Origin of the sequence: Maribacter sp. UBA3344 (assembly GCF_002362375.1) — a bacterium.
Classification (GTDB): Bacteria; Bacteroidota; Bacteroidia; order Flavobacteriales; family Flavobacteriaceae; genus Maribacter; species Maribacter dokdonensis.
Genome location: NZ_DERI01000025.1, coordinates 1 through 47487, shown reverse-complemented (window position 1 = coordinate 47487; position 47487 = coordinate 1). Strand labels below are relative to the sequence as shown.

General features: G+C 35.3%; 56 protein-coding genes and 3 pseudogenes. 22 read left to right on the top strand and 37 right to left on the bottom strand.

Translation table 11 applies throughout. The features are described 5' to 3' along the window. Both B2Z27_RS15675 and B2Z27_RS15670 read right to left on the bottom strand, forming a co-directional pair. A partial coding sequence (locus B2Z27_RS15675) for a TrlF family AAA-like ATPase (RefSeq protein ID WP_286814356.1) occupies positions 1-2592 on the bottom strand: 2592 nt, incomplete at its 3' end. A gap of 110 nt (positions 2593-2702) precedes the next feature. Further along, the gene (locus B2Z27_RS15670) at positions 2703-3893 is read right to left on the bottom strand and encodes a nuclease-related domain-containing protein (RefSeq protein ID WP_286814355.1); all 1191 of its coding nucleotides are present in this window, start codon (positions 3891-3893) and stop codon (positions 2703-2705) included. A 151-nt stretch (positions 3894-4044) separates the two neighbouring features. Between B2Z27_RS15670 and B2Z27_RS15665 the strand changes: the two genes are divergently transcribed. Further along, positions 4045-5412 (top strand): RNA-binding domain-containing protein, encoded by a 1368-nt coding sequence (locus tag B2Z27_RS15665; protein ID WP_286814354.1) that lies wholly within the window; start codon positions 4045-4047, stop codon positions 5410-5412. 24 nt (positions 5413-5436) lie between these two features. Here the strand turns inward: B2Z27_RS15665 and B2Z27_RS15660 are convergent, their stop codons facing one another. The 7 genes from B2Z27_RS15660 to B2Z27_RS15630 are packed head-to-tail and all read right to left on the bottom strand — an operon-like array spanning position 5437 to position 12199. Continuing rightward, positions 5437-5808 carry a hypothetical protein gene (locus B2Z27_RS15660; protein ID WP_286814353.1) on the bottom strand — a complete coding sequence of 124 codons (372 nt, stop codon included), beginning with the start codon at positions 5806-5808 and terminating at the stop codon, positions 5437-5439. Positions 5809-5815: 7 nt separating this feature from the next. Beyond that, the gene (locus tag B2Z27_RS15655) at positions 5816-6673 is read right to left on the bottom strand and encodes a DUF4138 domain-containing protein (RefSeq protein ID WP_286814352.1); all 858 of its coding nucleotides are present in this window, start codon (positions 6671-6673) and stop codon (positions 5816-5818) included. Positions 6674-6704: 31 nt separating this feature from the next. Further along, positions 6705-7634 carry a conjugative transposon protein TraM gene (traM, locus tag B2Z27_RS15650; RefSeq protein WP_286814351.1) on the bottom strand — a complete coding sequence of 310 codons (930 nt, stop codon included), beginning with the start codon at positions 7632-7634 and terminating at the stop codon, positions 6705-6707. A 51-nt stretch (positions 7635-7685) separates the two neighbouring features. Next, positions 7686-8300 (bottom strand): conjugal transfer protein TraK, encoded by a 615-nt coding sequence (locus B2Z27_RS15645; RefSeq protein WP_286814350.1) that lies wholly within the window; start codon positions 8298-8300, stop codon positions 7686-7688. 20 nt (positions 8301-8320) lie between these two features. Further along, on the bottom strand, positions 8321-9163 hold the full coding sequence (locus B2Z27_RS15640) for a hypothetical protein (RefSeq protein WP_286814348.1): 843 nt from the start codon (positions 9161-9163) through the stop codon (positions 8321-8323). Between the two features lie 2 nt (positions 9164-9165). After that, positions 9166-9750 carry a conjugal transfer protein gene (locus tag B2Z27_RS15635; RefSeq protein WP_414673608.1) on the bottom strand — a complete coding sequence of 195 codons (585 nt, stop codon included), beginning with the start codon at positions 9748-9750 and terminating at the stop codon, positions 9166-9168. A gap of 46 nt (positions 9751-9796) precedes the next feature. Further along, positions 9797-12199, bottom strand: coding sequence for a TraG family conjugative transposon ATPase (locus tag B2Z27_RS15630; RefSeq protein ID WP_286814347.1), 2403 nt, complete (start codon positions 12197-12199; stop codon positions 9797-9799). A gap of 29 nt (positions 12200-12228) precedes the next feature. Here B2Z27_RS15630 and B2Z27_RS19870 point away from each other — a divergent pair, with 29 nt between their 5' ends. Continuing rightward, positions 12229-12453, top strand: a complete 225-nt coding sequence (locus tag B2Z27_RS19870; RefSeq protein ID WP_414673607.1) for a hypothetical protein — start codon at positions 12229-12231, stop codon at positions 12451-12453. Between the two features lie 17 nt (positions 12454-12470). Here B2Z27_RS19870 and B2Z27_RS15620 read toward each other — a convergent pair whose 3' ends face one another. Next, entirely contained in the window at positions 12471-12758 is a 288-nt protein-coding gene (locus B2Z27_RS15620; protein ID WP_008610937.1) for a hypothetical protein, read from the bottom strand. A 189-nt stretch (positions 12759-12947) separates the two neighbouring features. Here B2Z27_RS15620 and B2Z27_RS15615 point away from each other — a divergent pair, with 189 nt between their 5' ends. From B2Z27_RS15615 to B2Z27_RS15585, 8 genes are all read left to right on the top strand, one after another. After that, the gene (locus B2Z27_RS15615; RefSeq protein WP_286814345.1) at positions 12948-13583 is read left to right on the top strand and encodes an N-acetylmuramoyl-L-alanine amidase family protein; all 636 of its coding nucleotides are present in this window, start codon (positions 12948-12950) and stop codon (positions 13581-13583) included. Positions 13584-13762: 179 nt separating this feature from the next. Continuing rightward, positions 13763-14083 (top strand): ArsR/SmtB family transcription factor, encoded by a 321-nt coding sequence (locus B2Z27_RS15610; RefSeq protein WP_286814344.1) that lies wholly within the window; start codon positions 13763-13765, stop codon positions 14081-14083. A gap of 1 nt (position 14084) precedes the next feature. Next, complete coding sequence (locus tag B2Z27_RS19845; protein ID WP_339634149.1) at positions 14085-14219, top strand: hypothetical protein; 135 nt, start codon at positions 14085-14087, stop codon at positions 14217-14219. Next, on the top strand, positions 14176-14550 hold the full coding sequence (locus B2Z27_RS15605; RefSeq protein ID WP_339634147.1) for an SRPBCC domain-containing protein: 375 nt from the start codon (positions 14176-14178) through the stop codon (positions 14548-14550). Before B2Z27_RS19845 ends, B2Z27_RS15605 begins: the two co-directional genes overlap by 44 nt. After that, entirely contained in the window at positions 14547-14918 is a 372-nt protein-coding gene (locus tag B2Z27_RS15600; protein WP_286814343.1) for a nuclear transport factor 2 family protein, read from the top strand. Before B2Z27_RS15605 ends, B2Z27_RS15600 begins: the two co-directional genes overlap by 4 nt. Positions 14919-14931: 13 nt before the next feature. Beyond that, positions 14932-15318, top strand: coding sequence for a DoxX family protein (locus B2Z27_RS15595; RefSeq protein WP_286814342.1), 387 nt, complete (start codon positions 14932-14934; stop codon positions 15316-15318). After that, complete coding sequence (locus tag B2Z27_RS15590) at positions 15318-15683, top strand: iron chaperone (protein ID WP_286814341.1); 366 nt, start codon at positions 15318-15320, stop codon at positions 15681-15683. Before B2Z27_RS15595 ends, B2Z27_RS15590 begins: the two co-directional genes overlap by 1 nt. A 37-nt stretch (positions 15684-15720) precedes the next feature. Beyond that, a complete protein-coding gene (locus B2Z27_RS15585) occupies positions 15721-16302 on the top strand; it encodes a YdeI/OmpD-associated family protein (RefSeq protein ID WP_286814340.1) in 582 nt (193 codons plus the stop codon). A 53-nt stretch (positions 16303-16355) separates the two neighbouring features. On the opposite strand, the pseudogene B2Z27_RS15580 reads toward B2Z27_RS15585, so the two are convergent. Next, positions 16356-16652 (bottom strand): annotated as a pseudogene (locus B2Z27_RS15580) (ATPase); the annotation flags it as partial. A gap of 3 nt (positions 16653-16655) precedes the next feature. Here B2Z27_RS15580 and B2Z27_RS15575 point away from each other — a divergent pair. After that, positions 16656-16949: pseudogene (locus tag B2Z27_RS15575) on the top strand (N-acetylmuramoyl-L-alanine amidase family protein); the annotation flags it as partial. On the opposite strand, the gene B2Z27_RS19840 reads toward B2Z27_RS15575, so the two are convergent. From B2Z27_RS19840 to B2Z27_RS15555, 4 genes are all read right to left on the bottom strand, one after another. Beyond that, a complete protein-coding gene (locus B2Z27_RS19840) occupies positions 16855-17223 on the bottom strand; it encodes a patatin-like phospholipase family protein (RefSeq protein WP_339634141.1) in 369 nt (122 codons plus the stop codon). The pseudogene B2Z27_RS15575 and the gene B2Z27_RS19840 overlap by 95 nt on opposite strands. 35 nt (positions 17224-17258) lie before the next feature. After that, complete coding sequence (locus tag B2Z27_RS15565; RefSeq protein ID WP_286814338.1) at positions 17259-17852, bottom strand: DUF6134 family protein; 594 nt, start codon at positions 17850-17852, stop codon at positions 17259-17261. A gap of 184 nt (positions 17853-18036) precedes the next feature. After that, complete coding sequence (locus tag B2Z27_RS15560; protein WP_286814337.1) at positions 18037-18714, bottom strand: DUF481 domain-containing protein; 678 nt, start codon at positions 18712-18714, stop codon at positions 18037-18039. 225 nt (positions 18715-18939) lie between these two features. Further along, on the bottom strand, positions 18940-19890 hold the full coding sequence (locus tag B2Z27_RS15555; RefSeq protein ID WP_286814336.1) for a phosphatase domain-containing protein: 951 nt from the start codon (positions 19888-19890) through the stop codon (positions 18940-18942). Positions 19891-19949: 59 nt separating this feature from the next. Here B2Z27_RS15555 and B2Z27_RS15550 point away from each other — a divergent pair, with 59 nt between their 5' ends. The 3 genes from B2Z27_RS15550 (at position 19950) to B2Z27_RS15540 (ending at position 22011) form a co-directional block, all read left to right on the top strand. Next, complete coding sequence (locus tag B2Z27_RS15550; protein WP_286814335.1) at positions 19950-20837, top strand: diacylglycerol/lipid kinase family protein; 888 nt, start codon at positions 19950-19952, stop codon at positions 20835-20837. A 152-nt stretch (positions 20838-20989) separates the two neighbouring features. Further along, positions 20990-21538: an HdeD family acid-resistance protein gene (locus B2Z27_RS15545; RefSeq protein ID WP_286814334.1), complete on the top strand. Its 549-nt coding sequence runs from the start codon at positions 20990-20992 to the stop codon at positions 21536-21538. Between the two features lie 170 nt (positions 21539-21708). Then, positions 21709-22011 (top strand): hypothetical protein, encoded by a 303-nt coding sequence (locus B2Z27_RS15540; protein WP_286814333.1) that lies wholly within the window; start codon positions 21709-21711, stop codon positions 22009-22011. Positions 22012-22281: 270 nt separating this feature from the next. Here the strand turns inward: B2Z27_RS15540 and B2Z27_RS15535 are convergent, their stop codons facing one another. The 22 genes from B2Z27_RS15535 to B2Z27_RS15430 form a co-directional block, all read right to left on the bottom strand. Next, entirely contained in the window at positions 22282-23061 is a 780-nt protein-coding gene (locus B2Z27_RS15535) for a TrkA C-terminal domain-containing protein (RefSeq protein WP_286814332.1), read from the bottom strand. Positions 23062-23103: 42 nt separating this feature from the next. Continuing rightward, entirely contained in the window at positions 23104-23988 is an 885-nt protein-coding gene (locus tag B2Z27_RS15530) for a bestrophin family protein (RefSeq protein ID WP_286814331.1), read from the bottom strand. Between the two features lies 1 nt (position 23989). Next, positions 23990-24511: a mechanosensitive ion channel domain-containing protein gene (locus B2Z27_RS15525; RefSeq protein WP_286814330.1), complete on the bottom strand. Its 522-nt coding sequence runs from the start codon at positions 24509-24511 to the stop codon at positions 23990-23992. A gap of 58 nt (positions 24512-24569) precedes the next feature. Next, positions 24570-25208, bottom strand: a complete 639-nt coding sequence (locus B2Z27_RS15520; RefSeq protein WP_286814329.1) for a carbonic anhydrase family protein — start codon at positions 25206-25208, stop codon at positions 24570-24572. Between the two features lie 33 nt (positions 25209-25241). Then, a complete protein-coding gene (locus B2Z27_RS15515) occupies positions 25242-25715 on the bottom strand; it encodes a Dps family protein (RefSeq protein ID WP_414673391.1) in 474 nt (157 codons plus the stop codon). A gap of 63 nt (positions 25716-25778) precedes the next feature. After that, positions 25779-26666: a mechanosensitive ion channel family protein gene (locus tag B2Z27_RS15510; protein WP_286814327.1), complete on the bottom strand. Its 888-nt coding sequence runs from the start codon at positions 26664-26666 to the stop codon at positions 25779-25781. Positions 26667-26751: 85 nt separating this feature from the next. Then, positions 26752-27969 (bottom strand): NADP-dependent isocitrate dehydrogenase, encoded by a 1218-nt coding sequence (gene icd / locus B2Z27_RS15505; RefSeq protein WP_286814326.1) that lies wholly within the window; start codon positions 27967-27969, stop codon positions 26752-26754. A gap of 127 nt (positions 27970-28096) precedes the next feature. Further along, positions 28097-30733 carry an ATP-dependent chaperone ClpB gene (gene clpB / locus B2Z27_RS15500; RefSeq protein WP_286814325.1) on the bottom strand — a complete coding sequence of 879 codons (2637 nt, stop codon included), beginning with the start codon at positions 30731-30733 and terminating at the stop codon, positions 28097-28099. A gap of 37 nt (positions 30734-30770) precedes the next feature. Further along, entirely contained in the window at positions 30771-31463 is a 693-nt protein-coding gene (locus B2Z27_RS15495; RefSeq protein WP_286814324.1) for a Crp/Fnr family transcriptional regulator, read from the bottom strand. Between the two features lie 205 nt (positions 31464-31668). Next, complete coding sequence (locus B2Z27_RS15490) at positions 31669-32643, bottom strand: YfdX family protein (protein WP_286814323.1); 975 nt, start codon at positions 32641-32643, stop codon at positions 31669-31671. Positions 32644-32674: 31 nt separating this feature from the next. After that, entirely contained in the window at positions 32675-33112 is a 438-nt protein-coding gene (locus B2Z27_RS15485; protein ID WP_286814322.1) for an Hsp20/alpha crystallin family protein, read from the bottom strand. A gap of 4 nt (positions 33113-33116) precedes the next feature. Next, positions 33117-33566, bottom strand: a complete 450-nt coding sequence (locus B2Z27_RS15480) for a hypothetical protein (protein WP_286814321.1) — start codon at positions 33564-33566, stop codon at positions 33117-33119. A gap of 50 nt (positions 33567-33616) precedes the next feature. Continuing rightward, positions 33617-34036: an Hsp20/alpha crystallin family protein gene (locus B2Z27_RS15475; protein WP_286814320.1), complete on the bottom strand. Its 420-nt coding sequence runs from the start codon at positions 34034-34036 to the stop codon at positions 33617-33619. Between the two features lie 166 nt (positions 34037-34202). Next, complete coding sequence (locus B2Z27_RS15470) at positions 34203-34571, bottom strand: hypothetical protein (protein WP_286814319.1); 369 nt, start codon at positions 34569-34571, stop codon at positions 34203-34205. Positions 34572-34693: 122 nt separating this feature from the next. Next, positions 34694-35746, bottom strand: a complete 1053-nt coding sequence (locus B2Z27_RS15465) for a mechanosensitive ion channel family protein (protein WP_286814318.1) — start codon at positions 35744-35746, stop codon at positions 34694-34696. A 5-nt stretch (positions 35747-35751) separates the two neighbouring features. Then, on the bottom strand, positions 35752-36336 hold the full coding sequence (locus B2Z27_RS15460) for a hypothetical protein (RefSeq protein WP_286814317.1): 585 nt from the start codon (positions 36334-36336) through the stop codon (positions 35752-35754). Beyond that, a complete protein-coding gene (locus B2Z27_RS15455; protein ID WP_286814316.1) occupies positions 36333-36695 on the bottom strand; it encodes a hypothetical protein in 363 nt (120 codons plus the stop codon). Before B2Z27_RS15455 ends, B2Z27_RS15460 begins: the two co-directional genes overlap by 4 nt. Positions 36696-36707: 12 nt before the next feature. Beyond that, a complete protein-coding gene (gene trxA / locus B2Z27_RS15450) occupies positions 36708-37007 on the bottom strand; it encodes a thioredoxin (protein ID WP_286814315.1) in 300 nt (99 codons plus the stop codon). Positions 37008-37049: 42 nt separating this feature from the next. Then, positions 37050-37343 (bottom strand): phosphoribosylpyrophosphate synthetase, encoded by a 294-nt coding sequence (locus B2Z27_RS15445; RefSeq protein WP_286814314.1) that lies wholly within the window; start codon positions 37341-37343, stop codon positions 37050-37052. A 79-nt stretch (positions 37344-37422) separates the two neighbouring features. Continuing rightward, the gene (locus B2Z27_RS15440; protein ID WP_286814313.1) at positions 37423-37824 is read right to left on the bottom strand and encodes a hypothetical protein; all 402 of its coding nucleotides are present in this window, start codon (positions 37822-37824) and stop codon (positions 37423-37425) included. A 49-nt stretch (positions 37825-37873) separates the two neighbouring features. Beyond that, positions 37874-38815 (bottom strand): J domain-containing protein, encoded by a 942-nt coding sequence (locus B2Z27_RS15435; protein ID WP_286814312.1) that lies wholly within the window; start codon positions 38813-38815, stop codon positions 37874-37876. 55 nt (positions 38816-38870) lie between these two features. Beyond that, positions 38871-39611 carry a sigma-70 family RNA polymerase sigma factor gene (locus B2Z27_RS15430; protein WP_286814311.1) on the bottom strand — a complete coding sequence of 247 codons (741 nt, stop codon included), beginning with the start codon at positions 39609-39611 and terminating at the stop codon, positions 38871-38873. Between the two features lie 343 nt (positions 39612-39954). On the opposite strand from B2Z27_RS15430, the gene B2Z27_RS15425 reads away from it, so the two are divergent. The 8 genes and pseudogenes from B2Z27_RS15425 to B2Z27_RS15390 all read left to right on the top strand — a co-directional run bounded on the left by B2Z27_RS15425 (position 39955) and on the right by B2Z27_RS15390 (position 46917). Further along, positions 39955-40431 (top strand): Hsp20/alpha crystallin family protein, encoded by a 477-nt coding sequence (locus B2Z27_RS15425; protein WP_286814310.1) that lies wholly within the window; start codon positions 39955-39957, stop codon positions 40429-40431. 97 nt (positions 40432-40528) lie between these two features. Next, complete coding sequence (locus B2Z27_RS15420; protein ID WP_286814309.1) at positions 40529-40957, top strand: Hsp20/alpha crystallin family protein; 429 nt, start codon at positions 40529-40531, stop codon at positions 40955-40957. Between the two features lie 43 nt (positions 40958-41000). Then, positions 41001-41945: a YfdX family protein gene (locus B2Z27_RS15415; RefSeq protein WP_286814308.1), complete on the top strand. Its 945-nt coding sequence runs from the start codon at positions 41001-41003 to the stop codon at positions 41943-41945. Positions 41946-42052: 107 nt separating this feature from the next. Further along, positions 42053-42280: a hypothetical protein gene (locus tag B2Z27_RS15410; RefSeq protein WP_286814307.1), complete on the top strand. Its 228-nt coding sequence runs from the start codon at positions 42053-42055 to the stop codon at positions 42278-42280. 67 nt (positions 42281-42347) lie between these two features. Continuing rightward, positions 42348-42845, top strand: coding sequence for a hypothetical protein (locus B2Z27_RS15405; RefSeq protein WP_286814306.1), 498 nt, complete (start codon positions 42348-42350; stop codon positions 42843-42845). A 50-nt stretch (positions 42846-42895) separates the two neighbouring features. Next, positions 42896-44455: a Do family serine endopeptidase gene (locus B2Z27_RS15400; protein ID WP_286814305.1), complete on the top strand. Its 1560-nt coding sequence runs from the start codon at positions 42896-42898 to the stop codon at positions 44453-44455. Between the two features lie 107 nt (positions 44456-44562). Beyond that, positions 44563-46115 (top strand): annotated as a pseudogene (locus tag B2Z27_RS15395) (IS1182 family transposase). Positions 46116-46251: 136 nt separating this feature from the next. Next, a complete protein-coding gene (locus B2Z27_RS15390) occupies positions 46252-46917 on the top strand; it encodes a patatin-like phospholipase family protein (protein ID WP_286814304.1) in 666 nt (221 codons plus the stop codon). Positions 46918-47487 lie beyond the last annotated feature (570 nt).

Here is a 47487-nt window from a genome sequence, read left to right as displayed (position 1 = left end):
ATGTACTTGGTGGGGTGCATACGGCTGGTCGATAAGCAAAGGCATTCCTGGTTGATTTAGTAGAACTGTGAGAAGTGCAGTAGCTTGTTGTCCAGCAGATGCATCTTGAAAAGGAATTTCATCACCGAGCTCATTATTTGTAGTATAAAAGAATTCAGGATTAAATTCCAATTCTATTGCCGATAATTGCAACCAATCATCGGTTGAAATTTTGGATTGAATTTTTAGTTTGTGGTCTACGGTAAAACCTACTGAATCTAAGATTGGCGTTGCAGGTAAATCTTCTGGATTATCTTCCTTTAGCTTAAATTCGGCTAATAGTCTCAATTCTTCGGAAACGGATATAAATTCAGAAATTGGGTCTGCTTTACTGCGAACATTTTCTAATATTGCATCTATTCGTTCTTCTCTTATTCGCGTTCCTTCGAGTATTGACCGCAGTTTTTCCTTAAAATTTGCAAGATTGATATTTTTGGTAACTACTGCTTTGATTAGGTTGTTAGACAAATCCGTAAAATTAGTGGCTTGGTCGTTTAAAACACGAACTTTTTTAATATGCAGGTCTTTCCATTCTTCTTTGTAGGCGTTATAATCGTTCTCAGGATTTCCAAGCTCTTTAATCACAGATTTTCTCTCAGCAACTAAACTATTAATCTCAGCCAGTCGGTCTTCTAGCTTTTTTATATTTGATAATTGCTCTTGACTGGATTGAGACTTGCCTTTGGCTGCCTCATATTCAGAATTAAATAAGGTTTCCTTTTTTTCCCATTCTTCGACAATTTCATTGTATGACTTCAGTCCGTTTACGCTAAAAACATCCTTCAATTTTTGAACAGCATCGTTGATATTCTTGAATTTTGAATTTATTTCGGTATCGAGCTTAATAATCAAATCCTTGTTTTCAACATTATCAAGAAAGGGTTTAATAGGTTCTGGGTATAACTTCAGTAATTCTATAAGTTCGTCTGTTTTGGAATCAAAAAGGGTAAGTTCAGAATCAGTATTTTCTATTATTGTCTTTTCTAACTCAAATTTTGATTTTTTATCAATCGTTTTTTGGTCGGCTTCTGAAATACCTTTCAACGATTCGCGAATAACCTTAACCTGTCCAGTAATAGAACTTCCTTCAATATTAAAATTGGCTATCTCATTCTGTACTTTTTTCTTGCGTACCAGTTGATTATAGGCATTTTTTAGCTTTAAGTTGGTTTCATCTAAATTGTATGAGATACGCTCTAAACCACTTTTTATAGGTTGCTCAATAAATCGCTTAAGTTCTTCTGTCTTAACGCCAACATCGCTTAGTTGTTTCTGACTATATGATTGGATGGGTAATACTTTGCGAATATCCTCTTCACTAACTTTTTGAAATTCGGTGTCCCCAATTTTCAACAGTATTTCCCTGCTTGCAGAATTTCTTTTCACAATATGCCTTACATCATTCTTGACCATTGTAATACGCACTTCACCTTCTACAGCAGTCAAAGTTTTTCTTATAAGAGTATCTCTGCGATTCTGAATAATATCTAACTCTTCGTAGTTACCGATTTTTACGGTTTGGTCGCACAAACCCCATCTGATGTATTCTAATATAGTTGACTTGCCTGTTCCTCTTCCACCAATCAATGCATTGTATTGTTGATTGAATTTGATATTAAAACTTCCCAAAAATTTTGAATTTGTAACATCTATCCCTTCAATAAATATTTGTGGCATTTCAGGTTCGACTTGGGATATTCTAGATTCCTTGGCTAAGCACGCTTGTCTAATTGCCTCTGCGGTAGGTTCTGCCCATTTTACCCAAGTAGAATATTTTCCAAATTCTCGTCCATCTTCATATCTGTTGTCAGATGTGGACACGAGACCTATACTCTTATTGCCGTAATTAACGTCACCACCATTAACTTTATTTTGATATCCTGATTCTTGAGATATTTCCTTATCAACATAACCACCAACACAGGGCATCTTTATATAATGCTCTTGGAAGCCCTGACGAATGATTGAATGCTGACCACCTTTTCCAACGTTGGGAAGTACTATATACCTACCTTTACAATAGTTTACTTCTTCCAAAATTTTATGAAGCTGTGAAAGGTTGTTAATCACCTCTTGGGAAATTCTTTGAGTTTGAACTGTCTGCCTATCGTATTTGTCCGTAGCTTGAATACCGATAAAATTTAGAACAGAATTAAGATGTACGTCTTCGAAATCAGCATCAAAAATTATTATCACTTGACTGGCCGGGTTGGAAAGGCTAAGTTCAATACCAGGAAATACGGTCACCATTTTTTCTGGTTCACCAATTAGTTCGTGAATTGCGTTCTGCTCTTTAGCGACTTTCCTTAAATGTTGAACAAACACCACATCGTGATGGTCTGTCATCGCAATAGCGTTAATTCCGGCGTTACTAATTTTATCTAAGTATTCCTTGCAAAATTGTTCACGATTCTCGTCGATTTGTTGCTTTTCAATTTGTGTTAGGTCTGCTATTTGCTCAGTGTTTACACCAAAACGAGCACCTGTCCAAGCAATATCCCTTGGGCTATGTACTTGAAAATCACATCTATAAAATTTTGCGCCTTTATCCATAAAAACTGTTGATTTTTTAAATTGCTAAAGTTAATTAACATTTTGAAGATTTTAACATTTCAGCGTGGTTTAGTTTTTAACAAACATTTTCCTGCATTTAAATAGTGATACTACCAAAGTCCAAATCCTTTAAAATCTTCCTTCCTGTAAGATTTACTATTTGAGAAAGTTGGCTTTTTAAAATACCCTAATTCGTCTTGCACTTCCTTCGCGTGTTTAATAAATTCTTCACTCATTTCAGGAATATAATGAGAGCAGATATCATAAACATCTTGTCCATCGCCATTGCTTCCAAAACCAATACCAATAACCATTTCTATAGTTGGGTTTTCCATTCTGGCTACCATACATCTTAATTCTAACTCATTTTCTTTACCTTCCCAGTTCTTAGGTGTTAAAGGCATAAAAACATAACAATGTTTAGCACCCTTTAAAGGCCTTAGCATTCTAGCACTTAATTTCCTTTGAATAGCATTATCCAGTATTCCACCTAGCTCTATTCGATTTATTCGAGATTCTAGATTAATAACTCTAATAGCTTCCTCGTATTCATTCCTAAATTTATCTGACGTTTCTTCGGAAATATGATAGTCGTGCAATTGAGCAATCATATAATCCCAAATTTTACTTTGAGGTAAAAGTGCTTGCCACTCTACGTATTCTTTAGATGCTACATAAGATTCCCATAAGCCACCATCTGATACTATCGCATCAGTTTTTTCATCAACATCAAGACCAGTTTGGATGTAGAAAGCAAGAAAATCAGACTCTTTAGGCATTGAGAAATATTTTCCTTGCAGAAATTGCACTTTGTCAGTAAGATATCTTGTAAAATCTGTAATGGTGTCCAATTCACTCAATAGGATAGAGGTAGATTCTTCATCAAAAACGTGAACAAAGCCTTGACCAAATTCCCCATACGGTAAGGGGAATGTGTTATCACTACCAAACGCTATCGCAATCCTAAAAATTATTCTCTCGTTTTTCGGTGGCAGGGAAATCTTGTTTGTTCTATTTTTTGCATAAACTTCGTTAGCAGTTTTAAGAAAGCGTTCAGCACCATAAATTTGTTTTGCTGAATCTTCAACAGCTTTTTTTACCCATCGCTCATATTGCACTTTTTTATCCGTATGACTAGATACCCTAATATCCTTTACCGAAATTATTAAAATATAATTGCCACAGATAACCAAAACATCACACAATTCTTTATTCTTTTTACCAATAGGGTTAGGGAAATTCCAAAAAGGAAGAAACGATTTTTGGCATAAGTCGGCAACATATTGTTCAGATGGTGTCATTAAAAAAATCTGGATTTCAAATTTATTCTAACAAAGAAAGAATAAAATATGATTTACGAATTTAAAAATGCTAGGTACTTTATCATATGGGGCAAAACCAATGTCCACAACTTAATATTATTATCTTTACAGTCAGATTTTATTTGAATTAATGACCGAAACAAACCGTATAGAATACAAAAGAGAACTTACCGATGGACTCGAAAAAGAGGTCATTGCTTTTCTGAACTACCGCGAAGGCGGCATTATCTATATCGGTATTAATAAGGAAGGAAACACGTATGGTTTGGCTGATGCGGATGGCGACCAATTAAAAATTAAAGACAGGTTAAAGAACAATATCCGTCCTTCAGCTTTGGGTCTCTTTGATATTGTAAGCGAAGAACAAGATGGCAAGAATATCCTGAAAATCATTTTGGCAAGCGGTCCAGAAAAACCGTATCATCTCAAAAAATACGGGATGAGCGAAAAGGGTTGTTTCATTCGTTTAGGTTCAGCTGCTGAACCGATGCCGCAAAAAATGATAGACGAGCTGTTTGCTAAACGTACCCGAAATTCCATCAGTAAAATTAAAGCTGGTCGGCAGGATTTAAGCTTTAGCCAGTTGAAAATTTATTACGAGGAATCGGGATATTCCCTTGGTAAAGCATTCGCAAAGAATCTGGAGCTACTTACCGAAGATGGCGCATTCAATTATGCCGGCTATCTTTTGGCAGATAAGAACAACACTTCTATAAAGGTGGCCAAGTATTCCGGCACAACCCGGACAGACCTTATAGAAAGTAACGAATACGGACACGAATGTTTGGTCAAAGCCACCAAGCAAGTGATAGATAAAATTGCTGTCGAGAACCGAACCAACACAAAAATAACAGCTAAAGAAAGACAGCAAGCCAACCTATGGAATCCTATCGCATTGCGCGAGGCCATCATCAATGCTTTTGTGCATAATGACTATACCAATGAGATTACCCCAAAGTTCGAAATCTTTGCGGATAGAATTGAAATCACATCGGCAGGTGGTTTACCTGAAGGATTGAGCGAGCAAGAATTTTTTGAAGGCTTTTCAGTTCCACGTAACAAGGAACTGATGCGGATTTTCAAAGATTTAGAACTGGTAGAGCAATTAGGCTCTGGCATCCCTCGTATTTTGGATTATTATGGTAAAGAGAGTTTTGTTTTTTCAGATAACTTCCTTAGAATGACATTTATCGCTAAAGAAACCACTATCAAAGAAGGTGGTCAAATAGGTGGTGTAATGGGTGGTCTAAAAGGTGGTCAAATAGGTGGTCAAAAAGATACTGAAATTGACGATATCAAAGAATTGACACATAGACAAAAGGAGGTTTTAAAGTTAATTGTTGCAGATAACCGAATAAGCCGTTCAGGAATTGCAGAAGTTTTACACATAAACCAATCTGCAATCCAAAAGCATCTAAACAATTTGAAGGATGCTGGCTTTATAGAGCGTGTGGGTGGAACACGAGGTTACTGGGAAACAAATCTCGATAAGAACTGATAAAGCTTAAAATAAAAGTTCTTTTTAAAAAGGCGATTTATCCTTTGAGCCTCTCGCATCCGCCAACCATTTGCCATTTTGCTTAACCAGTTTAAAAAGGCCTGGTGTCTTATCATAGGCTGTTGTATATTTTACCCAAGCCACGTCACCCATAATCGTATCCTGTAAAACAGTAAAGTTTGAATCATCCTTTACCGTAGCATTAAACATATTTATAGTATTCATATAGTTAGAATATGCCTGTGGTGTTGAGTTGGCTTTTAAAGCTTCCTCATTCTTTTCATAAAAGCTTTCAATAACAATCTGAGCTGTGGCACTTGGTCCCGAAATTTTAGTTTCAGAATCAGCACAAGAAAGGAACAGTACTATGAGCGATAAAACAACAATTTTTTTCATAACAGTATTAATTTGGGTTATTAATATATCTATGTGATAGTTTCATTTCTATATTTCGTTCGCCATCCTTTTCATTCAATTCTAAAATCGCCCTGCGGTCATCGGATAATGAGAACTTGGACATCACATATACAAAGCGAGCCATTTCATTTTCCTTAATCTTGGACGGCAGATTATGTTTATAAATCGGTTCTTGATACAAGCGTTGTAACGATTTTCTTTTCCCCTTTTGTCTTGTTTCAATCGAAAGGTTTAAGAAATTCAAATCGTAATCCAAAGTAGAATTATTCTCAATCTGGATAACGAAGTAGAGTTCTTCCTTATCAAAAACAACATTTTCAACAGTCAAGACAATGCCTTGCGTTCGCTTCTTAATCCGACCGATACGCTGGTTTCTATTGAGAAGATACGAGCAGAATTTTTGGTAATAATAGGTTCTATTATCTACACGTTCTTCAGAAGATTCAGCAAGAATCGAATCGACCTTAATTGGTTTCTCATTTCCGATACTATTGGATAGCGGAATGAAATAATTGAGCTTAGATAGCTGTTTTTTATACCTTACAATATACGAAAAAATTGAACCATTTCTATTGACTACCAACAGATTACTTTCTTTACCAGGCTTTGCTTGAAGAAGTCCAAAATACTGCTCTTTTTCACGATTGTAGGTAAAAACAAAATTATCTGAGCCGGTTATACCTTGCCGAATAGGTTCAGGGAAGAATAATGCAACGTTTTTGGTGTCGTTGGCATATATGGTATCGAGAACTGTAGTTGTTTGCGCTGTAGCCTGTGCCGAGCAAAGTCGAGGTGCGAAAGCGAAACTTAAAACAAGAGTGGAAATTATGATATACTTTTTCATAAGAGTGTGTTTTTAAATGCCCATTATGGGCTCATAATTTAGGTTTTAGAATTAATTTATAATTATTCAATACCGTAACTTTTACGTTTCGGTTGTTACGTCTGAGTACTTTGGATATACCACCAACTTGTGGTACGGTGGGAATGTTGATATCGCCAATAATATCGTCCAAGACTTCGGTGGTGGCTTCTGCTCGAAAATTGTTCTGTACATAAATACCTTCACTACCATCTGACAAATCAAAAGCTTTGAGTTTTGTAGGATGATGCTTAATGTTTTCAATTTCAATGAGTGCACGATTCGGCTGAAAGCTTATAAAACCGAAAATGGGTGTGTTCTTAGGCATCAACTTACCGTTTATTGTTGCAGCTTTGGTTAGGCGCATCCGTAATCTGGTATTTGCCTTAACAACTTGGTCGCCATCGACAACTACATATATGGTCTCATCAGTATTTCCGAGGATTGAAAACTCATTAGGTTTTGGCGCAGCAGCAAAAAACAATTGATGTTCCAAACCCAATTCTTTGGCTTCGATTTTTTGTTCTCGTTTAATTTCTGATGAATCGATTTGCTTTGTGCTTTTTTGAACAACTTTTCTTTGTCCCAAATTTTGATAGCGTTTTTCAGAATATCGAATTTTGCCAGCATCGTAAATACTATCCACAATGCGTTCTTTTTCACGTTCGGGCAAATCTGGGTCATAAAAGCCCAATGAGTCTATAAGCTTTTCATCATAGATGCTGGGTGCGTTATTTTCACGCACTTCCTTTAAATCATTGATGGCATCCAATTTAGAATCGTACTCTTTTTGGTTTTCTTCCAAATCAGGAATTAATGTTTGTTGCAGGCTCTCGTTCTCGCTATCATCATCGCCCATTACCATTACAGAATAGGAAATAAGGAATATGAAAATCACGGCCAATACTGCTGCAAATACTATTTTATTCTTTTCTACTTTCATAATCGTGTTTTTTTAAATGCCGATTAACCACCCAGCGGCAGTCGGGTCGGCTCAACTTTCATTATTCAGTTTTTTTAAAGTGTTCTCGAAGTAATTTGTAATTAAAAGTCCGTGCGGATTGTTGGGAAAGTTTCGGTCAACCATAATTAGGTTTCCGGTGGAAACTAATTCGTAGGTGTCAATTATAGAACCTCTGTTAATTTCAAAAATGGTGGTAGTTGTAAAACTGTATGAGCCATTATTTTTATTTATTCTTGAATCGATACTCAATACTTTTTGAACCAATGAATACTGAAGCAATCGGTTATAAACGCCATCAGCTTTTTTCTGACGGTAAAGATTGTCCACAGAACTATTGCCTAACCAAAGTGCTTTTTCCAAATTCCTTTCATAATTACTGGCATCGATGTTATAGAAGTAATTATGGAACAGATCCAAATGTGCTAATGCTTCGACCCTAAAATTTTCCTTTTGAGTCACGAGTTTCAGGGGAATTATACTGCCATCTGTATTGATTGCAAAAGCACTATTGAGCGCTTTTTGATTGGTGTTGAATACCATCCAAACTGAAAAGGTACTGGACAGTAAGGCACAGACGACAACAGCCAAAACGATAAACCGATTCAATTTTAGGACGTTATAAATATTCTTGTATGGTGTTTTCATATTCTTATTTTTAATCTGCCTTAGGCAGTAAACAATCTGAGCGTAAAGGACGTTGCTCGTTTGTACAATTTGAATTTCAGGAAAACAATAAATGCAACAGAACCTAATTGAATCACAGGCGCAAAAAAGCCTTGACCTGTATCGGTACCAAATAAGTTGACCCAGAAATTGGTGTTGATTTCCGTATAAATAGCGTTAACAAATACATTGACTAAAAAGAATGCCGGCACTAACATATATACAGCAGCATACAACTTGAAGAATGTATAAGCAAGTGAACGGAATTTTTCAAATACTGCAAGGCTAATGACCAAAGGGAAGAACGCTTGCATTATCCCCAAAAGGAAAAAACGCTCTGCCAAAAACAACGGATAAATGAATAGGTCAAGAATCCAAAGTATAGTGCTTAGAATAAATGCCAATATCTTAAACCCATACAATGGTGTTACTAAAGCTTCGTATAAAAGGGTCATTGCTGAGCTCGCAGCATCAAAAAGACTTACGTCTTCCTCTAAAGGAATATCCTGCATCTGTAAAGGCAACAAGGCAGGTGCCGTTCCTCGATATTGTCCTTCAATGGCCACTAATATCCCATCAAAGAACCCTAACACCTGCGTTGAGAAAATTACTAATATGACAATGGCAAAATTCTTCATCAAGTCCCCTGGACTCAATCCCCAAGTATAACCATCTTTATCCGCAACACCTTCATTGTACTTTTTCAGGATGTTAACCAGAAAAAATAGGACAGCGAGCGTTTTCATTCCGGCAATAGTGTATTGCGAGAAGTTGCTGCTCTGTATGGTCTGGAACACCGCATCGATGTATTCCAACCCAATCCCTAAAAGTATGGTTGCGGTCATTTTTAGTAATCTGTTTCTCGGTTATTTACTTTATCCTGCATTTTTCTGAAAGAAATAATATCTCGATAGCGTTTTGTTTTAGTGGTAATGGTAGAAACCATTTGTTTCGATTCTTGCTCTTTAACTTTGAGTATTTCGGCACGTTCGGCATCGCTCATTTTTAGGTAATCGCTGGATAAAACTTCATCAATAAAATCTACCGTTTCTAATGAGTTTTGGACTATTGCATCGAATGATTCCATAACTCTTGAAACTTCATCGGGTTTGATGTAAGGAGAGTTTAAAATGTCCTGTAAATCATTTTGCATTACATTGATAAGGCGCTGATTATTGTCTGCAATTTCTTGGACAGCGTTGAGTTGTTGAACTACGCTTGATACTTGCTCGATGGCTTCTTTAGCATCCTTTAGGAATTTTACAGACTTAATCATTTGAGCGGTCTGTTTACCTGATTCCAATAGTTGTTTTACCAAACTGATAAAATTGGTATTGTCATAAGTGGGCATTCCCTGTGCATTGGCATTGCCAGACATAAATAAGGTAAGGGCTACGGTCATTACTAAAATTTTGATTTTTGTTTTACTCATTGTAAAAAATTTGTTTTGGTATTCGTGAATCTTCGATTTCATAATATTATGTTTTAGATGTGAATTGAATTATTGCTTTTTGCATATCTTTATGCTCATTGTAGAGCTTCATTATTTCTTCGTTTTCCTGTCCATCGGTCAGGTAAGCTGCATATACTTCCTTCGGAACTTCGAGCCGGAAAATGTTGCTTTCCCTACCAATTTTGATGAACATTTCGGTGTATTTGCGTGGACCAGAAAGGTTGTTTTTGATGGATTTTAATTGGTTCAGGTCGTGGCTGGATAGGTTGAGCCTTTTAACAAGTTCATCATAGCCTTTTTCATTGTTAAGGCTGTAAATGACCTGTGTGTTTTCGAGAATACTTGCTGAAGTCGAATTGTTGGGCAATTGATTTATTGACTGTAGAATAATACCAATCGCACCGTTTTGTTTACGAATAGCTTGATAGTAGAATTCTACACTTTCCAATACGTTGTCAAACTTCAGTTGTTTGGCAAACTCATCAAATAGGATAATTCCTTTTTCAGCTCTGTTCTTCCAAATGGTTCTTTGGATAGCAGATTTGATGAGCTTGAGCATCACGGACAAGATTTCCTTATTATCCTTTACCTCGTCCAGCTCAAAGACAATTAATCGTTTGTCCTCAATTTTATAGGTCTGGTCTTCGCTCACTTCAAATAGGAAACTATATAGACCATCGCCGACGTATTCGGACATTACGTGCAAAAAGCTGGTAACATTGAAGTAGTCGGGATGGATTTTAAGGGTGTCCAGAAGATCTTCCTGATACCTTTCTATAAAGCTGTAAAAACCATCTAAAGAGTGATTTTCAGAAGTGCTATCGTAATAGTGGCGCAGTATCTTTTTGACCGATACCGATTGGGCTTTTGTAACCTTTAAGTCCGAAGCAAATAGTTCAAATAGAAAAACCGATAAGTCTTCCAATCGTTCCGGTGTGAGGTCGTTTGTGTCACTGATGTAAAATGGATTGATACCAAGGTTCTTTCCACTTTCATAGCGAAGCACCGTATATTTTTCAGGATAGAGCTTTGCGAATTTAGTATATGAACCGCCTAAGTCTATAATGACCAGACGAACACCACTTTCAAAATACTGGCGCAAAATGTTATTGGCTAAGAACGATTTGCCTTCGCCAGTTGGCGCAAAAATGGCAAAGTTTCGTGCCTTGATACGTTTCTTCTTTTCATCCCAAACATCTTTTAGGACAGGAATGTTATGTTCACGGTCGTTAAAGATGATTCCGGTGTTATCGCTTTTGTAGTTGGTATTATTGATAAACAGGCAGAGCGCGTGTTTTAAATCGGTTACGTATAAATCATTATTCGAGAAATTGGATGAGAAGCAACAGTAACTATTTAGGATGTAATTCTTACGTTCTTCGCCTCGTGGGTAATATGGGATGATATCCAATTCCTTAAATTCAGTCTTGATTTTTGAGGTTATCTTATCGAGCTCTTTGGCTTCTTTTGCCCAATAGACAATATTGAGATGACCACGAATAATTCTGGCATTATCATCGGCATTGATTTGGTCAAGGATGTGCTGGATTTTACCAAGCACCACTTTGTTCTGTGAACCGAAGTTGGAACTTTTGTTCAGTTCCTCAATTTTCTTATCGAGCATCTTGCGCCACTTTTGTTTGTCATCCAAATACAAAATCTGATTGACAATGTGGTTTTCATTAAGCGTAAGCCCTAAGCCATCAATAAACCCTTGATGAAACACAAAATCGTCAGAAGTGAATTTCTCATTGGTTTTGCTACTCTGTACACTTTCGCCAAAGCACAGTTCGCTGTTGATGGCAAGGGCATCAAAATGGTTTTCGCCAATATTGACGCTTTTCTTATCAAGTAAAATATCGGTATCATAACCTTCATTGAAGCCATTGAAATAGGCACTTGTTAGTTGCTGTATCTCTTCCGCTTTAAGCGAAACAAACTTCATCTTTCGGCTATTGTTAATGAAAGAAACCGAATCACTAACCGAATTTGCGAAACTTTTAATGTTGTCATCCAGTTCCTGTACAATTCCCTTTGAAACTTTTCTGAAGGGATTGACGTATTTCGGATTGTTGAGTGCCTTATTTTTGGTCAGGATGAAGAACAAATAACAGCTGTGCTCGATATGTCCACGACCTTTAAAATGCTTGTGAGTAGCCTTTTCCAAAAAGGTAGAATTTGGTAGTTGTTCTGAAGTATATGATTTCTTGAGGTAGATATCCTGCTTGTGAACCACAGTACCAACTGGCAGCGACTTCAAAGCCTGAAACCAAGCACCGTGCATATCCTCAAAATCCTTTTCAGAAAGCGAATAGATTTCCGGTAGATTACCTTTATAGCACAAGACTACGTTGCCATTATTGGCAAATACGATATTTTCCTGAATATCTACAATGGGTTGATATGCCGAAAGATTAATTTTGTTCATAATCGAAGCCCGAGTTTCTTTTGTTACTAATGATTCGCGGAAATGCCTTTGCCATTTGGAAAAGCTGCGGATTGTGGGCTATTCTTGTCAGCGCCACATATAGGGAAGCATTGAACACCAACACACCTATTATTATCCCAAAGCTGAAAGAGAAGATGATGATGAGCAACGAAGCCAAAACGGAAACCATCATTAAGGCAAACAGGGAAATGGGCAGCCCAAAAATGACCGCCCTTTTCCTGATGTTTTTATAGACCTCGAACCGTTTCATTTATACAACGATTCCTATTAGGTAAGTAAAGATGCCTACTACTGCACCTGCAATCAATACAAATACTAAAACTCGGGTAATCCCCTTTTTTAAATCTGCATTTTCCCCAAAAAAATGTCCTGCGTTGAACAGGAAACCTACAAGGAAGATTACACCGAGTAGTATTGGAAAAATAGTTCGGATAGTGTCGCCAACATCATTAACTGAATCTTCAATGCCACCAATTTGAGCAAAAAGCGAAGTGGATAAGAGCGAAAGAATGGATGCTAAATAGTGTGATTTTTTCATAACGGAAAAGTTTAAATTTTTAGTTCATTTTCGTTCATGGAAAATTACATATATTTGAACATAAATAACTGAAAATCAAATATTTGTGAATAAAATATTATTTTATATTGTTTGATTTCCGTTGTTATTATTTGGTATCAAATTCTATGGAATTTTGAAGTGAAGTTGTTGATAACCCGAAATTTAAAAATGAAAAAAGTGCTTAAAAACGTCAGTTTTGTGATTTTGGTTCTGAAAGTGTGTATCATTTTGGGGCAAGAAACGAGTGCTCAAAAACGAATAATAATTGACGTTGGACACGGTGGAAAAGATGCTGGTGCAATTGGCATAAACGGCATCCAAGAAAAGGATGTGGTTTTGTCTATTGCAAATGCCATTTTGAAGTTGAATAATGACTTGGAAAAGCCTTTGGATATTTATCTAACAAGGTACAAAGACACTTTAATTTCATTATCGGACAGAACCAAGCTGGCCAAAGCATTAAAGGCGGATTTATTTGTGTCCTTGCATTGTAATCATTCTGATAATCCTGATGCGAGAGGTATTGAAGTTTATGTGGCTAAGGCTATGTCTAAATACTCAGATAATGCTACTTGGCTTGCTTTTCAACTACGAGATGACCTAAATAAGAATTTAGGTTTTGAGAGTAGAGGTGTGAAGTTTGCCAACTTTCAGGTGCTGCGGGAAACTGTTGAGTATTGCGCCTCAATACTATTGGAATTAGGTTTTATGAGCAATGAGGATGAAGCTCGACATTTAAAAGTGGATGATAATGTATTTGCAATAGGACTATCCATTTTGGGAAGGTTACAAATCAAAGAATGACGCTATGAAGGATATATTTTTGGAATTAACAAAAAGTTTGAAAGAAATTTTAATTCAATGTTTCTTGGAAATTAAATCTATTATTTCCGATTTAAGAAAACCAAAATCTTAAAAAAAATAGACCAAATTTTTGCGCAGTTAAATGATTGCGCATATATTAGCAGTTAAATAACTGCGTAATGAAATTAAGAAGAGATGTTTTCCAAGCTATTTCCGACCCTACTCGAAGAGCTATTATTACAATGGTCGCAATGCAGGCGATGACACCAACGGCAATAGCTGAAAATTTTGACTCATCTCGGCAAACAATTTCAAAGCATATCCAAATCCTCACAGAGTGTCAAATTCTGAAACAAGAACAAACAGGAAGAGAAATATACTATCATCTAAATCCAAACGGAATGAAAGATATAGCTGATTTTATCGAGCCATTTAGACAACTATGGGATGACAGATTCAACAAACTGGAATTTCTAATAAAAAAAAATCGACCTAAATAATATGGTACAAAAAACTAAGGTGTTTGCAGAGGATGGCAAACAAGAAATAAAGATTACAAGATATTTTGATTTATCAGTTGAATCGCTTTATAATGCTTTTGAAGATAAGGAGTTATTTGAGCAATGGATGGGGTAGTGACCTTATTGAGTTTGAATTCAAACAGTATGGAAAGTACCACTTTGAAAAACGTAATTCAAAAGGAGATGTAATCTTTAGTGGAAAAGGAACATTCCACGGGTTCACCCCAAACAAGTCGATTGTTCGCACTTTTGAAATGGATGTGTTCTCACTTCCCGCCCAGCTTGAATTTATTGATTTTGAATCGCTAACAAGTGAAACAAGCAAATTAACAATGCACATTATTTTTAGATCTATTGAAATAAGGAACGAATTACTCAAAAAACCATTTGCACAAGGTCTGAATATGGCTCATAACAAATTAGAAGAAATGGCAAAGAAGATATGAGCGAAACCAAAAGAATAAAGCAAGCCATAATTAACTTTGTAAAGGGAGGCGATACGAGCGATGTTTCAATTTTGGACCAAGTGCTTCATAAAGATTTCAGAGTTGCCAATAACGGATATATGGGAACGCAAGGAGTTACCGTAATCAACAAGAAAGACTACTTGAAAAAGATTAGAAGTGGCATTTTTGGTGGTGTACCAAGAAAGATGAAAATAGAAGAAATCAACCAAACCGGAATTATAGCTAATGTAAAATTACGGATTGAAAGTTCAAAATATGATTTCATTTCTTACAATTCCTTAGTGTTAGATTCAGATAACGAGTGGAAAATAATAAACAACCTTGCAGTTGTGACTGAAAAGGTATAATTGAAAAAAAATTATGACAAAGAGAACCAAAATTATCTATTGGGTTGCCACAATCTGGTTGGCGTTGGGTATGGTTTCAACCGGAATCGTGCAATTAATTAAAATGGAAGAGGAAGTAAAAATGATGACCGATTTAGGATATCCGACATATCTGATGACAATTCTCGGAGTTTGGAAAATTTTGGGAGCCATTGCTATCCTCATACCTAAATTCCCTTTACTTAAAGAATGGGCTTATGCAGGTTTTTTCTTTGCAATGTCTGGAGCAATAATTTCACATTTTGCAATTGGCGATTCGATTTTAAAAATATTACCACCTTTATTGCTATTGGTTTTAACACTAATATCTTGGTATTTCAGACCAGAGAATAAAAAATTAACATCCAAAAATTTGGCATAATGAGCAAACCAAAAACTGTAGATGAATACATCGAAAATGCAAAAGAAGAATCACATCAGATAATGAAAGAACTTCGTGAAATATTCAAATCAACTATTCCAAAAGCGGAAGAAAGAATTGCTTGGAATGTTCCGAATTATAAACTGAGCGGAGTTTTAGGAGGTTTTGCTGTTTATTCAAAACACGTAAGTCTCGGATTTAGCGAAAACGGATTAAGTGAAGAAGAACGCAAATTATTTGAAGACAAAGGATATAAAACAGGAAAGGGAACGGTGCAGATTAAATTTGACCAAGAGGTACCTTCAACCGTGATTAAACAAGTTCTTCTATCGCACGCAAGAATGAATGCAATAAAAAACAAGTAAACCAAAGAGGTGTAAGCCACTTAAAAAACAACACAAAATGAAGAAAAGTATCGAAGCATTTTTTGAAGATTCCAGTAAATGGCAAAAAGAATACGAGTTACTTCATAAAATCGTTCATAGCACAGATTTAAAGGAAGAATTTAAATGGGGAAAACCTTGCTATACACACAAAGGCAGTAATATTGTGCTTATCCACGGGTTTAAAAATTACTGTGCATTGCTATTCCACAAAGGCGTTTTATTGAAAGATGAAAAGGATATTTTAGTGCAACAGACGAAAAACGTACAGTCTGCAAGGCAACTACGATTTAAAAATTTTCAAGAAATCAATGACCAGAAAAAAATAATTAAAGAATATATCTACGAAGCCATTGAAGTGGAAAAAGCAGGATTAGAAGTGGAAATGAAAAAGACATCCGATTATGAAGTCCCTGAAGAATTAGAAAAAGTATTTAAAGAACATCCAGACTTTAAAAGGGCATTCCACGAACTAACACCAGGGCGTCAAAGAGGATATTTATTGCACTTCTCTGGGGCCAAGCAATCTAAAACCCGAGAATCGAGAATTGAAAAAGCGATGCCCAAGATTTTTAATGGAAAGGGACATAATGAACAATAGTGCTAATGCCAATCATTTGATTTAAATGATTTTTACTAATTATTTTATATTATTCACTTCCGCTTATCCCCAGCCTTTGTGTCAAAAGCGACCAAGTTAAACAGTTCGCGCATTCTACTGCGAACACGATTGCCATAGCGGTCTTCCAATTCTTCAGCATTTAGGTTTGTTGTGGCGTGTGTTTTGATTTTATGTTTGGTTTGTAGGTATAACTCGTATCGAGATAAGAGCACTTCGCCCATTACATTCAAATCTTTACTATAGAATCGTCCAGCAGGTTCAATACCCAAATCATCAAAACAATAGAATTTGGTGCTGCCATAATCCTCAATAGTCTTAAATCCGAGATTTTGATGCTAAATAACGAATTGGTTAAGCCTTTAGATATTTATTTAACCAGATATACTGATACGTTTATTTCGCTATCGGATAGAACCAAATTGGCCAAAGCTCTAAAAGCTGATTTGTTTGTCTCTTTACATTGTAATCATTCTGATAATCCGAATGCTAGGGGAATTGAGGTTTATACTTCAAGAAAGCAAGCGGAATTTTCTAAAGAATCTGTTTTTGCTGGCTATCAAATTGAAAGAACGCTTTGCAAAAAGATAGGATATGAGAGCAGAGGCCTAAAGTTCGCCAACTTTCAAGTACTTCGGGAAACAGTATATAATTGCGCTTCAGTTCTCTTGGAGCTGGGTTTCCTAAGAGCAATTTTTTTGTATGAAAAACGGGGACGGTCTTAAAAAAGGCTAACATTTCTGGCCAACCGATACCCGCTGCATATAAAGCACCAACAACCGACCCAGCACTTGTTCCGGCAATATGTGTTGGAATAATGCTACTTTCTTCCAAGGCTTTTATTGCTCCTATATGCGCTACACCCCTTATTCCAACACCTGAGAGTACTAAACCAATATTCATCACTAATATTTATATTTTAATTTCATATTTTTAAATTAGTCTTTTGCAGTTATCTCAAAATCTACTAGCCCTCCATCAATGATTGCTTTTTTTAAAGCACCATCCTTATAGTAATATACATTCTCCTTGCCTTTTGAATTTAATTTTTTGTACATATGGTTTCCCAAGGAAATGATGGTGTTAAAACTCCCGTCTTGTTCCGAGTAACAACGGTCAACACCTATCGGTTCTTTAAAATAAAGCAAAATAGTCGCGTAATCTATGGAATCTTTTAATACTGATAAATTCTTATCGTTTTTGATAACTTGATACCTGTTATTTTCCCATTGTGTAACTGTTTTGGTGTGTGGTTTTTTATTAACGGTAATATTAACATCTGCTTTTTTCAAAATATTATTTACAAAGGTGACATCATATCTATGATTTACAGAAATATCCTTGATAATTCGTGTCTTTATAGTAGTTGAACTATGGTAATTGGTTTTGGAACCTTTACTGTTTTGTGCAGCTTTTAAACTTCCCACTATTTTATCCTTAACTACAATATTAAAATACAAGGAAGTATTGGTAGCGTTGGGAAGGTCTACAGGAAGCGTAAAAAAATAAAGAAGGATAAAAGGCAGCACCATAAAGTAAAGATTAGATGAGACTATTTTCTATCAATTTCTGAACTACCATTGACAAGAAAAATTACGCTCTTAATTGTAATTGCAAAATACAATAATAAATAGATGCGGATAAAATATCTGTAGATAACTGTTGTGTATACAGATTATTTTACTGCAAATATCATCATTATATAGTAAAAAAGATTTACAAGCTCAAAGTAATACCCAAATTAATATTGGATGAACGGTCATCTTCTAGATTGGAAGAAAATTTGGTAAAGGCGTAGTTATAAAGTGCAGAGACACTAATAACCTTAGTTAAGGGTAGCTCTGCTTTGAACTGAGATAATATTCTATGATTTTTTATATCTCTATAAAGTGGCTGAAAATATATGGTTCCTGTAAGTAGTAAATTTATCTTTTCGAACAACTGATTAAGAGAAAGATAGCTGCTATTTCTGTGATTAAAGAAACGTTGATCACTATTATTAAGATTTTCTATTTCGTACATATACGTGTTTCCAAAATAAGATGTGGTATTTTTCTTGTTCAGTAGTTTAACACGAATTCCTGCACCAACGAGCTTTCTTCTTATTATGGTTAGTTGTGTATTGTTTTGGTCTTGTACAAAAGCCTCTAAACGGAAAAAATCTGTTATTTTATGATTGTATCTTAAATGTGCAAACCAGGCATTTTGAAAATCTTCATCTTTTGTACGAACCAAGTTATAGTTCAATACCAGAAAATAGATGTCTTTTAGGTTTTTAGATTTCAATTGTGTTGAAATATTTGACCCGATACGTAATACATATTCACCGTTGTTATCACTATAATTAGTGAGCAAATCTGCCTTTAGTACAAAGCGCGTAGAATCTGTCTGCATTCTTTTTGCTTCAATATTTACGAGTTGAGCCTGAGCGGTAAAAAAAAGGAAATTGAAAAAGATTAATATGTATGTCTGGTAAAATTTCATCAATTATTTTAAGAATAAAGGTTGCCATACTAATATTATTTTGGCTTTTTTATTAGCTCACAAAAATAGTAAGATATTGGTTGAGCATTCCCGGTAGTAGGCACTTATTAAATTATTTTGTTTCGTATGCAGATATCATAAACACGCTTCTTTTAAGGCGTTATTTAAAGATTCGATACTATTATTAATAGTGAGGATGTTCACATTGTGTTTTTTGCAATCGGCTACTATCTTTTTATTCAGTCTTTTATCTACCGTTGGAACAATAAAAATACTTTTAATTCTTTCAGGAAAATTCAATACAATGCTGTGATATATTTCTACATCTTTTTGACCATTGTCTCCCACTAAAATAAAAGATAGGAAAGGGTAGAAATCCAGTATACCCGTAATTTTTTCATATTTATGATGGTGTTTGCCTTTACCAGAAAAAATAAAATCTGTAAAACCGTATTTCAGTTCTTTTAGCAACAAGGGACCAGAAGGGAAATTATTAGTCTTCATAAAGTGGCTCCAAAAACCATATAAATTCCGTTCACTGCTGCTCACATAAAAGAAAGGATTTTTATCTGGGCGAAGTTTATTATAGAATTTGGATAGTGTTTTATTGGGTTTACGTGTCATTGCGTTTTTGGAAAGTGCCGTCCATATTTTTTTTCTATATCGGTGCGAGTGCGATACTACAATGGTATCATCAATATCTGATATAACACCCAAAGAAACAGACTCATCTATTATAATACATTTGTTTTCTGCGCTTACCTCAAAGGGTGTGTCTTTGTTCAAGTAATAGGAAACGCTGTGCCAGCCTGCTTTAATTTCAGAAGTTAGCTGTAGTGTGGTTTTAAAATAGCCATTTTTGTCTGTCGTTATTGTTTTTGAATGATTGTGGAATAGGATGGTCACCTGTTCGTTGACCGTTGGCTTTGCGAGAAATAATTGCAGCATTTTTTTTGAATTACGCCACTTGGAATCTTCTTTTTTAGCATCTTTAACTGCACTGCTGTACAAAACAGAACCCATCAAAATAATTGTATTGGGTTTGCCATAGCCTATATAAGGCATCAACCGCTTCTTTTTATTCATATTTTAATTTGTACACTAGTTTTAATTTCTATTTTTATAAACAAAAGTCAATTGTACTTATGGGGCATTATTTATTTATTTTAAATCCAATCTCAGGAAACACTGCTAAAGAACAATTGGTGGAACTTATTGCTCGAATAGCGTTTAAATATAAAGAAGAATATACACTAATTTATACCAAAGGTAAAAATGATGAAAACTTTATTTTAGACTATATAAAATTATTACAGCCAACCAAGGTTATTGCTTGTGGTGGTGATGGCACCATAAATTTAGTAGCGACACTACTTATGGATTCTAAGATACCATTAGGAATAGTGCCTGCTGGTTCTGCAAATGGATTAGCGGTAGAGCTAAATATACCCTCAAATATTGAACAAGCATTACATTTATGTTTTACCGGCAAGACTAATGCTATCGATGCCCTCTGTATCAATAAAAACACCTATGCATTTCATCTTAGTGATTTTGGATTTAATGCGAGTATGATTAAATTATTTGAAGAAAGTGAAGAGCGGGGAATGTTCGCTTACGCGAAAGCTTTTTTTAAATCCCTTAAAGAAAAAAATGCTATTACGTCCTCCTATACCATTAAAGCCAACGGCGAAAAAAGAAATTATGAAGCAGATATGGTGGTTGTGGCAAACGCTGCACGTTATGGAACGGGTGCTGTTGTGAGTCCACACAGTAAATTAAATGATGGAACTTTTGAAGTGGTTATTTTTAAGCCCATACCTCTAAATGCTCTTGTTAATATTACATTGTCTGCTTTTATGGGTACTATAGAAAACTCACCCTATGTGGAAATTATAAGAACAGATAAAGTAAAAATAAAGGTTGACAAAGCTCAGTTGTTTCAAGTAGATGGTCAAATATTAGGGAAATTAAATGAGGTAAAAGTCAACATAAAAAAGAATGCCTTAAACATTATTTGTGATAGGTCCTAAATGAATAAAAAAGGATAGAATGATTTCAACAAGGCAGTGTAATTGATACCATAAATAACTGAAATTCTTTGCCCCATCTTGATTCAAATCAAGAAATATTTATCAAGATCCAATTAATTTTATAGTATCGATTAACACTAAATTTTGATACTATGGAAAAAACTATAATTAACAAATGGTGGATGCCTGTGCTTTTGGGTGTGGTTCTTTTTGCAGCTTCAATATTTGTCATAAGTAAGCCAATGAGTGCCTTTCTTGGGCTTGCTTTGGTTTTCGGTTGGTTCATTTTGTTTAACGGGCTAATGAATGTTATTTTTTCGGTGCAAAACCGAAAAGTCTTTGATGATTGGATTTGGTATCTGTTATTAGGCATTTTTGAAGTAATCATTGGTACTGCATTACTTTTTCAACCAAAGATGTCAGCCGAAGCTCTGGTTTTGTTTGCCGGTTTTTGGATGATGTTTATTGCTGTGTCCAGAATTAGTAATGCCTTTCTATTCAAGAAAATGAAGATATCTATGTGGTGGTTACCTTTGATATCCGGTATTTTCATTTTCATTTTCAGCTTTTTAATTTTAATTAATCCGTTAATTGGGGTGTTTAGTGTTATTTATTTAACAGCAATACCCTTAATGATTTATGGTGCAATAGCCATTTATTTTGGTTTTAAAATAAAGCAATTCAACAAATCTTTATTATAGAAGTTATTTAAAGAAAGAAATACCGTGACAAAGTATTCACAAATCAGTTTGTGCTAATTTTAAGAAAACAAAACACAAATTTTAAAAAAATGGAAAGAAAAGCATTTAAGGAAAAAGCAAAACAGTAAATTAACGAAATCTCAAAAGAAATAGACAGTTTAAAGCTAAAAATGAAAACCGCATCTGAAAGTTTAAAATTGAACTATCAAAAAGCTGTTGCCGATTTTGAAGAAAAAAAGGATGTATTAGAGGCCAAATACGAGAAATTCACAGAAATTGCCGATGATAAATGGGATAAAGCAAAGGCTTCTTTTAGTAAGTTATCCAATAAGTTAAAAGAGGAAATAGCGGAATTGAATATGGAAAGAGTGGTATTTGAAGCTAAAGCCAAACAACAGATTAACGATATTTCAAACGAAATAGATAGTTTAAAGCTAAAAATGAAGACAGCGTCTGAAAATTTAAAGCATTAGTTCCAAGAAAAAATCGATGATTTCGAAGAAAAAAGGGATGAGCTACAAGCTAAATACGAGAAATTGGTTGATATCGCTGATGATGAATGGGATGATGCAAAAGAGTCTTTTAAAACACGCTTTGCCAGATTGAAAGAAAAATTAAAAAATGCATTAGATTAATTTAACTCTTTAGCTCATTACAAAACATAAAACCAGGATGTTTCAATAGTGGAAACATCTTGGTTTTGTTTTACAGTTTTTGGGCATTTTAATAAGTAATTGTGAATCTTATTTTTTGGTGCGATTTTTCAATTCAAACTCCCGCTCAAAATCTTTTATATTTTTTTCTTCAAGTACTGCCTCTTTGTGTTTTTTATCTCCATCCACTAGCTTTCTGTCACTTAAATCTTGTATAGCTTCTTTTCTGCCATACACTTTTAAAACATCATCTGTTTTAATTTTGAAATCACCATCTGGAACTCCTATATAGCCGCTACCATCACGTTCAATTCCTAAAACCACAATACCCTCTTCTTTTAAGCGTACTTCTTTCATTGTTTTATTGGCGAGCCAATGATTCTCGCCAATACTTATTAGGTCAAGATCATATTCTAAATCCCTATTTAAAAAGTGCTCATAATCAATTATTTTAAGGTCTGTGTATTTCCTTAGCATAAAAGAGATTATTTTATCTAGCCCTTTTTTAACATACTTGCTTCTGTAGATAAGCCATATAAGTAGGATAGATAAAATAATGATACCTGAAGTCACATAATCACTGTACCAAGTTTTATTCTCATTTGTGAATGTAATTACAAGTGAAGCCACTGCGGATACTATACCGGCATTTCCCAATAACATAAGAAGCATTGCAATCTTTCTCCGTATTGGATGTCTTAGTATACTCTCTGCTTCAGATGTGGTAAACCCAACGCCCGTAAACGCAGAAAGGGCTTGAAAGTTGGCAATATCGCGAGAAAGTCCGGTTAAGGAAAACGCTACTGCTGCTATTCGGGTTATGAGCAAAGAAATAGCAATTATGATTAAAAAGGATATTACAGAAGCCATTTCAACTACTCAATTATTAATTTATTATACATTGGTTTTTAACTACATTATGTAAAAGTCATCAGTTGCTTTAGTGGGCTGTACTTTTTCACCCAACAGCATTCTAATATTGGCTTCTATAGCGTGACTTATTGTGGTCATAGGTGTATCCGTTGGCCTATTTTCAAAAGGGTCTTGTAAGTATATGGCTGTTTTCTGTAAAAGAAGAAAAGGTATGGCAACCCCCATAACGATACCAATCTCTACAAATGGATTTATTTCATCAAGAGCCACAACCAAAATTGCAAGGAAAATAAAAATAAATAACCTGAGATAAAGAATATAAGTAGTGGGAAATACGGTGTTTTTTATTCTTTCGGCCTTTCCCATTGATGCACAAAGTCTAACTAAGGTGCTATCGAGTTGGATTTGTTGAAAATCGTTTATAAGACCACTAAGGTGCATCTTCTTTAACTCTTCTTCATTTTTATTTAAAAGTTCCAGTGGTGGGTGAGCCTGTTGCCTCAAGTTTGTTAATTCTTCTGAAACTATTAAACGCTCAAGGTCGCGCTCTGGAAGTTTTAATTTTCTTAGGTGGTTGGCGAGGGCAAAATTCCATCCAGCCTGTCTTAAAGAAACCTTACGAACTAATCCCATATCCTTACAGAACGTTTTAAGCTGAAGTGTAAAGCTACGAGAATCGTTAACTATAGCTCCCCAAATCTTTCTTGCCTCCCACCATCTATCATATGATTGGCTTAACTTAAATGACAATACAAGCGATATGGCCGTTCCTAGAAAAGCAACAATATTTATTGGTATTTTAAAACTTAAATCAATATAATATTTTAAGGAAATTATGATACAATTGAACACCAAAACGGCAAACAATTCGTATTTGATGTTCTTGGCAATATAGGCTAGAGGGATTCTTTTCTTTAAAAGCATGCTAGTTTATTTTTAAAATTTTAACAGGTTTTTGAAAGAATAGGTTATTTGGAACACTAAACACACCTTCTTCATCTTCTAATTCGGTAAATATTAGATTAATATTTTTCACGGTAGCCACTATTTCAGGGTCAAACATTTTTAACTTTGAACCTACTTTAAATGGGTTAAGAAGATAAATCAATATGCCAGCAACTATATTACTTAGTATGCTCCATATGGCAAAGAAAGCAACTGCAACTAATGTTATGAAGCTACCTATATATACCCAAATATTCTCTAGATTCACACCCCAAATGGTTAAAATAATAACACCTAAAACTATCCAGAACAATATTGCTGTAATTTTGCGAATAAGTAAGAGTCGATGAGCCTCATAGGAATGAAGGATGGAAAGATTTTTAATTCTTTTACGTACAACAGAACGTAATAAAAGCATCAACATCAAAACAAGAACACTCAAGGCTAATCTAAATGTATTTGAGTGAATTGTAATATAATTATCAAGATCGAAATTCCCCATACTTATCTCTTATTTTTCATTAATAATCAATAATTTTCTAATTGTAAAATGAAAGAAACTAAAACCCATAAGAATCTTCAATAAACCTTACACTAGCTGTTGCGACATCATAAATGGCACCAACCAAACCCACTTTTTTTTGTTGGATTAAATTGTTAAGCACAATGCTCCTAGTCATAATCGCCTCCATTGAGTTTTTTACATTTAGAGCCGAAACATTTTCAACAAACGTCTTATTAGACGAATTTCTGTTTTCAGCTACGCTTTGTTCTTTATAAATCGCTGGTCGTATTTTGGTTAACAATGGTGTCAAATGACCTAGTTCAAAAGCATCACAAGCACCTTTTACTGCACCACAGTTTGTGTGTCCCATCACAACAATAAGTTTTGACTCAACTACTTGGCAAGCATACTCCATACTACCTAAAATATCATCGTTGATGATGTTCCCTGCAATCCGGATAGAGAATATATCCCCTAATCCTTGGTCAAAAATTAATTCAGCAGTAGTTCTACTATCCATACAGCTTAAAATGGTAGCAAAAGGATATTGCCCTTCTGCGGTCTCATTGACCTGCTCAAGTAAATCACGGTTCATTTTAATATTTTTAATAAACCGCTTATTTCCTTCTTTTAAAATTTCTAAAGCCTCTCTTGGCGAAAGCTCATTTCTTTTTTCTTTAGATAAAACACTCATATCAATAAATTCTATTATTTGACTTTTTAATAGTTAATTCAAAAAAGCAGAATACATCCAAACCAATATTTCTTGTTCTCTTATATAGTCTGACATTAGGCTATTGGTACCTTCATCATTGATTTTGTCGGACAAGTCCAGAATTTCTCGTTGCTTAATCAAAAGGATTTTGAATGCTTCCAAGATTTCTTTTACCGAGTTTCTGCCATCGGTTGCTTGCGAAGATTCTTTAATTTCCGAAAGCTTTAAATATTCGGTAAACCGATATTCAGAGGCAAAACCAAGGGTTCTGATACGTTCTGCAATGGCATCGATTTTAAGTATTAAATCGTTGTACAATTCTTCAAATTTAACGTGAAGTTCAAAGAATTTATCGCCTTCCAAATTCCAATGATACCCTCTTACATTTTGGTACAAAACAGAATAATTGGCGAGTAAATCGCTTAATTTATCTGCTAATTCTTTACTTTTTTCGGTGTCTAATCCTATTGCATTCATGATTCTTATTTTTAGTGATTGTGTATTGATTTTTTAAATTTTATAACGACTTACATTTCACATAAGCATCCCTTAATTCTTTTTTTCTTGTTGCTGAATTATGACAGGAATCGGGTCGGGTCTGTACATTTTAATTTCTTGTATATTGGCAGGTAACCCAAAATTGTTTTTCATTAGCAAATTTTTCACATCCCGCATAATTTCCGTTTTCAATTCAGCTGCAGATACCTTGTAATCAAATGTTTTTACCCAGAAAAGTATTTTTAAATTCACGGTGTTTGTTCCAAATTCGTCAATCAAAACTTGTGTTTGTTCATCTTTTAAAACATCTTCCTTACTATTAACCAGTTCAATAATCTTTTCTCTGGCCATTTCAATATCATCGTCATAGTCTATACCTATTGTAAATTGCTGGCGTAAAAAACCGTCTTGTGTTAGATTGTACAAATCGTTTGTAATTACTGAAGAATTGGGAATATAAACATCTTTTCCATCAAATGTTTTTAAGTGGGTAGTACGAAAATAAAGATTCATCACTTTTCCTAAATTTCCATTTAATTCTATAGTATCACCAATTTGAAAAGGACTGTCGAATACCAATAAAAAACCTGCAAGAAAATTTTCTCCTATTTCTTTAAAAGCAAAACCAAGAACAACTGTACCCACACCTGCTCCTGCTAACAGACCTCCAGCTAATCCAGTAAAACCAAGTGTATGCATCGCCAATATGAAGCCCATAATAATCAACGTTGTTTTTACCAATCGTACGATAAAATTTAGAGCTAGCTGATTTTTGGCCTTTTTGCCCAATCGTTTTCTTAAAAAATTACCCAGATAAATTGCAATCAGTACAAAAACACAGAGAATGATGATGGCAATTGTGATTTTTGGTATAGATGCTATTAGTGTGTCCCAATAACTTTCTAAGCGTTCGTATAGTTGTGTCTTAAATTCTTCCATGTATCATTTTTTACTTTAAAACCAGTTCTATTTGGTTTCTTTTTATCCTAAATGCTTGTATGAGTTTCATTTTAGTTCATAATTGTTACATATAATGTATGATATGCTCCGCAAATTCAGAGCATTTGACCAATGTTGCTTTATCCATCAACCTTGCAAAATCATAGGTAACTATCTTTTTTTTAATCGTTGTTTCAAGACCGTTGACAATTAAATCCGCTGCTTCTTGCCATCCCATATATTCCAGCATCATTACACCAGACAGTATCAAAGAAGCGGGGTTTACTTTATCAAGTCCAGCATACTTTGGTGCGGTGCCGTGGGTGGCTTCAAACAAGGCAACACCAGATTCATAATTTATATTGGCTCCGGGCGCTATTCCGATACCACCAACAATTGCTGCCAGGGCATCAGAAATGTAATCACCATTCAAATTTAAGGTGGCTATTACATCATAGTCGGCTGGCCTTAGCAATATCTGTTGCAAAAAGGCATCGGCAATGACATCTTTTATAATGAGTCGGTGGCCATCTTTTTCTACAGTTAACCAAGGACCACCCTGATAGTCTGTGGCTCCAAATTCTGTTTTTGCCAATTGATAGCCCCATTTTTTGAATTGGCCTTCGGTAAACTTCATAATATTACCTTTGTGTACAAAGGTTACCGAGTCTTTTTTTTGGTTTATGGCGTAGGTAATGGCTGCTCTAATAAGCCTCTCAGAACCTTCTTTAGACACAGGTTTTATACCAATGGAAACCGTATTTGGAAAACGAATTTGGTCTACTCCCATTTCCTGAATGAGAAAACGCTTGACCTTTTCAACTTCTGGTGTACCGTGATTCCATTCTATACCTGCGTAAATATCTTCTGTGTTTTCCCTATAAATAGTCATATTGACCAAATGGGGCAATTTCACAGGGGATGGAACACCTTCATACCATTTTACAGGCCTTACACAGGCATACAAATCCAATTGCTGCCGTAATGCCACATTAAGTGAGCGAAAACCACCGCCCACAGGTGTTGTTAAGGGGCCTTTGAGCGCCACCTTGTACTTTTTGATAGCATTTATAGTTTCACTGGGCAACCATTCTGATGTTGCGGTATAGGACTTTTCGCCTGCCAGAACTTCTTTCCATTTAATTGTTCGATTACCATCGTAAGCACGCTCAATGGCCGAATCCAAAACTCTTTTGGTTGCCCACCAAATATCCGGACCAATACCGTCTCCCTCAATAAATGGGATAATGGGGTGGTCTGGAACCGTAAGTTTTCCATTATTGAAACTAATAGTATCCATCATCTATCGTATCCTTTTTGTTTCTTTATCGTCAGTATTTTGTTTAAATTTTAAAATTCGTTGTACTATAAAAAGAAAAACAGGCATAAAGGAAAGTATACCCAAATGCCCATTATGAAATCTGTTTTACTTAAACTTCCATTTCAAAAAAAGGTTGTTCTTCCTCTGCATTGGCCGGCTCCCTAAAAACCACTTTGTTATCCGAAACATCAATGACAATATGCATATCTGGCGCAATTTTATCTTCTAGCATTGCTACGGACATTTCATCTAAAATCTTACGTTGGATAACACGTTTTAATGGTCTTGCACCAAACTGCATATCAAAACCTTCTTCTTTAAGAAACTCCAGGCAATTATCGGTAATATGAAACGTGATATTCTGTTTTGCCAAGACTTTTGCAAAATTTTTGAATTGAATTTTTATGATACCTTCCAGGTCTTTTTTAGAAAGAGGTCGAAACATAATGACTTCGTCTATTCTATTTAAAAACTCAGGCCTGATACTAGCTTTTAGACGCTCAAAAACCTGAATCCTTGTCTCTTCATCTATTTTGTCTATGTTCTTTTCAGTAGCTCCTTCAAAATTATCCCGAATGATATCAGACCCCATATTTGAGGTCATAATTACAATGGTATTTTTAAAATTGGCTACTCGTCCTTTATTGTCTGTTAGTCTTCCATCTTCCAAGACTTGCAACAGCACATTAAAAGTATCTGGATGCGCTTTTTCAATTTCGTCCAACAGTACTACAGAGTAGGGTTTTCTTCTAACGGCTTCTGTTAACTGACCGCCTTCATCATACCCAACATACCCCGGGGGCGCACCTACCAATCTTGATACGGCGTGTTTTTCTTGGTATTCGCTCATATCTATACGCGTCATCAATTTTTCATCGTCAAAAAGATACTCCGCAAGGGCTTTGGCCAGTTCTGTTTTACCTACACCCGTGGTTCCTAAAAAGAGAAAAGAACCGATGGGCTTATTCTCGTCCGATAATCCGGTTCTGCTTCGGCGAATCGCTCTGGCAATACCATTAATCGCTTCTTCTTGCCCCACAACACGTTGATGCAAGTTTTCTTCGATTTTTAGTAATTTTTCCTTTTCGCTTTGTAGCATCTTACTAACCGTAATGCCGGTCCATTTAGAAATGACTTCTGCAATATCTTCAGAAGTGACTTCTTCTCTTACCAAACGCTTACCATTTTTTTCGTACTCCTGAAGTTTGGCAATGGCATCTTTTAGGGCTTCTTCTTTATTAGGGATTTCGCCATATCTGATTTCTGCTACTTTGGCCAAATCACCTTCTCGCTCAGCCCTATCTGCCTGGTATTTTAAGTCTTCTATTTCCTGCTTTGCGTTTTGGATGGTGGTGACTACTTCTTTCTCTTCTTTCCAGATTGCCATTATCTGGGTACGCTCATCTTCCAGTTCGGCCAGTTGCTTTGCTATTAGTTTTAATCTTTCCTTATCCTTTTCACGTTTGAAAGCTTCCCGTTCGATTTCAAGTTGTTGTATTTTGCGGTCAAGCACATCCAACTCTTCTGGCTTGGAATTCATTTCCATTCGTAACCTTGCGGCTGCCTCATCGATAAGGTCAATGGCCTTGTCAGGTAAGTACCTATCGGTGATATATCTAATGGAAAGTTGAACAGCAGCAACAATTGCCTCGTCCTTTATTCTAATTTTATGATAGTTCTCGTAGCGCTCTTTAATACCTCTCAGGATGGAAATGGCATCTACCTCACTGGGTTCATCTATAAAAACTTTTTGGAAACGTCTTTCCAGCGCCTTATCCTTTTCAAAATATTTCTGGAATTCTGCCAACGTTGTCGCACCAATGGCCCTGAGCTCACCTCTGGCGAGGGCAGGTTTTAAAATATTGGCGGCATCCATAGCGCCTTCACCGCCACCAGCACCGACCAAGGTATGTATCTCATCAATAAATAAAACGATACGGCCCTCCGAACCTGTTACTTCGTTCACTACGGCCTTTAAACGTTCTTCAAATTCTCCCTTGTATTTTGCACCGGCAATCAAGGCACCCATATCCAGGGAATAAATTTCTTTTTCCAGCAAATCATCCGGTACGTCGCCATTTACGATTCTAAAGGCAATACCCTCGGCGATAGCGGTTTTACCAACACCGGGCTCACCTACCAATATGGGGTTGTTTTTACTTCTTCTGGCAAGAATCTGCAATACCCTGCGTATTTCTTCATCTCTTCCGATAACAGGGTCTAGCTTACCACTTTTTGCCTTATCAATCAGGTTGATCGCGTATTTGCCCAAGGCATTATAGGTTTCTTCTGCATTTTGACTGGTCACTTTTTCTCCTTTCCTCAATTCTTGTATGGCTTTTTTAAGTTCGTTTTCTTTAAGACCGCTATCTTTTAAAAGTTGTGCTACAGCGTCTTTGACTTTGAGCAAACCGATAAGTAAATGCTCTATCGACACATACTCATCTCCATACTCTTTCATAACGGTTTGCGCCTTGGACAACGCTTCATTGGCAGTATTGCCTATATATAATTTGCCCCCGCTTACTTTTGGGTATCCATTTACAATCCTATCTAAAGCCGCTTTAACATTTTCTAGGTTTATGGCTAATTTTTTAAACAAAAAAGGAATTACATTTTCGTCTACGGCAAACATTCCGGTTAAAAGATGACCACACTCTATGGTTTGGTTTTCTTTTTCCATTGCCATCTGTTGCGCTTGCTGTATAGCCTCCTGTGTTTTTATGGTGAATTTATCTAATTGCATTTTGGTATCGTTTTTTTTAACTCAATACGTAGGTTTATTAATCTCTTAAATTGCTCTTCTTTAATAATCCGTTTCTGTCCAATAATTCAATATGGTTTTTTGTGTTTTCTATGAGTCCATCTTCATCAAGTGCTGTTAAATGTCTGCTCAAAGTTTCTGGGGTAATATTAATGATACTTGCGAGTTCCTTTTTAGGCAGACGAATAAAGCTATCATCAAACTCCACATTACGGTCAGAGGTTTGTTCAAGACCCAATAGTAAATTGGTGAGACGCTCCTGCACATTTTTGCTCAATAAGGTGTCTATGTGGTTCTCGGTTTCTGCCAATTCATCGGCCAGCATTTCTACGACCAATGATGCAAAATCATTGTCTTTTGCCAATAACTCTAAGAATATTTGTTTCGGTATAAAATACACCTCACAGTCTTCTATCGCTACGGCACTGCTTTGAAAATTCCAACGTTTGATTAACGATAGATACCCTATGAATTGGTTTTTAGTGACCAAACGAAGTACTTTTTCATTTCCATCAGCACCTATCTTGGATATTTTGACCCAACCTGATTTAATATAATAAACCCCTCTGGGAACTTGACCTTGCTCAAAGATGTAGCTGCCTTTTTTATATTTTTTAGCCTGTTGTAATAGTGTATCCGTTAGTTCTGCATAGGTTGCCGTTAGTTTTGAGAATAGTTCCTGTGCGGTAATATCTGTTTTTTCACGGGTCATCGTCCTAAGAATATTTCTAGCATATAAGGTACAATAAATAACCTATAGTAATCGCGATTGAATCTGGTATTTTAAAACCCAATATTTTTTCAACTCTCATTGGATAAGGGGGAATTCCCTTTTCGGTTAGAAATAGATAAAGGGTGCACCAATATAATATTGCGTACCCTTTGAACTCTTCTAAGAACTAAAAAACAACCTAGATTTATTTGTTGCTGCTTTTACTTGAGGTACGGTTTTTAAAGTTTTTTAGTTTATTCTTCAGCTTGCTAAAAAGACCCTGCGAATCTCCATCTTCTTTAACAGATTTTTTGATCTCTTTGATAGACTTATTTAGCTCCTTATATTCTTTATCTCTTTTACCATAACCTAATTCTTCTGCCATTATTAATTGATATTCTGCGTTGTCGAGTAGGTTCAGTACTTCTTTTTTCTTGTCTTCATCTTTGGCATCTTCTGTCATTGCCGCAGCAATCATTACTTCGGCCCTAAGAATGGGTAACGGAATAACTTCTGTTTCTATGACCAAGGTGTTCAATGCGGTGTAAAGCGCCACTTTTGCCTCGTCCATCTTATCGGCATCCAATAAAATTGCTGCCGCTTTCATTGCGGTAGGGTAGGTGGCCAATGGTACTGACATTGTTGTGATTTCGACCTGGCTCTCCAGATCGGCTATAGCTTCTCGTGCAACCTGTAAATAGTCATCTTCTATGGCTTCTTCTGCTACTTTTTTCAATCTTTTGATAGTTTTCAAATCGGTAATTAAATCGCTTGTTGTGGTAGTTACCTCTACAGGTAAGAATGCTACGTTCGGATTTCTGGCAACCAGCAATTCTAACTTGCCCGTTACTTTTTCCATCGCTTCCATCGCTTTCTTCTTGTCTTTATCATTGATTGCTTTAATGGCGGCAGATGTTTGCTCAATAGCTATGACCGCCTCATCTATAATGGCTTCAGAAGCTTCATCCACTGCTTCTACCGCCTTACTTTGTACCTCGTTTGCCAGTTCTTCTTTGGTCATTTCCGGACTGTCGGGTTTTTCCATACGTACGTCTTCACTGTTTGTCATTTCCGTTCCCTGCTTTTCCTTATCATCCGTTTTTGACTTTTCCTGAGCACAAGCGGTTAAGGTTACCAATGCAAATAATACATAGATACTTTTTGTGTAAATCGTTTTCATTTTTGTGTTTTTAAGTGTTATTGATTAATTGTTACTTTAATTCAATTTTCTTTTTTGTAGGATTCCCTTCCTTATGTTTGCCCACGGTAATTTTTAAAAGCCCGTTGTTCATTGAGGCCTTTATCTCGTCTGGATTACTGTTTTCAGGCAATTGAAAAACTCTTTGAAAAGAGGCGTAGCCAAATTCTTTACGCATCCAGTTACCCTGACTTTCTTCTTTTTCGTACTGTTTTTCTGAAGAAATGACGAGCTTATCATCTACTATTTCAATATTCACGTCTTTTTTGTCTACTCCGGGCAATGCTAAAGAAACCTCGAAAGCCTTTTTCTTATCTTCGATGTTCACTGACGGCACGGTAGCCACAGCTTCAACGTCTTTGACCTCATCATCTATTTTCTTGCCAAAGAAATTCTCTACGATGTTGGGGAATTTTGGTTTGATATTTTTGGTCCATTTAAATAAATCCATCTTCTTATGATTTTTTTAATTGTTTAAATTTTTTACTATCGGTAACTATTTTAGTTACTGTGTGAATGTCCTTCTTTAAGGCCCTAATGTCTTTTGTAAAGTCTTTAAGTAGCTTGCTCAGTTCAGCGTTCTCTTCTTTAACTTGCCATTGGGATCCTTTGTAAGATTTGTTGAGCAATTCTTCTAAAGTGACCATTTGTCTCGTTAATTTTTGATTCAAATCACCTTGCACATCCTGTAACTTATTTAGGCGTTTCACAACGGTTTGAATTTGAGGCATATCATCCTCGTTGCCGACCCAAACTATGTAACCACCGATCAGATTGTGAAGAAACCCAAATTCTTCCTTAAAGAATGCCAAGTCTTGTTGCCAATCTTCGGCGCGCATATACATTTTCTCCCAGATTGGGGTCTCTTCTTTAAAACTATCATTGTATCCTGTGCTATTATCCATCGTCATATGTTTTAATTATGCATTGTTGATAGAATAAGCTGGAAATACAATTATTGAATATTGATCTGCTTTTTCTTAGAGGCTTCTTTTTCTTTTTTTGCCAGGGTCAAATACATAATACCATCTTCATACTTTGCCTTTATGCTTTCTTCATCTATATTTTCTGGAAGCGTGAAAGAGCGTGAAAACGATTTTGTAGTAAACTCTTTGCGTGTATAGTTCTTTTCTTTGGTCTCTTCTTCTGAAGTGGTATTGCCAGAGACGGTCAAAAGACCATTTTCTACGGTAATATTGAATTGGTCCTTTTTTAGACCAGGTGCAGCGACTTCAATCTCGTAGTTTTTGTCGTTTTCAATCACATTTACCGCGGGTACCCAATTTTGCTCTGAGGCTGCAGTACGATACCCTTCGCTATTAAGAAAATCGTTAAATAATGATAATGCCGGAAAATTTGTTCTAATAAGTGACATGATTTTAAGTTTTAAAGATTAATACCTCGAAAGTAAAATATAGAGGACTTAAAGTCCTTGATTTGAATCAAGTAGAATTGTTAAAATGTCTAAATTCCACAAAAAAAGTGCTTGGAAAAACCCAAGCACTTTTCAAAAAGAAAATCCATTAATTCAAGAAATGACTTTACTCCTTATATATAATACGTTTATTTAATACTCTTATCTTATTTTGAAACTCAAAAAGCCAGTCTTTTATACGTTTGGCTTCTTTTTTGTTGGTATTTGAGGCAAAGAAATTACCATCTTTTTTTTCTATCCATACGGTAAGTAGCACACCTGTAAGGGTGTGATTTGGTGAAAATCGGGTGTGCAAGGTCACTTTTTCATTATTTAAAAGGGGAAAGACAACATCTTTAGACTCCATATCTATAACTCCTTTGTTAATGGCTTTTAGATAGGTTACACCGCCAAAGGCGGTAATATATTTTTGCCATTCGGCCATTACAAAATCTTCGTTATACCCTATAATGTTAATGGTGAAACTGCTGGCCATTTTACTTTATGGTAAGGGTTCTTCTATAACTTCAAATGGGTTTTGAGCCTTAGAAACAAAAAAGCTGAGAAACACTAACAACAAGGTTAGTTTAGTCTTATCGGTTTTCATATTAAATGGTGTTAAGATTGCACATTATTTTGACTTTCTATTTTTAAACCATCAGGTAAGTGTAGCGTGCGAATTGGGAAAGGAATAACAATGCTTTCTTTATTAAATTGCTTATGTAGTCTTTTTACAAACTCGTGGCGCATTTGAAACTGGTTTTCATATAAATCGGTGGCCAACCACACTTTCATATTAATACTGCTATCGCCAAATTCAAAAAAGCGCACTTTGGGCTCAAAAGTTTTTAAGTTGGCAGCATATTCCTTCATTATGTCTTTGGCAGTCTCCAAGGTTATCTGCTCCACTTGTTCCAAATCACTATCATAATGCACGCCTACAATAACTTGAAAGAACATATTTTTTTGCAATGTAAAATAATTGGTGCTTATAGAACTAGATATCTTTGAATTGGGTACAATAATCACATTTTCTAAAAGGGTTCTTACCTCTGTGTTACGCCAGTTGATATCTATGACGTAACCTTCATCCCCCGATTCTAGTTTAATATAATCTCCAGGTTTTAATTGTCTTGCAGCTAGAATGTGAAGTCCAGCAAAGAGGTTAGTTAGGGTGTCTTGTAGTGCCAAAGCAACCGCCAAACCTCCTACTCCTAATGCTGTTAAAATAGGAGCTAATTCTAGACCTATTAAATTTGAAAAAACAATGATACCGCCTATATAGGTTAAAATACGGATGATAATATGATATAGCGACGTCGCTTTGCCTGATTTTGATTTGGTATAGCTGTCATAAAGAAAAACCAATATTTCTCCAAGCACAAAGGTTATGGCTAGCACATTTAAGCTAATTTTTAATTTACCGTACCACTCCCCGTAACTGACTTCAAATGGTAAAAATGATGTGAGGTTTAAAAAAATAATACCTCCGACGATAAAAGATATTCTGGATAATGAATTAAATAATACAGTACTGTATTTTAAATGTTTACGTTTTGAGGTATCTCTTAATTTTTTAAAAAGTATTCTCAAAATGTAATGTCCAAATAGTAGCCCTAATATTGATGCTAGCGTGACTATAAGGTATTGATTGGTATATAGGTTTTTCATTTTGATTAATCATTTATGTCTAAAAGATCATTACTACTTAAAATTAAATGTTCAATTTCTTTTGAATTGAGCTCTTTTTTATCAGTTTGAAACAAATCTCTACGTATAAAAACAGTTAATTTTGACATTTCATCTAATAGGTCATCAATAATTTTATCGTCTAAATTTTCTTTTTTGGTCTGCATTGCAAAAAATTTAACAAAACTATTAAAAGCTTGTAATACTTCGGCACTAGCCACGAATGATATTTGTTGGTTTAATAACCTCAGCTCGGTAATATCTTCTTTTTTTATTTTTCTTTTTGAAATGACGTCGTGCAATTGTTTTAACAATTCTTGATAGACGCTCATTTTTAAATTTAAAAACTGTATGCTTTCTTCTTTGCGAAGTTCGGCATCAGTTTGTTTATTCAACAGGAGAAAGGTAACCAAAGTAGTTAACGTAAAACCCAGAATAGCCGCAAAAAGCTCAAAGGTAATTGTAGGTGTGGTATCATTAAAGATGATACGTAACACCAAATAACCCAAGGCCAGCACAATGGCAATTAATGCCAATACAGGGATGTTTTTATGGGTGAGTTTTTTAGTCATTTTAATGAAACGTTTAATACTTGAGTAGCTATTTCTACTTGAAGCTTTGCAATATACTCACTTTTAGGCTCAACATTAAGTAATACCAAAGAATACCCTAAGTTGGATAAGCGACAATCTAAAAATGAGGTGCCGTTTGTTACTGAAATAATCGGTTGAAAATGCTTTTTAGCATCGAAACCTGAATTTTCGGTAGCCAATATTGCTTTTTTTACAGCTTGCTTTATGTCTTCAGGATGTACGCCTTTAACTAATAAATCACTTGCGAGATGATTCATACTTTTTTGATAATATCTATTTAAAAAATCCTGTAAAGCATCGCTATTTGAATACTGTCTTTGAAAAACTATAATTTCCATATCTTGTTAGTTTTAACTGTGCTGATTTATAATGTTTTGTAATTGTTGTTTACTTTGTACGCCTGCTTGTTTCCATAGTAAACTTCCATTTTTAAACAATGCGATTGTTGGCACACTGCGTATTTGATACTGTTGTGCAATTTGCGGGTTCTTATCAATATCAATTTTTATAATACGTGCTTTATCACCTACTTCTTTTGCTAATTCACTAATTATAGGGCCTTGTGCTTTACATGGTCCACACCATTCTGCGTGAAAATCGACCAACACAGGTTTATTACTATCTATTATATTTTTAAAACTTCCTTTCATTTTTGGCTTTTTTTTAATTAATTTTAACCATCGAAGTTGTTCCTACGCTTCTTTCTTTTGAGTTTTTAGTTTAGTAACTACATTGTTTATCCATTCTTCGGAATATATTCCGTAACCATTTAATAAATAGCCTTTTAGGTTTAAATTTACAGATGAAATTGTAAAAAGAATGGCTTCGTCTTCTGGATCCGTCATTCCGTCAAATCTATACATTTGATCTATAGTAAAATCTGCCGTATTCAACTTTAACTTCTCCTTCCAAGGGCTTCTATTAAAATCTTTTGAATAGCCTAACTTATTCACCTCTTTAAGGATATCTATTAATGTTTCTTCCATCTGACAAACTGTTCTTAAAATTGATTTTCTTAAAGACTTCCTTTCCTTTCTTCAAAAGAAAGGAAAGGAAGCTATTGTTCTATAAGCTTTTTACATACGTAAAAACTAATTTTTTAAAGGAATTAAAGTCTTGTTGTACCTTGTTAATCCTTTTCTTTAATTTACTATGGCTTTCCCGATACTCCCAGTCAGATATACCCTTCTCTTCTTTCATTAAGCGTGCAAGCAGTTTTTCATGGTCTTTTACATCATCCTCTAGCTCATCTAGTAGGTCAAGACTTACATTTTTTAGGCTAAGGATAAGCTGTGCATGCAACGCTTTGTCTTCATCCAAAGGTTTCTTTTTGTGAAGAAGGTTTTCAAAAAATCTTGTTTCGTCCTTCCAAAATTCAACTGCATCCATCCATTCTCTGCTTTCTTGATGAAGAATATTCAATGATGCCCCTAATAAAAAAGTGTTTTTTAAATTTGTTGTTTCCATGGTATTAAGTTTTAAATTTATTAATGTCTTCGTCTCTTTTAATTATTTTCTAAACCGTTTGTTTTTGACGGATGTCCTTCAGTTTTTTGAATAATTCTTCTTCTTCAGCACTTAAATTTTTGGGCAGGGTAACCTGTATTTTTACCATTAAATCCCCAAAAGACTTTGCGCCATATATTGGCATTCCCTTTCCTTTTAGGCGTAAGGTTTTTCCATTATCTGTAGCTTTTGGCACAGACATATTTACAGAACCTGTAAGTGTTGGAATCTCTATTTTTCCACCTAAAATGGCTGTATATAGGTCTATAGTCTTGGACACCCACAAATCGTTGCCCTTGCGTTCAAATCTTGGGTCTGGTTGTATGAGAAGGCTTATATATAAATCGCCCTTAGAACCGCCATTTGCTCCAGGATGTCCTTTTCCTTTTATTTTTAGTTTTAGACCATCATAAGACCCAGGTTTAATCGTTATTCTTAGTTTTTGACCATTAAGTTCAAAGGTGCGTTTGCTACCTTGGTAAGCTTCTAAGAGTGTAATCGGTAATTCGGCTTCTATATCGCCTCCTGCAAAACCTCTTGAACTACGTTGTTGACGACCACCTTCAGCTCCTCTGCCTCCAAAGAACTGCTCAAAAAAGCTAGAAAAACCGCCTTCCCCTCCTTCACCGCCAAAGAACTCTGATGGGTCACCTTCGTAATAATAGCTGTTTTGTCCGTTAGGTTGCTGTTGTGCATACTGTCTCCAATCACCGTCAGCTTGGTCGTAAGCTTGCCAGTTAGCTCCTAAGGTGTCATATTTTTCTCTTTTTTCTGCATTACTAAGCACCTCATTTGCCTCATTGACTTCTTTAAATTTTTCTTCAGCAGCCTTATCACCTTTGGTTTTATCTGGGTGATATTTAGCAGCCAGTTTTCGATAGGCTTTTTTTATGTCTTTTGGTGTTGCGTTCTTGTCAACACCAAGTATTTTGTAATAATCTTTATATTCCATTTTTATATATTTATTTAACTATTAATGGATGCATTTGGTGTTGTGATTTATAATTTCAATTTAAAAAACGGCTCTTGAAGCTTGTTTTTAAGGTGTTTTGAGCTTCTTGAAGCAATTTGTCTATAGTATTGACTTGCATACGTTTTATATGTGCAATTTCCTTGGCATCGAATCCTCTAAGCGTATATAAGTCAAACACACTTTGCGTTGCCATCGGTAATTTTTTCAATACCATTTTGGTGTGCGTATTTATACGCTCTTTAGTCAATTCTTTTTCTAGTTTTGCAGTAAGTTCCTTTTCATTGTCTTCAACAAAAATGTCTTTTAACTCATAATTGTTTTTTCTTAAACTGGTGTCATCTAACTCATCAAGCATTACTAAATCGCCATCACCATCTGTACTGAACTCTTCTTCCATAGCATCCCATTCTGGTTTAGCATAATCATCTATGTCTTTGAAGAAGAAATCCTCAAACTCTTCATCAATTAAGGCATCTTGAATCAAAGTGTCAATTGCCTTGAAGAGCCAGATATGAAATTCATCTTGATTATCAAGTTCCTCTATATGGTCATACACATATATGTACAGGTCGTTCACAAAGTCATCTACACCATATCCTTGTTGTTTTAATAATTCTTTTTTTGAGGCTGTTTCAATACTGTTTTGGATATATTTTTTTATAGCAGGCAACAGCTCCATAAACTTATCTTTAAAAGCATCTTGCTTATTCTCTTTTTTTAAGGTTCTTAAAACCACAAAGGCCTCTTGTATTTGTATGTGATATGTGTTTTTCATAATTCTTTATTTTCAGTTTATTCTTATGATTTTGTTTCTAATTGTAATGGTCTTATGTCAAAAAAAGTACCAATTCATATTTCAAAATCTTCTTATTAATCAGGGAACTATAATGAGGGTATGTTTCGCTATAATGACATATATATAACAGTGACATAATGACGCTATTTAAGTTTATCGAACTGACACCTTGACAAGATTATGTAAATTTTGGCAGAAAGTTCTTGATTCAAATCAATTGAAAAGGCTTCTTTTCATTTTGGCATTTCATTTGCTTAGCGCTATTTAGAAATCAATCAAGATTTCAAAATTGTTTTAATGTTTAACTTAAATTTTTGTTATTATGAGCACTTTAGTTAATGTTCCTAAAAATGGAGGTTTAGCAAATGTTAATTCAGCTTCAAACTTCCCAACTTGGTCAAACTGGATAGATGATATCTTTAACAGAGACCTACCATCAGTATTTACCTCAAATTTTAATACTGGTATTACGTTGCCAAAAGTAAATATCAAGGAAACATCTGATGCTTTCGTGGTGGATATGGCGGTGCCTGGTCTAAAGAAATCTGATTTTCACATTGACCTTGACAATCAAGTGTTGTCTATCTCTACAGAGATGAAAGAAGAAAATGAGCACAAAGAAGAAAACTTTACTCGTAGAGAGTATGGCTATTCTTCGTTCAAAAGAACCTTTTCGTTACCTGAGAGCGTAGATGAAAATAAGATTGATGCGAGCTACAAAGATGGTATTCTTAGCATTCATTTGCCTAAGAAAGAGGAGGCTAAACAAAAGCCTGCTAGAACCATTAAGATTTCGTAATTGGTTGGTTAGTTTTTTTTGATTGATTGAAGTTGGGGGCTGGAAACCCAGCCCCTTTCTTTATCAAAAGTGTTGAATCCTTTAATTTTTTTGAAAAATGAAAGTATTTGGAAAAGAAATAGGAAAAGCCATAAAATTTCCACCATTTATAGACCAGTTTGTAGGCAAACTATTGCCTAATCATAGAAATGAAGAAATGGTAATTGTGCCTTCTGTTAATATAAGTGATGAAGATAAAGCGTTTGAACTCTCCATAGCCTTACCAGGTATGGGTAAAGAAGATGTTCAAATAGAAGTACAGGATAATTATTTAACCATTCGAGCTCAATCTCATGCCCAAAAAGAAGAAAAGAACAGAAATTGGATTAGAACAGAGTTTGTGAGCCATTCCTTTTACAGAGCATTTGAGCTACCTACAAATGCAGATCCTGAAAAAGTAGAGGCAAAGATGAAGAATGGACGATTAGATATTAAAGTGGGTAAAAAAGATAATCTAAAAGCACAAAAAACAATTACTGTAAACTAAAGAGTTTTTAAGAACAAGTTTAACCTTTAAATAACATCATAAAATGAAAACACTAAAATATTTCTTTCTAGGTATGTTAGCTGTGTTACTTGTTGCTTGTAACACAAATGATACTGCTAAAAAAACTGACGACAAGTCTTCTGAAATTGAGAAAGAGGCTGTTATAAAACCAGTTAAAAATTATCTAGAAAAGGCAGATTTTAAAGAAAATGTGGATAAAGAAATAAACGAAATAATCACGTTAGCCAATGATGATTTATTAGTAGATGCAGAAATGGTCATAGACGCAACCAAAGAAGCACGTAAAGCGATTGCAGACAGTAGCTTTGCAGATGCCAAATCTTATATAGAGCTTGGCATAGGTAAAGCAGAAGCTTTGACCGCATTAAACCCAAAATTAGCATTGGCACCTATAGATTTTACAGTAGAAACAAATGATTTGGTTACTAATATATCTGCTATCAAAACGATATCCGAAGCTGCAGAAGAAGCTTTGGAAGACGGTAAAATACAAGTAGCTAGAGAGCTTTTGCAAGGCTTGAGAAGTGAGCTTAAAATAAAAGAATACAGATTGCCAATAGCCACGTATCCTAATGCACTAAAAGCAGCACTGGTACTTACTAAAGACGAAAAATATCAAGAAGCTGGTGTATTGCTCAATGCAACGTTGAACACCATTGTGACCGAAGAAAAGATTCTGCCATTGCCTATTCTTCGTGCAGAACGTATGCTAGAAGAAGTGGAGACATTGGTTAATAAGGATGATTTTAAAAAGGAAGATGTAAAGTTGTTATTAGAAAATGCCGAGTATGAAATCAACTTTGCCGAAGCACTTGGCTATGGTAAAAAGGATAAAGAATATAAAGAGTTGTATAGTGCAATTAAAGAAGTAAAAAAACAAATGAGGGATGATTCCAATACCAACGAAAAAGGACTTATTAAGAAGTTAAGATATAAGTTAAAAACATTTAAAGAGAAAATATCATAACATCTAGTATTTGGTTTTGGTTTCTTGAAATTATGTGAGTAGTGACATTGTCTCACTACTCACATAATCTAAAAAAAATGATAATAAACAGTATAAAAACAATCATTATGGCTAAGAAATTTAAACCAGGAGATTGGGTGAAAATAAAAGGAAACGATTCTAGACCAAAAATGGAAGTTCTAAAATACATTTCAAAAAAAGAACCAATTTTTGGTTTTGTAAACAATGATACTTATCTGGAATGTGTATGGTATAAAAATGGCGAACGAAGGCTAGAAGTATTTCATCAAGATAGGTTAATAAAACAGATAGAAACAGATAAATGGTTTGTTTAAAGAATACTTATAACAAATACACCCATAATATATAGGATGACATAGAAATAATTAAAAACACAAAACGATGAAAAAGGCTATTTTACTTTTAATTCTAGGCTTATTGAGCGCAAGCTGCAATAGCCAAAAAAATGAGACCAAGAAGGGCGATACCAAAGAAAAACAAGAGAAAATTGCTGAAGCACCGAAAGGCTCTTGGAAGGTAGACAAAGAATTTGATGAGAATGGAAACCTTATTAGATACGATAGTATTTATTCTTGGTCTTCAGATGAGAAATGGAATGATTTAGCATCCTTTGATAAGGATAGTTTACTAAAATCCTTTAAGTCAAAATTTCACAATCACTTTTCTCATTTTGAAAATGAGGGATTTGACGATGTCTTTGCACAAGATTCGCTTTTTGGAAAACATTTTTTTAACGATAATTTTTTCAAAAGTGATTTCGGTAAAGACTTTATGGATATTGATTGGATGACAAAACAAATGGTAGCAAAACAGAAGAAGTTTTTAGAAAAGTATCAATCGGAATTTCAAAAGCCCGATGAACAACAACCCAAAGAATAAATACTATTAAACTAGTTGAAATATTAAAAAATTTAAAAACATCAAAAAAAATGAAAAAGACAGTTTTAATTTCAGCCCTATTTTCATTAATCATAAGTGTTGGTGTAATAGGAGGATATGAATATTTCGGAAAAAACACCGTTGAAATCAAACACGTTACCGCTGCTAGCGGACAAAAGGTACTTTATGCGGCTAATGCAAATGGTGAAATAACCCCTTTGGATTTCACAAAAACCACAGATAAAGTATTGGATGCAGTAGTACATATAAGTTCAAAGAAAATGATGCCTAATGGAATGAATGGAATGCAACAATATAGAAGCATCCCAGACCCGTTTCAAGAGTTTTTTAAACAAGGTCCATTTGGCAATTTCTATCAAAAACAATATGACTATAGAAAGCCACAAGATGGAGCGAATGAAGATGATGAATCGCAGCGTGTAGAACCAGAAACAATGCCAGTAATGGGAACAGGTTCTGGAGTGGTTATAAATGAAAAAGGGTATATACTAACCAATAATCACGTCATAGACAATGCGGACGAGGTAGAAGTCACTTTACATAATAACGGAACTTACAAAGCTACAGTCATCGGTACAGACCCAGCTACAGATTTGGCATTGCTGCAAATTAAGGCAAATGATTTAACCGTTTTACCTATGGTAAATTCTGATGATGTAAAAGTTGGAGAATGGGTATTGGCAGTTGGTAACCCGTTTAGTCTTAACTCTACGGTTACCGCTGGTATCGTGAGTGCAAAGGCAAGAAATATCAATATCAACAAAGATAAGTTTGCAGTAGAAAGTTTTATCCAGACCGATGCGGCCATCAACCCAGGAAACAGCGGTGGAGCCTTGGTTAATCTCAACGGAGATTTAATAGGTATCAATACGGCTATTGCAAGTAATACAGGTTCTTACAGCGGTTATGGCTTTGCAGTACCAAGTAATATTGCTAGTAAGGTTGTTGAAGATTTACTAAAATATGGAGCTGTACAACGCGGAATGTTGGGAGTAACCATACGCACAATGGATGGGCACTTGGCTAAAGAAAAAGATATAAAACTAAAGCAAGGTGTCTATGTAGAAAAAGTCTCTGAAGGTAGTGCAGCAGATAAAGCCGGTATTAAAGATGGTGACATCATTTTAAGTGTGGATGATAAGAAAGTATTAACATCACCTATGCTACAAGGAATGATAGCCGAAAAAAGACCTGGTGATAAAGTAGATGTAACTATTATCCGTGATGGTAAAGAAAAAGAGATAAGCGTAGTGCTTGAAAATAAAAAAGGGAGTACTAAACTTAAGAAAAAAGAGCATAATGAAGTACTGAATATCTTGGGTGCGGAATTAGAAAACCTCGATAAAGAGGTAGCCAAAAAACTGGATATTGATGGCGGCGTAAAAGTAACAGAACTTTATGCTGGTAAACTACGTCGACAAACCCAAATGCGCGACGGCTTCATAATCACACATATCGATGGCCGTAAAATAAAAGATGTTGAAGATGTAATGAAAGCCTTGGAGGATAAAGAAGGAGGAGTGATGTTAGAAGGTATCTATGAAGATATGCCAGGTAAATATTATTACGCTTTTGGACTTAACTCTTAGTTCTCTAGTAATTAGATTTAATCAAACAGAAGAGGCTGTCTAAAAAGGCAGCCTCTTTTTTATGTTTTTTATTTTAGAAAGAGCATTGGTTTTCTTATCTTAATGTTATGAAAAGCAACGTTATATGGAAGACCAACAGCCAGTCACAATTGAGTCTTCTCCCTCCCAGTTATGATGATTTTGTTCCAGAGCATCATCCCGTTCGTATCGTTAACAGCATTTTGGATCAGATAGATATTGCCTGCATAGAAAAGACCTATAAAGGCGGTGGGACCTCGAGCTACCATCCCAGGGATCTGCTCAAAATTTTAGTCTACGCCTACCTTCGCAACTTATATTCATCCCGGAAGATCGAACAGGCCCTGGGTGAGAACGTTCATTTTATGTGGATCAGTGGCTGTATCCGGCCCGACCATAATACCATCAGTAATTTTCGTTCAGCAAAACTCAGGGGAACGTTCAAAAAGATCTTTAACCAAGTTGTCATTCTGCTAGCAGAACAGGGCTACTTAAGTCTGAAAGAGATCTTTGTTGATGGCACCAAGATCGAGGCCAATGCCAATCGCTATACTTTTGTGTGGGGAAAGAGCATCAAGACCTCACGCACGCGTATTGAAAACCAGCTCAGGGATTTATGGCAATATCTAGAGACCGTATATGCGGAAGAAGAACAGAAACCCAATGAGCCCGATAGCTTTAAGGCCATAGACCCTAACGAAGTATCACAAACTATCGATAAGATCAACCAAGCACTTCAAGGAAAGGATATTGATAAAAAAGTACAGCAAAAACTTAATTATGCCATTATGCCAAGAAGAACTGGCCAGGGAATATTGCCAGATACAATACCTACGAAGAGCAGATGGGCGGACGCAACTCCATGAGCAAGACAGATCCCGACGCTACTTTTATGAGGATGAAAGAAGACCACATGCTCAATGGGCAGCTCAAGCCCGGTTACAACCTGCAGGCGGCCACCAACAACCAGTTTATAGCAAACTACACCCTTGCACAGACCACCGCAGACACTACCACACTTATCGAGCATACCGAAGATTTTATATCCGGTTATGGCAAACCACCTGAAACACTGACAGCCGATGCGGGCTATGGCAGTGATGAAAACTACAGCTACCTCGAAGATAATGATATTGAAGCTTTTGTAAAATACAGTTACTTCCACAGGGAACAGTTGGATGACAAACGTGGCAATACTAAAAATCCCTTTGCAGCAGATAAGCTCTTTTATAACGAAGGAACAGATACTTATTATTGTCCAATGGGGCAACCAATGCAGAACATAGGTAACTATATAAGAAAAACAGCTACCGGATATGAACAAAAAATAGATAGGTATCAAGCTGAAAACTGTGCAGGTTGCCAGCTTAGGAGCCTGTGCCATCAATCAAAGGGCAACCGTATTGTAGAGCGGAACCACAGACTAGCAAGGCTCAGGGCAAAAGCGAAACAAAAATTATTAAGTCCAGAAGGAATTGCTCACAGAAAACAAAGATGTTGGGATGTAGAGGCAGTATTTGGTAACATAAAACACAATATGAACTTTAAAAGGTTTATGTTGAGAGGTCTGGATAAAGTGGAAACAGAAATAGGACTCATAGCAATGGCACATAATCTTAAAAAAGTGAGTTTAGCGATGTAAGAATCGCTTTGCCTCATTTTAACCCAAAACTAATTACCTAATTTTCCGAGAAAATCTATAATTGAACTAAAATAACCAAAAAATAAAAGGTCGCCTAAATAGTTTTTAGACGACCTCTTTTTTAATACGAAGTAAAATGAAAATTTCAGGTTTTTCCGATAAAATAATAGGTATTGTTCTATCTGGTGGCGGTGTAAAAGGTATTGCTCATATAGGTGTTCTAAAGGCATTGATGCAAAGAGATATTTATCCCGATATAATTTCTGGGGCCAGCGCAGGAGCATTGATAGGAGGTTTATATGCAGATGGAGTTTCTACTGAAGATATGTTGTTATTTTTTAAAGAAACCCCTTTGCTTAAGTACAACTTTATGACCATAAACAAACCAGGGCTTTTTGATACTGATAAATACCTGCCATTTTTTGAAGATTATTTCTCAGCACATCATTTCGAAGGTCTTGAAAAAAAGTTGACTGTGGTAACAACTAACCTTCAAAAAGGGGAGCAAGTTTTTTTTGAAAAAGGGGAGTTGTTTAAGCCACTTTTAGCATCGGCAGCATTACCGCCAGTATTTAGTCCTGTTTCGATTGATGGCACTATGTATGCAGATGGCGGAATAATGAATAATTTTCCTGTGGAACCTTTAGTAGATAATTGTGATGTTATTATAGGTTCTTATACGTCGTCAATGAAAGAGGTTGGTAAAGGACAGCTAAAAACTTCTGTTCAAATTTCCCAACGAACAAACTTATTGATGTTGCACGCAAATTCAAGGGAAAAACTCTGTGTGCCAGATTTGTAATTCGTACCAAAAGAATTGGAAAAAATAGGCATTTTAGATAAGAGAAGTATTGATAAGGCATTTGTTCTAGGATATGATTATGCCAGCCGTAAATTAGAAGAGATGATTTAAAAAAAATTTAACCAGAAAATTGAATGTATTTGAATAGTTAGTTTTTGATTGTTGTAGATAATGTTTAATTCTAAATATTTAGGATATGGAAAAGTTAGCTATTGGTATGACATTGTTATTGATAATTTATGCAGCCTTTGCGATGTTGATAAACTGGTTGTTCTTGTCTGAAAGAAATTTTAAATTTTGGAATAGTACATATTACATTCAAAAATTGCAGGATTTTTTACAATCCCTTAGTTACCTGCGAAAATTGAATAAGCAATAAGTATTTTTCTTGTAACTATTTATTAAGAGTATTTGGATAAGAGCGCTAATTCAATTTATTATTTAAGTATTTGCTTAAATAAGTAATTGACTATACCTTTGCTCGTCTAAAGCATTAATATGAAACTAGAAATATCCTGTACAAGAGCTGAGGCTGACCATAAGCAGTTACTAAACTGTAGAACTACCATT

Excerpts from the sequence above, each read along its gene's own strand:
- B2Z27_RS15670 (WP_286814355.1), bottom strand. The coding sequence starts at position 3,893 with ATGACACCATCTGAACAATATGTTGCCGACTTATGCCAAAAATCGTTT.
- B2Z27_RS15665 (WP_286814354.1), top strand. The coding sequence starts at position 4,045 with ATGACCGAAACAAACCGTATAGAATACAAAAGAGAACTTACCGATGGA.
- B2Z27_RS15660 (WP_286814353.1), bottom strand. The coding sequence starts at position 5,808 with ATGAAAAAAATTGTTGTTTTATCGCTCATAGTACTGTTCCTTTCTTGT.
- B2Z27_RS15655 (WP_286814352.1), bottom strand. The coding sequence starts at position 6,673 with ATGAAAAAGTATATCATAATTTCCACTCTTGTTTTAAGTTTCGCTTTC.
- traM (WP_286814351.1), bottom strand. The coding sequence starts at position 7,634 with ATGAAAGTAGAAAAGAATAAAATAGTATTTGCAGCAGTATTGGCCGTG.
- B2Z27_RS15645 (WP_286814350.1), bottom strand. The coding sequence starts at position 8,300 with ATGAAAACACCATACAAGAATATTTATAACGTCCTAAAATTGAATCGG.
- B2Z27_RS15640 (WP_286814348.1), bottom strand. The coding sequence starts at position 9,163 with ATGACCGCAACCATACTTTTAGGGATTGGGTTGGAATACATCGATGCG.
- B2Z27_RS15635 (WP_414673608.1), bottom strand. The coding sequence starts at position 9,750 with ATGAGTAAAACAAAAATCAAAATTTTAGTAATGACCGTAGCCCTTACC.
- B2Z27_RS15630 (WP_286814347.1), bottom strand. The coding sequence starts at position 12,199 with ATGAACAAAATTAATCTTTCGGCATATCAACCCATTGTAGATATTCAG.
- B2Z27_RS19870 (WP_414673607.1), top strand. The coding sequence starts at position 12,229 with ATGATTCGCGGAAATGCCTTTGCCATTTGGAAAAGCTGCGGATTGTGG.
- B2Z27_RS15620 (WP_008610937.1), bottom strand. The coding sequence starts at position 12,758 with ATGAAAAAATCACACTATTTAGCATCCATTCTTTCGCTCTTATCCACT.
- B2Z27_RS15615 (WP_286814345.1), top strand. The coding sequence starts at position 12,948 with ATGAAAAAAGTGCTTAAAAACGTCAGTTTTGTGATTTTGGTTCTGAAA.
- B2Z27_RS15610 (WP_286814344.1), top strand. The coding sequence starts at position 13,763 with ATGAAATTAAGAAGAGATGTTTTCCAAGCTATTTCCGACCCTACTCGA.
- B2Z27_RS19845 (WP_339634149.1), top strand. The coding sequence starts at position 14,085 with ATGGTACAAAAAACTAAGGTGTTTGCAGAGGATGGCAAACAAGAAATA.
- B2Z27_RS15605 (WP_339634147.1), top strand. The coding sequence starts at position 14,176 with ATGCTTTTGAAGATAAGGAGTTATTTGAGCAATGGATGGGGTAGTGAC.
- B2Z27_RS15600 (WP_286814343.1), top strand. The coding sequence starts at position 14,547 with ATGAGCGAAACCAAAAGAATAAAGCAAGCCATAATTAACTTTGTAAAG.
- B2Z27_RS15595 (WP_286814342.1), top strand. The coding sequence starts at position 14,932 with ATGACAAAGAGAACCAAAATTATCTATTGGGTTGCCACAATCTGGTTG.
- B2Z27_RS15590 (WP_286814341.1), top strand. The coding sequence starts at position 15,318 with ATGAGCAAACCAAAAACTGTAGATGAATACATCGAAAATGCAAAAGAA.
- B2Z27_RS15585 (WP_286814340.1), top strand. The coding sequence starts at position 15,721 with ATGAAGAAAAGTATCGAAGCATTTTTTGAAGATTCCAGTAAATGGCAA.
- B2Z27_RS19840 (WP_339634141.1), bottom strand. The coding sequence starts at position 17,223 with ATGAATATTGGTTTAGTACTCTCAGGTGTTGGAATAAGGGGTGTAGCG.
- B2Z27_RS15565 (WP_286814338.1), bottom strand. The coding sequence starts at position 17,852 with ATGGTGCTGCCTTTTATCCTTCTTTATTTTTTTACGCTTCCTGTAGAC.
- B2Z27_RS15560 (WP_286814337.1), bottom strand. The coding sequence starts at position 18,714 with ATGCAGACAGATTCTACGCGCTTTGTACTAAAGGCAGATTTGCTCACT.
- B2Z27_RS15555 (WP_286814336.1), bottom strand. The coding sequence starts at position 19,890 with ATGAATAAAAAGAAGCGGTTGATGCCTTATATAGGCTATGGCAAACCC.
- B2Z27_RS15550 (WP_286814335.1), top strand. The coding sequence starts at position 19,950 with ATGGGGCATTATTTATTTATTTTAAATCCAATCTCAGGAAACACTGCT.
- B2Z27_RS15545 (WP_286814334.1), top strand. The coding sequence starts at position 20,990 with ATGGAAAAAACTATAATTAACAAATGGTGGATGCCTGTGCTTTTGGGT.
- B2Z27_RS15540 (WP_286814333.1), top strand. The coding sequence starts at position 21,709 with ATGAAAACCGCATCTGAAAGTTTAAAATTGAACTATCAAAAAGCTGTT.
- B2Z27_RS15535 (WP_286814332.1), bottom strand. The coding sequence starts at position 23,061 with ATGGCTTCTGTAATATCCTTTTTAATCATAATTGCTATTTCTTTGCTC.
- B2Z27_RS15530 (WP_286814331.1), bottom strand. The coding sequence starts at position 23,988 with ATGCTTTTAAAGAAAAGAATCCCTCTAGCCTATATTGCCAAGAACATC.
- B2Z27_RS15525 (WP_286814330.1), bottom strand. The coding sequence starts at position 24,511 with ATGGGGAATTTCGATCTTGATAATTATATTACAATTCACTCAAATACA.
- B2Z27_RS15520 (WP_286814329.1), bottom strand. The coding sequence starts at position 25,208 with ATGAGTGTTTTATCTAAAGAAAAAAGAAATGAGCTTTCGCCAAGAGAG.
- B2Z27_RS15510 (WP_286814327.1), bottom strand. The coding sequence starts at position 26,666 with ATGGAAGAATTTAAGACACAACTATACGAACGCTTAGAAAGTTATTGG.
- icd (WP_286814326.1), bottom strand. The coding sequence starts at position 27,969 with ATGATGGATACTATTAGTTTCAATAATGGAAAACTTACGGTTCCAGAC.
- clpB (WP_286814325.1), bottom strand. The coding sequence starts at position 30,733 with ATGCAATTAGATAAATTCACCATAAAAACACAGGAGGCTATACAGCAA.
- B2Z27_RS15495 (WP_286814324.1), bottom strand. The coding sequence starts at position 31,463 with ATGACCCGTGAAAAAACAGATATTACCGCACAGGAACTATTCTCAAAA.
- B2Z27_RS15490 (WP_286814323.1), bottom strand. The coding sequence starts at position 32,643 with ATGAAAACGATTTACACAAAAAGTATCTATGTATTATTTGCATTGGTA.
- B2Z27_RS15485 (WP_286814322.1), bottom strand. The coding sequence starts at position 33,112 with ATGGATTTATTTAAATGGACCAAAAATATCAAACCAAAATTCCCCAAC.
- B2Z27_RS15480 (WP_286814321.1), bottom strand. The coding sequence starts at position 33,566 with ATGGATAATAGCACAGGATACAATGATAGTTTTAAAGAAGAGACCCCA.
- B2Z27_RS15475 (WP_286814320.1), bottom strand. The coding sequence starts at position 34,036 with ATGTCACTTATTAGAACAAATTTTCCGGCATTATCATTATTTAACGAT.
- B2Z27_RS15470 (WP_286814319.1), bottom strand. The coding sequence starts at position 34,571 with ATGGCCAGCAGTTTCACCATTAACATTATAGGGTATAACGAAGATTTT.
- B2Z27_RS15465 (WP_286814318.1), bottom strand. The coding sequence starts at position 35,746 with ATGAAAAACCTATATACCAATCAATACCTTATAGTCACGCTAGCATCA.
- B2Z27_RS15460 (WP_286814317.1), bottom strand. The coding sequence starts at position 36,336 with ATGACTAAAAAACTCACCCATAAAAACATCCCTGTATTGGCATTAATT.
- B2Z27_RS15455 (WP_286814316.1), bottom strand. The coding sequence starts at position 36,695 with ATGGAAATTATAGTTTTTCAAAGACAGTATTCAAATAGCGATGCTTTA.
- trxA (WP_286814315.1), bottom strand. The coding sequence starts at position 37,007 with ATGAAAGGAAGTTTTAAAAATATAATAGATAGTAATAAACCTGTGTTG.
- B2Z27_RS15445 (WP_286814314.1), bottom strand. The coding sequence starts at position 37,343 with ATGGAAGAAACATTAATAGATATCCTTAAAGAGGTGAATAAGTTAGGC.
- B2Z27_RS15440 (WP_286814313.1), bottom strand. The coding sequence starts at position 37,824 with ATGGAAACAACAAATTTAAAAAACACTTTTTTATTAGGGGCATCATTG.
- B2Z27_RS15435 (WP_286814312.1), bottom strand. The coding sequence starts at position 38,815 with ATGGAATATAAAGATTATTACAAAATACTTGGTGTTGACAAGAACGCA.
- B2Z27_RS15430 (WP_286814311.1), bottom strand. The coding sequence starts at position 39,611 with ATGAAAAACACATATCACATACAAATACAAGAGGCCTTTGTGGTTTTA.
- B2Z27_RS15425 (WP_286814310.1), top strand. The coding sequence starts at position 39,955 with ATGAGCACTTTAGTTAATGTTCCTAAAAATGGAGGTTTAGCAAATGTT.
- B2Z27_RS15420 (WP_286814309.1), top strand. The coding sequence starts at position 40,529 with ATGAAAGTATTTGGAAAAGAAATAGGAAAAGCCATAAAATTTCCACCA.
- B2Z27_RS15415 (WP_286814308.1), top strand. The coding sequence starts at position 41,001 with ATGAAAACACTAAAATATTTCTTTCTAGGTATGTTAGCTGTGTTACTT.
- B2Z27_RS15410 (WP_286814307.1), top strand. The coding sequence starts at position 42,053 with ATGGCTAAGAAATTTAAACCAGGAGATTGGGTGAAAATAAAAGGAAAC.
- B2Z27_RS15405 (WP_286814306.1), top strand. The coding sequence starts at position 42,348 with ATGAAAAAGGCTATTTTACTTTTAATTCTAGGCTTATTGAGCGCAAGC.
- B2Z27_RS15400 (WP_286814305.1), top strand. The coding sequence starts at position 42,896 with ATGAAAAAGACAGTTTTAATTTCAGCCCTATTTTCATTAATCATAAGT.
- B2Z27_RS15390 (WP_286814304.1), top strand. The coding sequence starts at position 46,252 with ATGAAAATTTCAGGTTTTTCCGATAAAATAATAGGTATTGTTCTATCT.